Source organism: Sediminibacterium sp., from assembly GCF_051860225.1.
In the GTDB taxonomy this organism is placed as follows: domain Bacteria; phylum Bacteroidota; class Bacteroidia; order Chitinophagales; family Chitinophagaceae; genus Sediminibacterium.
Genome location: NZ_JBHYEI010000001.1, coordinates 193,609 through 251,279 on the forward strand (window position 1 = coordinate 193,609; position 57,671 = coordinate 251,279).

The 57,671-nt window shown below is 35.0% G+C and carries 43 protein-coding genes (2 of these 43 only partly in view); 7 read left to right on the forward strand and 36 right to left on the reverse strand.

Annotation, left to right across the window (positions count from 1 at the left end; genetic code table 11):
* From ACTIEI_RS00710 to ACTIEI_RS00720, 3 genes are all read right to left on the reverse strand, one after another.
* Nucleotides 1-686: the 5' portion of a CusA/CzcA family heavy metal efflux RND transporter gene (locus tag ACTIEI_RS00710; RefSeq protein ID WP_439504353.1), read on the reverse strand. It extends 3,673 nt beyond the left edge of the window; 686 of the gene's 4,359 nt are visible here — the first part of the coding sequence; the start codon lies at nucleotides 684-686; the stop codon falls past the left edge of the window.
* A 72-nt stretch (nucleotides 687-758) separates the two neighbouring features.
* Nucleotides 759-1,145 (reverse strand): hypothetical protein, encoded by a 387-nt coding sequence (locus tag ACTIEI_RS00715; RefSeq protein ID WP_439504354.1) that lies wholly within the window; start codon nucleotides 1,143-1,145, stop codon nucleotides 759-761.
* A 21-nt stretch (nucleotides 1,146-1,166) separates the two neighbouring features.
* Nucleotides 1,167-1,901: an NIPSNAP family protein gene (locus ACTIEI_RS00720; RefSeq protein ID WP_439504355.1), complete on the reverse strand. Its 735-nt coding sequence runs from the start codon at nucleotides 1,899-1,901 to the stop codon at nucleotides 1,167-1,169.
* A gap of 73 nt (nucleotides 1,902-1,974) precedes the next feature.
* Between ACTIEI_RS00720 and ACTIEI_RS00725 the strand changes: the two genes are divergently transcribed.
* The 5 genes from ACTIEI_RS00725 to ACTIEI_RS00745 all read left to right on the forward strand — a co-directional run bounded on the left by ACTIEI_RS00725 (nucleotide 1,975) and on the right by ACTIEI_RS00745 (nucleotide 12,674).
* Complete coding sequence (locus ACTIEI_RS00725) at nucleotides 1,975-5,847, forward strand: PAS domain S-box protein (RefSeq protein WP_439504356.1); 3,873 nt, start codon at nucleotides 1,975-1,977, stop codon at nucleotides 5,845-5,847.
* Between the two features lies 1 nt (nucleotide 5,848).
* Entirely contained in the window at nucleotides 5,849-7,714 is a 1,866-nt protein-coding gene (locus tag ACTIEI_RS00730; RefSeq protein WP_439504357.1) for a PAS domain-containing sensor histidine kinase, read from the forward strand.
* The gene (locus tag ACTIEI_RS00735) at nucleotides 7,707-8,147 is read left to right on the forward strand and encodes a response regulator (protein WP_439504358.1); all 441 of its coding nucleotides are present in this window, start codon (nucleotides 7,707-7,709) and stop codon (nucleotides 8,145-8,147) included. The genes ACTIEI_RS00730 and ACTIEI_RS00735 overlap by 8 nt, the downstream gene beginning before the upstream one ends.
* A 1-nt stretch (nucleotide 8,148) precedes the next feature.
* A complete protein-coding gene (locus tag ACTIEI_RS00740; protein ID WP_439504359.1) occupies nucleotides 8,149-9,159 on the forward strand; it encodes a PAS domain S-box protein in 1,011 nt (336 codons plus the stop codon).
* A 113-nt stretch (nucleotides 9,160-9,272) separates the two neighbouring features.
* A complete protein-coding gene (locus ACTIEI_RS00745) occupies nucleotides 9,273-12,674 on the forward strand; it encodes a PAS domain S-box protein (protein ID WP_439504360.1) in 3,402 nt (1,133 codons plus the stop codon).
* Here ACTIEI_RS00745 and ACTIEI_RS00750 read toward each other — a convergent pair whose 3' ends face one another.
* The 23 genes from ACTIEI_RS00750 to ACTIEI_RS00860 all read right to left on the reverse strand — a co-directional run bounded on the left by ACTIEI_RS00750 (nucleotide 12,675) and on the right by ACTIEI_RS00860 (nucleotide 43,571).
* Nucleotides 12,675-14,003 carry an alpha-L-fucosidase gene (locus ACTIEI_RS00750; protein WP_439504361.1) on the reverse strand — a complete coding sequence of 443 codons (1,329 nt, stop codon included), beginning with the start codon at nucleotides 14,001-14,003 and terminating at the stop codon, nucleotides 12,675-12,677.
* Entirely contained in the window at nucleotides 13,996-15,039 is a 1,044-nt protein-coding gene (locus ACTIEI_RS00755; protein WP_439504362.1) for a phosphotransferase enzyme family protein, read from the reverse strand. The genes ACTIEI_RS00750 and ACTIEI_RS00755 overlap by 8 nt, the downstream gene beginning before the upstream one ends.
* Nucleotides 15,039-16,391, reverse strand: a complete 1,353-nt coding sequence (locus tag ACTIEI_RS00760; RefSeq protein ID WP_439504363.1) for a Gfo/Idh/MocA family protein — start codon at nucleotides 16,389-16,391, stop codon at nucleotides 15,039-15,041. The genes ACTIEI_RS00755 and ACTIEI_RS00760 overlap by 1 nt, the downstream gene beginning before the upstream one ends.
* A gap of 66 nt (nucleotides 16,392-16,457) precedes the next feature.
* A complete protein-coding gene (locus ACTIEI_RS00765) occupies nucleotides 16,458-16,892 on the reverse strand; it encodes a 6-pyruvoyl trahydropterin synthase family protein (protein WP_439504364.1) in 435 nt (144 codons plus the stop codon).
* Between the two features lie 89 nt (nucleotides 16,893-16,981).
* Nucleotides 16,982-18,133 carry a galactokinase gene (galK, locus tag ACTIEI_RS00770; protein WP_439504365.1) on the reverse strand — a complete coding sequence of 384 codons (1,152 nt, stop codon included), beginning with the start codon at nucleotides 18,131-18,133 and terminating at the stop codon, nucleotides 16,982-16,984.
* A 3-nt stretch (nucleotides 18,134-18,136) separates the two neighbouring features.
* A complete protein-coding gene (locus ACTIEI_RS00775) occupies nucleotides 18,137-19,525 on the reverse strand; it encodes an arylsulfatase (protein WP_439504366.1) in 1,389 nt (462 codons plus the stop codon).
* A 27-nt stretch (nucleotides 19,526-19,552) separates the two neighbouring features.
* Nucleotides 19,553-21,010 (reverse strand): sulfatase, encoded by a 1,458-nt coding sequence (locus ACTIEI_RS00780; RefSeq protein WP_439504367.1) that lies wholly within the window; start codon nucleotides 21,008-21,010, stop codon nucleotides 19,553-19,555.
* A 24-nt stretch (nucleotides 21,011-21,034) separates the two neighbouring features.
* Nucleotides 21,035-22,153: a formylglycine-generating enzyme family protein gene (locus ACTIEI_RS00785; RefSeq protein ID WP_439504368.1), complete on the reverse strand. Its 1,119-nt coding sequence runs from the start codon at nucleotides 22,151-22,153 to the stop codon at nucleotides 21,035-21,037.
* A gap of 4 nt (nucleotides 22,154-22,157) precedes the next feature.
* Nucleotides 22,158-23,681 (reverse strand): sulfatase family protein, encoded by a 1,524-nt coding sequence (locus ACTIEI_RS00790; RefSeq protein ID WP_439504369.1) that lies wholly within the window; start codon nucleotides 23,679-23,681, stop codon nucleotides 22,158-22,160.
* Between the two features lie 113 nt (nucleotides 23,682-23,794).
* Entirely contained in the window at nucleotides 23,795-27,844 is a 4,050-nt protein-coding gene (locus tag ACTIEI_RS00795) for a hybrid sensor histidine kinase/response regulator transcription factor (protein WP_439504370.1), read from the reverse strand.
* Nucleotides 27,845-28,015: 171 nt separating this feature from the next.
* Nucleotides 28,016-29,476 (reverse strand): sulfatase-like hydrolase/transferase, encoded by a 1,461-nt coding sequence (locus ACTIEI_RS00800; RefSeq protein WP_439504371.1) that lies wholly within the window; start codon nucleotides 29,474-29,476, stop codon nucleotides 28,016-28,018.
* Nucleotides 29,473-32,445 (reverse strand): sulfatase-like hydrolase/transferase, encoded by a 2,973-nt coding sequence (locus ACTIEI_RS00805; RefSeq protein WP_439504372.1) that lies wholly within the window; start codon nucleotides 32,443-32,445, stop codon nucleotides 29,473-29,475. The genes ACTIEI_RS00800 and ACTIEI_RS00805 overlap by 4 nt, the downstream gene beginning before the upstream one ends.
* Nucleotides 32,446-32,571: 126 nt before the next feature.
* Nucleotides 32,572-33,966, reverse strand: coding sequence for a sialate O-acetylesterase (locus tag ACTIEI_RS00810; protein ID WP_439504373.1), 1,395 nt, complete (start codon nucleotides 33,964-33,966; stop codon nucleotides 32,572-32,574).
* 70 nt (nucleotides 33,967-34,036) lie between these two features.
* The gene (locus ACTIEI_RS00815) at nucleotides 34,037-35,179 is read right to left on the reverse strand and encodes a glycoside hydrolase family 43 protein (RefSeq protein WP_439504374.1); all 1,143 of its coding nucleotides are present in this window, start codon (nucleotides 35,177-35,179) and stop codon (nucleotides 34,037-34,039) included.
* A 7-nt stretch (nucleotides 35,180-35,186) separates the two neighbouring features.
* Nucleotides 35,187-36,410, reverse strand: a complete 1,224-nt coding sequence (locus ACTIEI_RS00820; protein ID WP_439504375.1) for a glycosyl hydrolase — start codon at nucleotides 36,408-36,410, stop codon at nucleotides 35,187-35,189.
* Nucleotides 36,411-36,511: 101 nt separating this feature from the next.
* The gene (ygiD, locus tag ACTIEI_RS00825) at nucleotides 36,512-37,393 is read right to left on the reverse strand and encodes a 4,5-DOPA dioxygenase extradiol (protein WP_439504376.1); all 882 of its coding nucleotides are present in this window, start codon (nucleotides 37,391-37,393) and stop codon (nucleotides 36,512-36,514) included.
* A complete protein-coding gene (locus ACTIEI_RS00830) occupies nucleotides 37,360-38,286 on the reverse strand; it encodes a ClpXP adapter SpxH family protein (protein WP_439504377.1) in 927 nt (308 codons plus the stop codon). The genes ygiD and ACTIEI_RS00830 overlap by 34 nt, the downstream gene beginning before the upstream one ends.
* A gap of 105 nt (nucleotides 38,287-38,391) precedes the next feature.
* The gene (locus tag ACTIEI_RS00835; RefSeq protein WP_439504378.1) at nucleotides 38,392-38,970 is read right to left on the reverse strand and encodes a Crp/Fnr family transcriptional regulator; all 579 of its coding nucleotides are present in this window, start codon (nucleotides 38,968-38,970) and stop codon (nucleotides 38,392-38,394) included.
* 60 nt (nucleotides 38,971-39,030) lie between these two features.
* Entirely contained in the window at nucleotides 39,031-40,413 is a 1,383-nt protein-coding gene (gene mnmE / locus ACTIEI_RS00840; protein WP_439504379.1) for a tRNA uridine-5-carboxymethylaminomethyl(34) synthesis GTPase MnmE, read from the reverse strand.
* A 117-nt stretch (nucleotides 40,414-40,530) separates the two neighbouring features.
* Nucleotides 40,531-41,361 carry an energy transducer TonB gene (locus tag ACTIEI_RS00845; protein ID WP_439504380.1) on the reverse strand — a complete coding sequence of 277 codons (831 nt, stop codon included), beginning with the start codon at nucleotides 41,359-41,361 and terminating at the stop codon, nucleotides 40,531-40,533.
* A 35-nt stretch (nucleotides 41,362-41,396) separates the two neighbouring features.
* Nucleotides 41,397-41,954 carry an ExbD/TolR family protein gene (locus ACTIEI_RS00850; RefSeq protein WP_439504381.1) on the reverse strand — a complete coding sequence of 186 codons (558 nt, stop codon included), beginning with the start codon at nucleotides 41,952-41,954 and terminating at the stop codon, nucleotides 41,397-41,399.
* A 38-nt stretch (nucleotides 41,955-41,992) separates the two neighbouring features.
* Nucleotides 41,993-42,643 carry an ExbD/TolR family protein gene (locus tag ACTIEI_RS00855; protein WP_439504382.1) on the reverse strand — a complete coding sequence of 217 codons (651 nt, stop codon included), beginning with the start codon at nucleotides 42,641-42,643 and terminating at the stop codon, nucleotides 41,993-41,995.
* Nucleotides 42,644-42,713: 70 nt separating this feature from the next.
* Nucleotides 42,714-43,571 (reverse strand): MotA/TolQ/ExbB proton channel family protein, encoded by an 858-nt coding sequence (locus ACTIEI_RS00860; protein WP_295188822.1) that lies wholly within the window; start codon nucleotides 43,569-43,571, stop codon nucleotides 42,714-42,716.
* Nucleotides 43,572-43,874: 303 nt separating this feature from the next.
* On the opposite strand from ACTIEI_RS00860, the gene ACTIEI_RS00865 reads away from it, so the two are divergent.
* Together ACTIEI_RS00865 and ACTIEI_RS00870 are read left to right on the forward strand one after the other, a co-directional pair.
* Nucleotides 43,875-46,436, forward strand: a complete 2,562-nt coding sequence (locus ACTIEI_RS00865) for a zinc-dependent metalloprotease (RefSeq protein ID WP_439504383.1) — start codon at nucleotides 43,875-43,877, stop codon at nucleotides 46,434-46,436.
* Between the two features lie 125 nt (nucleotides 46,437-46,561).
* Nucleotides 46,562-47,278, forward strand: coding sequence for a hypothetical protein (locus ACTIEI_RS00870; protein WP_439504384.1), 717 nt, complete (start codon nucleotides 46,562-46,564; stop codon nucleotides 47,276-47,278).
* Here the strand turns inward: ACTIEI_RS00870 and ACTIEI_RS00875 are convergent, their stop codons facing one another.
* The 10 genes from ACTIEI_RS00875 to nuoF form a co-directional block, all read right to left on the reverse strand.
* Nucleotides 47,279-48,553 (reverse strand): ABC transporter permease, encoded by a 1,275-nt coding sequence (locus ACTIEI_RS00875; protein WP_439504385.1) that lies wholly within the window; start codon nucleotides 48,551-48,553, stop codon nucleotides 47,279-47,281.
* Between the two features lie 63 nt (nucleotides 48,554-48,616).
* Nucleotides 48,617-50,011, reverse strand: coding sequence for an NADH-quinone oxidoreductase subunit N (locus ACTIEI_RS00880; protein WP_439504386.1), 1,395 nt, complete (start codon nucleotides 50,009-50,011; stop codon nucleotides 48,617-48,619).
* A gap of 18 nt (nucleotides 50,012-50,029) precedes the next feature.
* Complete coding sequence (locus tag ACTIEI_RS00885) at nucleotides 50,030-51,457, reverse strand: complex I subunit 4 family protein (RefSeq protein WP_439504387.1); 1,428 nt, start codon at nucleotides 51,455-51,457, stop codon at nucleotides 50,030-50,032.
* A 25-nt stretch (nucleotides 51,458-51,482) separates the two neighbouring features.
* Nucleotides 51,483-53,432, reverse strand: a complete 1,950-nt coding sequence (nuoL, locus tag ACTIEI_RS00890) for an NADH-quinone oxidoreductase subunit L (RefSeq protein ID WP_439504388.1) — start codon at nucleotides 53,430-53,432, stop codon at nucleotides 51,483-51,485.
* Nucleotides 53,433-53,449: 17 nt separating this feature from the next.
* Nucleotides 53,450-53,785, reverse strand: a complete 336-nt coding sequence (nuoK, locus tag ACTIEI_RS00895) for an NADH-quinone oxidoreductase subunit NuoK (protein WP_439504389.1) — start codon at nucleotides 53,783-53,785, stop codon at nucleotides 53,450-53,452.
* A 17-nt stretch (nucleotides 53,786-53,802) separates the two neighbouring features.
* Complete coding sequence (locus ACTIEI_RS00900; protein WP_439504390.1) at nucleotides 53,803-54,306, reverse strand: NADH-quinone oxidoreductase subunit J family protein; 504 nt, start codon at nucleotides 54,304-54,306, stop codon at nucleotides 53,803-53,805.
* A gap of 31 nt (nucleotides 54,307-54,337) precedes the next feature.
* Nucleotides 54,338-54,877 carry an NADH-quinone oxidoreductase subunit NuoI gene (nuoI, locus tag ACTIEI_RS00905; protein WP_439504391.1) on the reverse strand — a complete coding sequence of 180 codons (540 nt, stop codon included), beginning with the start codon at nucleotides 54,875-54,877 and terminating at the stop codon, nucleotides 54,338-54,340.
* 43 nt (nucleotides 54,878-54,920) lie between these two features.
* Nucleotides 54,921-55,970, reverse strand: a complete 1,050-nt coding sequence (gene nuoH / locus ACTIEI_RS00910; protein ID WP_439504392.1) for an NADH-quinone oxidoreductase subunit NuoH — start codon at nucleotides 55,968-55,970, stop codon at nucleotides 54,921-54,923.
* 11 nt (nucleotides 55,971-55,981) lie between these two features.
* Nucleotides 55,982-57,079 carry a 2Fe-2S iron-sulfur cluster-binding protein gene (locus ACTIEI_RS00915; RefSeq protein ID WP_439504393.1) on the reverse strand — a complete coding sequence of 366 codons (1,098 nt, stop codon included), beginning with the start codon at nucleotides 57,077-57,079 and terminating at the stop codon, nucleotides 55,982-55,984.
* Nucleotides 57,080-57,086: 7 nt separating this feature from the next.
* On the reverse strand, nucleotides 57,087-57,671 hold the final stretch of the coding sequence (gene nuoF, locus ACTIEI_RS00920; protein ID WP_439504394.1) for an NADH-quinone oxidoreductase subunit NuoF. It continues 768 nt past the right edge of the window; 585 of the gene's 1,353 nt are visible here — the last part of the coding sequence; the start codon falls outside the window, past its right edge; it ends in the stop codon at nucleotides 57,087-57,089.

A 57,671-nucleotide genomic window follows, 5' to 3' on the forward strand; every position in this document is an offset into this window, starting at 1 on the left:
CCTTTTTCTATGTATGCTCCACCGGTATTTTGATTATTCGTTTCTAGTGCAGCAAAAACATCTGCTATGGTGATATTATAACTTAACAATTTAGAAGGATCTACTTCAACAGAATACTGTTTCAGTTTTCCACCAAAACTACTAACCTCCGCAACCCCTTTCACCCCTAATAACTGTCTTCGTACTATCCAATCTTGTATAGTTCTAAGCTCGGTTACATCGTATTGGTTTTCATACCCTTTTTCAGGCCTTACTACATATTGGTATATTTCTCCTAAGCCAGTAGAAACAGGTCCTAATTGGGGTGTTCCAATCCCCGAAGGAATTTGTGATTGAACTTGTAACAGTCTTTCGGCTACTTGTTGTCTTGCCCAATAAATATCGGTTTCATCATTAAATACAATCGTAACCAAAGAAAGTCCGAATCTAGAAAAACTCCTTATTTCTAATAACCCAGAAATATTGTTATTGGCTTGCTCTATAGGAAAAGTTACTAAACGCTCAATATCTGTTGCGCCAAAAGAGGGCGCAATGGTAATTACTTGTACTTGGTTATTAGTGATATCTGGAACTGCATCTATTGGAAGCTTGGTTAAATTATAGGTTCCATATCCAATTAGGGCAATTACAAATAGCCCAATAATGAGTTTATTCCTTACGGAAAACTCAATAATTTTTGTCAGCATTTTTATAGAATTAATTATAAGTCGATTGGGACAGCAGGCTCTGCAAGCCCCTAATTCTTAGCCCGGCATTAATTAATCCATTTTAGGAGGCTGCCAAATATTCACTTGATAAGCAGAAAAAAGGAATGGAGTTTTTTGTTGAGACCAAACCATATTAATTGCATCTTCAGGATAATGAAGAACAATTTGTGCATTTAATGGTACAAATGGAGTTGCAGATGATGAAAAAAATTCACCAGCCGTTTTAAAAGGAAGTTGCATATCCCTGTCATAATCTTTGTCTTTTACATTTCCTTGTAGATAATGTATTTGCAAAAATTGTAAAGCAGAAATTTGTGGATCTTCTTGTTGGTGTTCAATAAAATGTTGGAAGACTACCGGAATTTTCAATAATTCATGCGCTTCCGTAGTAGAACACAAGTAAATAGATAAAAATAATATGGCTATCTTCTTTCTCAAGGATGGAAAGGTACAACAAAATTAATAATCCGAATAAGGGGTTGATTGCATTAACTGGCTGTGAAGGGCTGACATATTATTTTGATAAAAAGGCATTGTTGAGATCTTTTTCCAAGTTGCAGCTGCAGAAAATGCCTTCCAATGCTCATTTCTGCTCTCAAGACTTTCAAAACTAGTCATATACATTAAGTTCGGCATTCTAGAACCGAACAATACATCTGCATAAAAAACAGCATTAAACTGTAACTCATCAAATAATTTGATTTCCCCCCCTTCATTAAACATATGCACTTTATTCAAATATTTTTCTTCGGTGGGGCTTTCGTAACTTCTTAATTCAAAAATTCGATTGGACTTTTTTGATTTATCTGTGGGTATTTTCATTAAAGGCATCCCTTTAAAAGCGCGTAATAAAAATTGTTCATAACGATTGTAAATGGGCTCTTTAAATGAACTTTTTTCATTTAAACTCCACTGAAATGGCTTAGCAAGTTTGTTTATATCAAACCCATTAATTAAAATTATAATTTGCTTGTCAGCCGCTGTATCATTGGTGATAGGTTTAAATACACCTACTTGTTTAAATCCGATTTGATGAAGTGCAGGCAAATATTCAGCTGCAATAAAATTATCCAATGATTTTTCTTGTGCAGCAGTAGAAAAATGATAAATAATTAATTTATAATATTCTGCTGAGGAAGCAGCATTGGCAAAATTGGAATAAAATAAGGCTAAAACAAGAATGGTCTTTTTCATTAATAATTTTTTAAGTAAATTCAATTTATTACTTTATCGAATAGCAAAATTAGCCCCCACAATAGCTAAATCCATGCCTACAAAGAAAAACAAAGAACTGCTAAATGTAGCAGAAACTATTGCAAAGTTTGGCACTTATGAGTTTAACTTGAATACACAAGCGCTAATTTGCTCAGCTGGAGTGTATACTATTTTTGATTGGCAGGAAAACGAACCGCTACCAAGTTTGCAGTCAATTGTAGACCAAATTCATGCTGAAGATAAAGATGCATTCCTATCATCACTACTATCTGCTGTAAAATTAGGCAATGAATTTAGCGCACCCTTACGTCTGTATAATAAGTATCAGCATTTACGCAATATCATATTTACTTCATCAGTAAAAAAAAGTGAGGAAGACAATCAACTGTTAGTTATTGGAGTAATACAAGACATAACAGATATTAAAACAAAAGAGACCACTTTACTGACTATACAAAATAGGCTTAGTAAAATTTTAAATTCATCCCCAGATATTATTTGCACATTAGACGAAGACGGTTTTTTTACATCAGTAAGTTCTGCTTGCTACAATATATTAGGATACACGCCAGAAGAAATGGTTGGCAAGAACTATAAAGAATTTGTTTACAAAGGGGACTATTTTAAATCACAACAGGCTTTTCAAAGTTTTATAAGTGGAATCAACATCATGAATTTTGAAAATAGTTACGTCACAAAAAATGGAGCATTGATTCCAATTATTTGGAGTTCATATTGGGATGCAGAAGAAAAAACAATGTACTGTGTAGCTAGAAATGGAACAGAAATAAAAAAACAAGAAGCAACCCAAATTAAAAATGAAAGAAGGTATAGGGCTCTGGTAAATAATTCTAGCGATGCTATTATGATTTTTAACCATGAAAGAAAACCAGTTTATGCATCGCCATCTATTTATAAAGTTATTGGATATACAGAGGAAGAATCTTTATCAATCAACATAACGCGCTCCATCCATTCAAGCGATATTCGTAATTTATTTCGTGAATATTTAATGTCGGAAGAAAATCCAGGAAAAACGATTGAAGCAAAAACAATCCGATTTAAAAATGCAAGTAATGAATGGATTATTATAGAATTAAGTTTTACTAATCTAATCAACGACCCTTTTATTGAGGGCATGGTGATTAATTTTAGAGATGTAACCAGTAGAGAAAATGCACTCAGTGAATTAAAATTAATGGAGTCAGTTGTAAAGCATACAAGCGATGCTATTATTATAACAGAAGCTGAGCCATTTGAAATGCCAGGCCCAAGAATAATCTTTGTGAATGAGGCTTTTTGTAGAATGACTGGTTACAAAAAGGAAGATGTGATTGGTAAGACCCCTCGAATTCTACAGGGCCCAAAAACAGACAAAGCCGCTATTCAAAAATTGAGTGCCGCAATTAAAAAATGGGAAAAGCACGAAACTACCCTATTGAATTATAAAAAAAATGGGGATGAATTTTGGATCAATTTCGCCATCAGCCCAATTGCTAATGAGAAAGGTTGGTTTACACATTGGATTGCTATCGAAAGAGATGTAACAGAAATAAAAATTGTAGAACTAGAAAAAATATTACTTGCCGATATCAGCAAATTATTTTTAAAGCTCAATAACTTACAAGAGTTACTTCAAAGAACCATTCAACTTATTCTAGATTCCGAATCCTTTTGCATGGGAGAAATATGGCTATTAAGTGCAAGTAAAAGGCAAATCACATTGACTGCCACTGCTTACAATTCGGATGAAATGAAATTATTTTTTGAAGAAACTAAAGCAATTAATCAGTTTGAAGAAAATATTGGCCTTGTCGGAGTTGCTTGGAATTCCAAAAAAATATATCACTGGGAAAATGTAGCTGAAAATGAACTATTTTCTAGAAGTGCCGCAGCAAAAAAATATGGTTTACAAGATTTATATACCATACCACTTATCAATGGTGAGCAGTTAATTGGTATTCTATGCTTGGGAATTAGTCAAAAGCAGAAAACAAAAAAGATTACTAGCAATTTGTTAAGTCAATTAAGCGCCCAATTATCTGCAGAAATCATCAGAAAGCAAATAGAAATTCAACTCAACAATATTTTTAATAGCTCCTTAGATTTAATCATAATAGCTGGCTTAGATGGATTTGTAAAAAAAGCAAACCCTGCGGCAAAAGATATATTAGAGTACGATGCTGATGAAATTATCAATCTTCCATTCACCCATTTTATTCATCCAGATGATGAAGAGATTACAAGAATAGAAGCTGATAAATTGGGCAAAGGACAAGCAGTAAAATATTTCGAGAACAGATTAATTACAAAAAATGGAAATGTTAAATGGATTGCTTGGACTTTTACTCCATCCAAAGAAGATAATTTGATTTATGGCTTAGGGAAAGATATCACAGAGAAAAAAAACCTAGAGGATATTTTAAATAAATCAAACAAACTAGCAAGAATTGGTAGTTGGGAAATCAATCTAAATAGAGGAACAGTTTTTTGGTCTGATATAACCAAGGAAATCAGAGAAGTAGAACCCGATTTTGTTCCAACGATGGAAATAGGCATTTCAAAATTCAAAGAGGGTTTTCACAGGAATACGATACAAAAAAGAGTTGAGGAATGTATTCGCAGCGGTACAAGTTGGGACGAAGAATTGCTGATAGAAACATTTAAAGGGAATTGGAAATGGGTTAGAAGTATTGGAGAGGGTGAATTCTTAAATGGCAAGTGCATCAGGGTATACGGAAGCTTTCAGGATATAGATGAAAAGAAGAAAGCACAACAAGAAATCATAGAAAACAATGACCGATTTAACCTAGTAGCAAAAGCGACCAATGACTTAATTTGGGATTGGGATATTTTAACAGGTGAAACCCTTAGATTAGGTAGCGCATTTTTTGAAAACTTGGGCTATGTTAAAAATTTCACCTTCACGAATAAATTACTTTGGTTAGATCTTATACATCCAGAAGACTTAAACCGGGTTGAGGATAAACGAAATGCCATATTTGATGACCCAACACAAACATATTGGGAAGACCAGTATCGCTGTAAAAGAGCAGATGGAACTTATGCAATTGTATATGACAGAGGCTATATTGTTAGAACGAGCAATGGTGTAGCACTGAAAATGATTGGATCCACACAAGATATTAGCAAACTTAAACAAACTGAAATAGAACTAGCTGAATTAAATCAGCAATTAACTATACAAGCTAAAGACTTGGCTTTATCTAACAAAGAGTTAGAAAATTTTGCTTACATAGCTTCTCACGACTTACAAGAGCCGCTTAGAATGATTAGCAGCTTCTTATCACAAATTGAAAAAAAATATGGCGAAATCCTAGATGAAAAAGGGAAAAAATACATCTTTTTTGCAGTAGACGGTGCAAAAAGAATGAGACAAATTATTTTGGATTTATTGGAATTTTCAAGAGTAGGGAGGCAAGAATTAAAAGAAGAGTTAATCAATGTTAGAGGGGTTCTAGATGATATTTTAGATTTATATAAAAAACAAATTGAGGAAAAAAATGCAGTATTTGAAATAGGAAGTATGCCTATGATTATCACTTATAAAGCCACTTTTAGACAAATCATGCAAAATCTAATCAGTAATGCCTTGAAATACCAACAAAGCAATAACCATCCAATTATTAATATAAAATGTCAACAAGAAAATAGTTATTGGAAATTCAGTATTCAAGATAATGGAATCGGGATTGAAGCTGAATTTCATGATAAAATTTTCGAAATTTTTCAAAGGCTCCATAGTAAAGAAGCGTATAGCGGAACTGGAATTGGACTGGCTATAGTCAAAAAAATTATAGAAGGCCAAGGTGGTAAAATTTATCTTGTATCTAAGAAAGGGGAAGGAAGTATTTTCAATTTTACCCTCCCCATAAAGAATCCACAATCAAATAAAAATGATTGAAATGAGTAAGGAATTGGAATTAGAAATAAATAGATTAAAGAAATTAAACCTATTATTTGAGGAAAGTAATAAGGTTGCGAAAATTGGTGTGTGGGAAGTAGATGTAATTAACCATCAACTTTTTTGGTCAAAAACAACTAAACTGATTCATGGAGTTCCTAATGATTATATACCATCACTATCTGCTGCGTTAAATTTTTATAAACCTGGAAAAAGCAGTCAATTGATAAAAGAAGCAGTGGAACAAGCCATACAAAAATTTCAGCCTTATGATATTGAGGTAGAACTTCTGAGAAAAGATGGCAGTACCTGTTGGGTAAGAGCAAAAGGAAGTCCTGAAGTTCACAATGGTCAATGTGTTAGATTGTTCGGCACTTTTCAAGACATTCAGGAACAAAAGGAAAAAGAATTTGAATTAATAGATAAGGAATTAAAAATGGCAGCCATTTTTAATAATAATATTGATGCACTGTTTTTAACCAATCCAATTGATGGTTCTATCCTAAAGGCTAATAAAGCTGCTTCTGAAATGTTTGGATATACTGAGGCTGAGTTTCAACAAATTGGCAGAAATGGAATTATAGATTTGACTGATTCAAAAATTTCCTCGATTTTAAAAGAAAGAGTGCAGGAAAAACAAATAACGACTGATTTAATTGGAATAAAAAAAGACGGAACAAAATTTCCTATTAGAGTCTCTTCAGGAATTTTTATGGACTCTCAAGGCCATGCACAAGCTAGTACTTGTATTATTGATATGACTGAAATAGTCCATTACCAAAAACAAGTGAGCGAAACTGCCAGAAAGTTCAAGGGTATATTTGACTCTGCATTTCAGTTCATTGGATTCTTAACCCCAGATGGAGTATTAACTGAAGCCAATAATTCTGCTATTGAATTTGCAGGTCTAAAACCAGCAGATGTAATTGGCAAGAAATTTTGGGATTGTCACTGGTGGACTATTTCAGATAAAACACAAAATGAATTAAAAGCTAGTATTGAAAAAGCAGCAAAAGGAGAATTCATTCAATATGAAGTAGAAATTTTAGGCGCCAACAACAAAACTACCACCATCTTATTTAACCTCAAACCTTTATTTAATGAAAAAAATGAAGTCTATTCAATTATACCAGAAGGAAGACTTATTCAAGATATTGTAGATACAAGAAAAGAACTGATTAGCAAAAACAATGAACTTGCTAGTTTCGCAACTATTGTGTCGCACGATTTAAAAGAACCATTAAGAATGGTTAGTCAGTTTTTGGCAAAGCTAGAGCAAAAATATTCTGGCGCTTTAGACGATAAAGCAAGACTATATATTTATTATGCCGTAGATGGTGCCAAAAGAATGAGTAAAATGATTGATGAATTACTCAACTTCTCCAGAATTTCAGAAAAGGACAAAACTTTTGAAAGTATCCGCGTAGACCGATTAATTGATGATATATTACAGGGATTCAAACAAATAATTGAAGAAAACAATATTAAAATTGAAATTGGGGTTTTACCAGAAGTGCTTGCAATAAGGACCGCTTTTAAAATTTTACTGACCAACTTAATAGGTAATGCTATTAAATATCGAAAAAAGGATGGACTGCCAGTTATTAAAATAAATTGTCATGAAGAAACGAATGATTGGCTATTTACCATTCAGGATAACGGCATAGGAATGGAAAAAGAACACCATGAAAAAATATTTCAATTATTCAGCAGATTACATACCAGAACTGAATATGAAGGAACTGGAATAGGATTAGCAACTTGTAAAAAAATTGTTGAATTACACTATGGAAAAATTTGGGTAGATTCAACATTGGAAAAGGGAAGCACTTTCTTTTTCACTATTAAAAAAAATATCAATGTCTAAATTAAAACCAAGTCATGTTCTTTTAGTAGAAGATAATGAAGGGGATATATTGTTAACCACTGAAGCTTTGGAAGATAGAGCTTTAGCAGATAAGATAACAGTTATACGAGATGGAAAATTAGCCATTGAATTTTTAGACAATTTAGCATTGAATAATAGTAATACTTTACCAGATATTATACTTTTAGATATCAATTTACCAAGGAAAAATGGGCATCAGGTTCTTCATCACATTAAAGCCTCCCCTATATTGAAGAAAATACCTGTAATTATGTTCACTACCTCTTCATCTGAAAAGGACATAACTGAATCCTATAACAACCATGCAAATTGTTTTATTACAAAGCCAATTGATGCAGACGACTTTAATACTACTATGGAATCAATTGAATCATTTTGGATGCAAACTGTAACGCTTCCTAACAATCATTGAAATGATTAAAGATAAAAAAGCATATAAAATTCTAATAATAGAGGATAACCCAGGTGATTTTTTATTAATTAGCGATTACTTGGAAGAGCAAATAAGTAAGCCAACAATTTTCCATACAGTAAACTTTAAAGAAACCAAACAAATTCTAGAAACAGCTGAAACCTTATTTGATGTTGTACTGTTAGACTTATCGCTTCCTGATAAAAGTGGAGAATTATTAGTGGAAGAAATCTTATTACTATGCACAAATATTCCAGTGATTATTTTAACTGGATATACAGATGTAGATTTTAGTATTAATTCAATATCAAAAGGTATTGCAGATTATTTACTAAAAGATGAATTAAATGCAGAATCCTTATACAAGAGTATTATATATTGTATTGAACGTTTAAAGAAAAACAATGAATTAACTGAGTCTGAAAAAAGATACAGTGACCTATTCCACTTAAGTCCTTTGCCTATGTGGGTATATGACATAGACACCCTTGAATTTTTAGATGTGAATGATGCGGCTCAAAAACATTACGGATATACCGAAGAAGAATTTTTAAGCATGACATTACAAAATATCAGGCCTAAAGAAGATATGCCCTATTTTGAAGCACAGCTAGATTTAGCAAAGAAACATGCATTTGAATATATGTCAGGAGTATTTAGACATATAAAAAAGAACGGAGAAATCATTAATGTAGACGTTCAAAGTAATTATATATCATACAAAGGAAGAAATGCACGAGTTATTTTAGTGAATGATATTACTGAACGACTAGAATACATCAGCGCTATTGAAACAAAGAACAAAGAACTCCAACATATTGCTTGGTTACAGTCTCATGTTATTAGAGCCCCAGTGGCAAAAATTATGGGTATAGTAGACCTGATAAAAAAATTGCAACTTAGCACCGAAGAAAAAGAGTCATTACTTGCAGACCTAGTTACTTGTGCAGAAGAGCTAGACAATGTTATTCATGATATTGCCCAAAAAACACATGATGCTAGATTGAAATGATTACATTAGAATGTATAGATTTTTCGTCATAAATTTCATTATTTACTTCTTTTAAGTTTTTTTTTATAAATTTAATTTGGTGAGTGTAACTCTAATCAGCAGCAAGTATCGCCATGCTTTTAAATAAATCCAATGATGCTAAATCTATAGCAGAATCCTATGCGGGATTTGGCACATGGAGTTATCATTTAATCACCCAAACACTCAACTGCTCGGCTGGCGTTATTTCAATAATAGGTTGGACAAATGAAATGGCTCAACCAACAATTACTGAGCTAACTAAATTAATTTCACTCGAAGATTTCACTGATTTATCCCTATCATTTAAAAATACTTTAGCCAATAAACAAGGATTTGAAAAAGAACTGAATCTTCGTTCTTTGAATGGAGATGCTAAAGTATCTTTTATAAAAACAGCTTGCCTACTAGATGAACAAGGAAATATTACTGAATTATTTGGATTTCTGCATGACATTACAGATAAGAAAACAACGGATAGGTATTTACAAAGGGAGAAGGAAAAATTTGAAGTGCTAATAAACAATGGTTTCGATGCTGCTATTATTATTAACAAAGAGTGTATCCCCACTTATATATCTACTTCGGTTACAAAAATAACAGGCTATTCAGCAGCAGAAATAAAAGAAAATAATTTAATTTCTTTTGTTCATCCAGAAGATGTGAATAAGCTTTTACACAGTGTGTTGATTTCTGAAAAAATACAAAATGAAATTATTTCTGCTAGTAATATAAGAGTAAAAAATGTTCGTAATGACTGGCTCATCCTTGAAATGCAATTCACCAATTTCCAAAATAATCCAACAATTGAAGGCACCATCATCTATTTCAGGGATGTTACCAGTAGGGAGCTGGCACTTGAATCGCTCCAACTAATGAGTTCTGCGGTTACCAATACCAGTGAAGCTGTAATTATCGCAGAAGCCGAACCCTTAGACATGTCTGGTCCTAAAGTCATTTTTGTTAATGATGCTTTTTGCAATATGTCTGGCTATTCTAGGGAAGAGATCATAGGAAAATCGCCCAAAATACTTCAAGGCTTCAATTCAGATAAAATTGCAATTGAAAACTTAAGAAAAGCAATTAAAAGTTTTAAAAAACACGAAACAACTTTATTGAATTATAAAAAAAATGGGGAGGAATATTGGATCAATTTAAATGTGAGTCCCATTAAAAATGATAAAGGAATTTATACGCATTGGGTTGCCATTGAAAAAGATATTACTGAGTCTAAAAAGGCTGAAATTGAAAGACTTTTGCTAGTTGAAATAAGTAATCTTTTTTTAAACAATCAAAACATTCATTTTCTACTAAAAGAAACACTTAAACTCATATTAGCATCAGTACATTTTAGTATTGGTGAAATTTGGTTATTGAGCGCAGATAAGACCAATATATTTATTGCAGCTAAAAAATATATAGACAAAACATTAGCAGGTTTTTATAATGAGACCATTTTTTTTAATTCAACGAAAAAAGAAGTTGGGTTGCCCGGAATTGCCTGGAAAAATAAAAAAATAAATGTTTGGAAAGATTTAGCCAATAACCCCGATTTTATTAGAAAAGAGGCAGCAAAAAAATATCATCTTGATACTTTTGTTACTATTCCATTAATGAATGGTGAATACGTAATTGGAGTGATCTGCCTTGGTTTAACAAAAGATAAATCAAAACAAGCAATACCTGAAAACACATTCCGCCAATTAGGTGCTCATTTAGCAGCGGAAATTATCCGTAAACAGTTAGAATTACAACTGTCCAATATTTTTAATTCCCCACTAGATATTATATTAATTGCAGGGCTGGATGGAGTGATAAAAAAAGTAAATCCTGCTGTTACGCAAGTTTTAGATTTTGAACCATCAGAAATTGAGAATTTACCTTTTAATCAATTTATTCATCCTGAAGACCAATATCGCTCTTTTAAAGAAGCGGAAAAAATGCTAAAAGGTGTGGTGATCCCCTATTTTGAAAACAGATTAATCACCAAGAAAGGAAACGTAAAATGGATTGCCTGGACTTTTACCCCTTCCAAAGAAGACAATCTGGTTTATGGAATGGGAAAAGATATAACCGAAAAGAAGGAACTTGAAACAAGATTAACCAAGTCCAATGAACTTTCAAAAATTGGTAGTTGGGAATTAAACTTAATTGACAATAGTATCTATTTATCTGACCGAACTAAGGAAATAATAGAAGTGCCCCTTGATTTTAATCCAAAAGTTGAGAATGGGGTGGTGAAGTTTAAAGAGGGCAATCAAAGAAAAATAATTCAGCAAAGAATTGAGAATTGCATCAATGAAGGAACTGCTTGGGACGAAGAAATTTTAATTGAAACCGCCAAGGGTAATTGGAAATGGGTGAGAAGCATTGGAGAAGGTGAATTCTTGAATAATAAGTGTATTAAAGTTTATGGAAGTATTCAAGATATTAATGACAGGAAAAGAGTTGAACAAGAAATCATTGCAAGTAATGAGCGATTCAATCTTGTTTCAAAAGCTACCAATGATTTAATTTGGGAATGGGATATTGTATCAGGAGAAACTTTCAGATTAGGGAGTCCTTTCTTCAATAATTTGGGTTACAAGGGGGATTCAATTACACAGAACAAAATTAACTGGGTAGATCTTATTCATACAGATGATATTGAAAGAGTGGAAATGAAGCGGAATCATATTTTTGAGCATACCCTAGAGACTTATTGGGAAGATCAATATAGATTTAAAAAAGCCGATGGCAATTATGCTTTTGTATATGACAGAGGATTTATTGTTAGGCAGATTAACGGAAAAGCCATCAAGTTAATTGGTTCTACCCAAAATATAAGCAGACTGAAACAAACTGAAATTGAATTGGCTGAGTTGAACAACCAATTAATTAATAAATCGGCTGAGATTTCTGCCTCAGAAAAAAGATACAGTGAGTTATTCCACCTTAGTCCACTCCCAATGTGGGTTTATGACATTGACACACTTCAGTTTTTAGAAGTGAATAAAGCAGCAATCAATCATTATGGATATTCTGAAGCAGAATTCCTTAGTATGACCATAAAAGACATTAGGCCAAGAGAAGACTTGCCATACCTTGAAGCACAGTTAAAAGTAACTAGAAAGAACTCAACTGAGTATGTTTCTGGAACGTTTAGGCATATTAAGAAAAATGGTGAATTGATCACTGTTGAAGTGCAAAGCAATTACATTTCATACAGTGGAAAAAATGCTAGGGTGATTCTTATTAATGATATTACCGAAAGACTTGAGTACATCAATACTATTGAAAATAAAAATCAAGAATTACAACAAATTGCTTGGATGCAATCACATGTAATTAGAGCCCCAGTTGCAAAAATATTAGGGATTTTACATATTCTTGAGCAAGTAGAAATAACCGAAGAGGAGAAATTAATTTTACAACATGATTTAAAAATAAGTACTCAAGAACTAGACAGGATTATTCATGACATAGCAAAGAAAACGCATGAAGCAAGGTTAAAATAGTTATTCTAGATTTAACTGTATAATAGTATTGATTGAATCTTGTTGTATATTTTTCAAGTAGATAAATATTCCTTCGTTAACCTGCTTGAATTCTACAGATGCTTTGTTAGCAAATAACACAGTCGATTTAACTTTAACTCCACTTATCGGAACAAAAATATAATTATTCACAACCTGCTTTAATTGGTGTATATATACTTTCTTGTCTTTTGCCGTTACCACTCCCCATTCCTGCGCAGGTATAATATTGCCTCTAGTACCTTGTATGGTGACTGCATACTGTTTCATCCAATTTCCAAGCTGTTGTAAAGTGTCAATATTTTCAGCCTGAATTTTACCATTTGGCATTGGCCCCACATTTAGTAAAAAATTGGTATTGAGTGATGCTGCTTTAACTAAATAATGAACCAAGTCTTTTACTGACTTATGTGCATGATCGGTTATATTATAGCCCCATGAATTATTCATCGTTTCACAGGTTTCTAAAGGCAATTGATCAGAAGGTTTCTGAAAACTTAATCCGGTATGATTTTGACCAGGTAAGTCCTTTTCAAACATTTGAAAGTCTTCTCCCGGCAAGGGATCTAAATGATGATTATTCCCAATCAAACAAGTCGGTTGCAATTGATGTATCAATTCATAAATTTCATTGTATTTCCAATCTATTCTTGAGCTCCTATCTTTGGAACCTTCAGGGTTTGTTTGATCCCAATGTCCATCAAACCAAATAGACATAATTTCACCATAATTAGTAAGTAATTCTGTAAGTTGGGCTTTCATAAACTTCAAATAGGATGCATAATTACCTCCTGATTTCCTTCCAGTTCCTTGACCCGTTCTACCTGTTGTATAAGGATAATCTTCTCTAAACCAATCTAAAGTAGAATAATATAAACCCAATTGCATTCCTTGTTTTTTACACTCATCTGCCAATTGCTTTAACGCATCTTTGCCATAAGGAGTATTGGTTATTTTCCAATCACTTTGCTGCGTATCCCAATTAGAAAAACCATCGTGATGTCGAGTAATAAAAACAATATATTTCATTCCAGCAGACTTAGCTGCAGCAACCCATTCAGCAGCATTAAATTGTGAAGGATAAAATGTTTCCTTTAGTAGAACATAATCTTTCACTTTTATATTTCTATTCTGCATCACCCATTCTCCTGCTCCTAACATACTAGAAACACCCCAATGAATAAACATACCAAATCGATTGTCTTGAAATTGATTTCGCGCAACAAGATTCTGAGGAGTCGGTTTATACGTTTGGCCAACCACTTGAAAGCAAAGCATTAGGGAGAAAATGGCAATAACTATCTTATTCATAAATCATGTTTTTAAACTCAATTTCATATTCCATTAACCTTTCTAATAACACCGTTTGATTAATGGTCCTATCTAAATTATGATCCTTGTATAAAATTTGATAATACTGATCATCATTGAAATAATCCGTTAAAAAACGAATCGCTTGCATATAAATCATAAACTGAGCAGCATAAAAGAAATATCTTTTTTCAACTTCAGTCAATTCATTTTTCATTTCATTTAAATACCCTTGAACAATTGCATAATAAAAAGAGGGTCGGATTATTATTTTATTTGTATCAGTTTCATTTTCAGAAACAGGACATAAATAAGTACGCATCATATCCCCAACATCGCTAAAAAAATATCCTGGCATTAGGGTATCAAGGTCTATTACACAAATCCCTTTATTTGTTTCATCAAATAGAACATTACTAATTTTTGTATCATGATGGGTTACCCTTTTCTTAAAATTTGAATCATGTATTATTTCTTCATACTGCTCTACCAAATAGTCAAATTCAGATAAACGTTTGAATAAGGATTGTGTTGCATTTATTCTTTGAGGATTACCATTTTGTGCTGCGTCAACAAGTTGTTTATACCGATAACTTAAATCATGGAAATGGGGTATGGTGATCTTTAATTGGGACACATCAAAATTTTTCAACTTAGCTGTAAACCGACCAAATTGTGTTGAAGCTTCTAATGCTTGATCAGCGGTTTCAACTACTTCTATAGTATGGGTTCCTTCAATAAAGGGGAATAGCCGATAATAACCCTCTCCTGAAATATGAACCAGCTCAGTTCCCCCTTTAGAAAGAATAGGTGCAGGAAATAGATAGTCTGGATGATATTTATTTAAATAACTCGCAACCGCGGAAATATTATGATGAATATTTTCAGGATTTATAAAAACCTTGTCATTAATTCGTTGTAGAATATAATCAACGGCACCTGACTTAACTTTCCAGGTATTGTTTATTATCCCGCTAGATATTTGCGTTAAAGCAGCATCTGCATTTATTCCAAATGCACTTAAAACATTCATCATTAATATTGATCATTTAATGCAAATACTGGCTTTCTATACATCCATTGGCCTCCAGTAAAATCAGGAAATTCTATCGTTTGATTTCCTAATTCAATAGATTGCTCACTTAAAGGTGTTATAGCACTCCATGCTGCTGCATCATACACATCCATTGGTGTTGGAGTTTGATTTTTAATAGACTCTATAAATGCATGTATCACAAAAAAATCCATCCCACCATGCCCTGCTCCTGCTGTTTCTTTACTCCATCTTACCCATAAAGGATGATCATATTTATCAAACCATTCTTTTTGAGATTCCCACTGATGCGGTTTAGCTGATTTACCCTCTATGTATACAGATTTATTTAAATCCATCCAAATACCTTCAGTACCCTGCACCCTAAATCCTATTGAATAAGGTCTTGGCAAATTGGTGTCGTGTTGCAATAGAATTGTTTCCCCATTATTACAATCAATAGAAGTAGTTACCACATCCCCTAACTTGAATTTCACCTTTGCATTGGGGTGATTAGGACCTCCTTTTTTAATAATATAGTCGTTCAATCCTCTTGCCTTTGACGAAAAGGAACACAAGGAAAGAAAACGGTTTCCTCTATTAATATTTATATAGTGAGCAATTGGCCCAATTCCATGCGTTGGATATAAATCTCCATCTCTATATACAGAATGGGTAGTTCTCCAAGCAGCTTCGGAAAATCCTTTCTCACCAAACTCTACCCCTCCACCATAAGGGCGAACACCATCATTAAACTTTACTTCTCTTAAATCGTGCTGATATCCTCCTTGTAAATGGATCAATTCGCCAAATAAACCCTGACGAACCATATTTAATGCTGCCATTACATCTCTTCTGTAGCAAACATTTTCGAGCATCATTACTTGCCCCTTATATTGCTCTGCAGCTTTTACTACATCCCAATGGTCTTGGAGCGTTATTCCCAATATCACTTCAGTAGCAACATATTTGATTCCAGCATGCAAAGAGTCAATAATCATTTCTTTATGCAGCTCCCAAGGAGTTGCAATTACCACTCCATCTGGTTTTTCTTTTAGAATCATTTCCTTCCAAGCTTGATTATTGCCGGTATAAATTTTCGGCATTTTTTTTCCAGCCTTTTCAATCATTGCTTTAGCTGTAGAAAGCATTTTATCATTGATATCACAAATGGCGGTTAAGTCTACATCTTCTCTACGTAATAAAAGATCTAAGTGGTTTTGTCCTCTAAGACCAGTTCCTATTAGCACAATTTTTACTTTATTGGCAGTATTTTTTGCCATTAACATGGTGGAAGACAGCATGAAAGCACTTGAAGCCATTGCTGTTTTTTGAATAAAATTCTTTCGATTCATAATGCTGCAATTTTGAGCATTTGAATGTACGTAGAATATACGAAAGCCTAGTAGGGATTTCTAAGTTTATCTGGCAGTACTTTCCCACTCTGCATAGGAATCACTGGTCTCATAAATTTTTAATTTTTTTAATTTAATTTCATTGGGCAACTCTGCTAATAATACGTTTCTGATATAAAGTAATATATTCTCAGCCGTTGGTTCCATTTCCCAAATTATTAAGTTCTCTGATGCAGCTGCATGTGGGTGTTCTACTAAAAAATCTTTTGACAGAATTAACCGATGGTCTAATTCATCAACAATAATTCGATTCACTATTTTTTTTAAGTCTTTAAAGTCAATTACAAAGCCTGGCTTAGGCAAGTATACCATATCATCGGCATCTGAACCCACTGTTACATGTAGCACATAAGAATGTCCGTGGATATTTCTACAATGGCCATTATATCCATGAATAGCATGCGCTGTTTCGAATCTAAATATTTTAGTTACCTGAATCATTGGGCAAAAATACAGTATTACACACTACGCTTGATTTTTCAATATGGTTTGGGGCTTGACTTTACCTTTTAGTCTTTCACACCCTGATTTCAAATTACCTCCGTGCCGTTTTCTATAGTGGCAATATAATAATCCAATGGTAATCCCATCGCAGCTTCATAAGCTGGTTTAATACTTTTGATTAATGATTCAATTTCATCTTCTAGAACCAAGTTAATGGTGCAGCCTCCAAACCCGCCACCCATCATTCTTGCTCCTATTACTTCAGGTTTATCTTTTACAAAGTCTACTAAATAGTCGAGTTCCTTGCAACTGACTTCATACTGACTGCTTAAGCCAATATGTGTTTCAAACATACATTCACCCATTGAAGCAATATCATTTTTTGCTAAAAAATGGCATGCTTCATGCAGTCTTTTCATTTCATCTACTACGAATCGACTCCGTTGATAGGCTATAGCATTATTGGGCTTTACGAATTGCTCTAACATTTCAACTGTTGCATCCCTAAGAGAAAGTACTTCAGGATGGTGGTGCTGAATTAACTCAACTGCCTGCATACATTCTGATCGGCGAGTATTGTATTCTGAAGATGCCAATGAATGTTTCACATTCGTATTCAACAATAGAATTTTTATTCCTTCTAAGTTAAAAGGTACATATTCAAATTCAAGAGAACGACAATCCAATTTTATTACTTGATTAGCCTTACCCATCATAGAAGCAAACTGATCCATAATACCGCACATTACTCCTGCATATTCATGTTCTGCTTTCTGTGCCATTGAAACCATTTCAACGCGGTCAATATTGGTTTGTAACAAATGGTTTAAAGCAAATACAGTAGCACATTCTACTGCAGCGGAGGATGAAAGACCTGCACCAATAGGAACATCACTTGTAAGTACTGCATTAAAACCTGGAAGCTGTATTGAGCGTTTTAAAAATTGAGCAGCTCCTCCCAAAATATAATTGGGCCAACTTATATCTCCAATAGGCTTTAGTTGATCAACTGTAGTAGAAAATTGTTCATTTAAGTCTAAGGCAGTCAAATTAATTTCATTATCATCTCTTAGAGAAATGGCTATATAAGCGGCTTTATCAATGGCTGCTGGCAATACAAACCCATTATTGTAATCGGCATGTTCTCCAATAATATTAACCCTTCCAGGAGATCTAACGATTATCGTAGGTTGGTGATGATATTTTTCAAAAAAAAGTTTTTCTAATTGGGTTTTCATGGCTTATTTAATTTGAAATAATGGATTGCTCGATTTTATTCTTTCTTTATCCATTAAAGCTTCTAACAATTTTACTTTTTGCTCATTTTGTGCTGCAATATCAATGGTTTCACCTCTATCAATTGCAAGATCATATAATTCTGTTCGAATTGGAGTAGTGCCTTTGTAAAAACGTATGGCTTTCCAATTTTTTTGCAAGATGGCTTGCTTAAATCCACCTTCGTAAAACTCCCAATATAAAACATCATGAGCCAATTGCTTTTTACCTCTTAATGCATTCAGTATTGAAATTCCATCCGTTTTAGGCATCGTTTTAACCCCTGCTATTTCACTAAATGTGGGAAGCATATCCCAAAATGAACCTACATAATCACTAGAAATATCTCTCCTTATTTTACCTTTCCAACTAGCAATAAATGGGACTCTTATACCACCTTCATACAGGTCTCTTTTTGACCCTCTTAATCCACCACTGCTATTAAAGAAATCAATGTCTTGATTGGTTCTACCACCTTCTTTGTGTGTTCCATTATCACTAGCGAAAACAATGATGGTATTATCATATAATTTTTGCTGTTTTAAATAAGCAACAATTTGTCCAATGTATTCATCCATCTGAGAAACCATTGCCGCATAAGCCGCTTTAGGAAAAGCTTGTGGGCCATAATGCTGCCCTGTCGGATGCGCTTTTTCTGAGCCAAATTTACTCGTACCATCTTCTGTTAAATAGGGAAGCATTGCAGTTTTGGGTACAACTAATTCTGCATGAGGTAAAGTATATGCTAGGTATAAAAAAAAGGGACTAGCTTGCTGTTCTTGTATAAATGTTTTTGCCTGATTCGTAAACCATTCATTGCTGTATTGGTTTGCAGGAATTTTAACTCGAGTAGTTTTCCCATTCAACAATTGCCATGCAGAATCTGGTTTTTGGTAATGCCCTTCTACATGATGCAACAATCCAGCAAAAAAATCCCAACCTTTATTTTCAGGGGCACCAGTTGTTCCAGCCTGCCCTAATCCCCACTTACCTACTAAGCCATTTTTATACCCTGCTTTATGCAAATACTGTGGCATAATACTATCGGATTCAGCTAATGGTATTTCTCCATTGCCTCTAATAGAAACATGACCTGTATGCAATCCAGTCATTAATGAAGCCCTAGAAGGAGCACAAACAGTACTTCCCGCATAAAACTGCGTGAACTTTATTCCTGACTTTGCTAATCCATCAATATTAGGTGTACTTATTTGAGTAGATCCATAGCAGCCTAAATCGCCATATCCCAAATCGTCCGCCAATATAAAAATGATATTGGGTTTCTTCTTTTGCGCAAATAAATTTTGTTGATTAGCTAGAAGTAAAAAAAATAAACCAGTAAGTATTCCTTTCATTACTACGAATTTAATATAAACTTACTGTCAAAGCGTTTTTGCACCAATTTGATTTAACCAACTTAGTAATTGTCTTTTTAATTGATTGGTTAGGGCTTTGTTTTTTAATGCAATATTATTTTTTTCAGCAATGTCTTTTGTTAAATCAAAAAGCGCTACCTGTTGATTTTCGTAATGATAAATCAATTTATACTCTCCTGAACGTATTGCTGCGCTTGGCTTTCCACCCTGATTGCTATAATGAGGATAATGCCAAAACAACATTCGTTTTTTATTTACTTGTTGAATCATTGGAAAAATATTGTCTCCATCTATCATTGAATCTTTTTTGTATTTCCTATTGATTGCACTCGCTAATGTTGGATATAAATCAGCAGTAGTAACAGGCAAAGATGAAACCTTACCAGACAATAGTTTCCCTTTCCAATATATAATTAATGGAACCCTTATCCCACCTTCGTATAACCAACCTTTTCCTGCTCTGAATGGCGTGTTTACAGTATTGCTTCCTTCCGCTGTACTTAACCCACCATTATCAGAGGTAAAAACAACAATTGTATTATCGTCTAAGTTGAGAGATTTAATTTTATTCAATAGCCTTCCGACATTCCAATCCATATTTTCGATCATGGCAGCGTACACCGGATTGTCTTGAATTAATCTTCTTTTCCATCCAACTTCTGGCTTCATCCAATCCTCATCTTTGGCAAATCTTTGTTGATCATTCAATCTTAACTGATCTTTTTTGAGTTGATATTTTTTAATCAATGATTTGGGAGCCTGTAATGGATTATGAACAGCATACATTGAATACATTAAGAAAAATGGTTTATCTGATTTGTTTTCTAAAAATCGAATACACTCGTTGGTTAATCGATCCGTTAAATATTCCCCCATGGGCCCGTCTGACAATAACGGGTTTTTATAGGGCGTAAAAAAACCGCCTGTACTATCATTCAATTTACCCGTTGGGGCACCCTTGCTCCATCCCCCAATATTTGTTTGAAATCCTTGGTGTTGTGGCCAGAATTTTTCTACTTCCCCTAAATGCCATTTGCCCGCAAAAAAAGTTTGATAGCCATTTTCTATTGCATATTCTGCAATTGTTTTTTCTTCTAATGCTAATTGAAAGGAAGTTGGATGGGTGTTTATTTTTTCATATTCCCGCTTTTTCCCATCTTCACTTCTTCCAGGAATCCAATCGGTAACTCCAGTTTTAGTTGGATATTTTCCAGTCATCAAGCTAGCCCTTGTTGGACTACAAACAGGACTAGTTGAATATGCATTAGTAAATTTAATACCCTCTTTTGCTAATTGATCTAAAAAAGGGGTTTCATAAAAAGTACTTCCATAACTAGTTAAATCGGCCCAACCCAAATCGTCTGCAAGTATCACAATAATATTGGGAGGAGTATGATGCTTTTGTGCATTAAGATCACACAAATAAAATGATACTAAAAAAATAGCAGCTATTTTTTTAAACATAAACTTCCCTTTTACAAATTAATATTATGGCTTGGTAATATCACGAACACATCTAAATCCAGTATGCTCTAAACCTGTATCAGGGCTACTCTTCATTCTTCTTGCAACACGATACCCACTGCAATAAGCATCATTACACAAGAAGCTTCCACCACGCAACACTCTTTTTGGTGTGTAAGGGTCTTGTGGATCATAACTTTTATTAGGTCCTGAAGGATTAAGGCTGTTGGTTTTAGCAAGGGTCTTATAATAATCATGATGGTACCAATCACTACACCATTCCCAAACATTTCCTGCCATATCAAATAATCCGTAATTGTTACAGGAAAACATTTTTACCGGAGCATATTTTAAAAAACCATCTTTCTGTTCATTGAAATAAGGAAAATTCCCTTCCCAACTATTTGTTTTAGGCTTTCCCTGATTAACTCCTTCGTTACCCCAAGGATAAATCTGGTTGATACGTCCCCCCCTTGCTGCAAATTCCCACTCTGCTTCTGTTGGTAATCTTTTTCCAGCCCATTTACAATAAGCCATTGCATCATCCCAACTCACCTGTACAACCGGATAATTTTCTTTCCCTTTTATAGAACTGCCTGGTCCTTGTGGATGTTTCCAATTAGCTCCATTAACCCAACTCCACCATTGACTATAGTCATTTAAGTTAACTGGTCCATTGCTTTGCTTAAACACTAAAGAAGCAGCTACTAATAAACTATCTGCTGGCTTTGGTGTGCCTGGTGGAACTGATTTTTTTAATTCGTCCCAATCAGGTTTACGCTCTGCTGTGGTTATATACCCTGTAGCATCAACAAATTTTTGAAACTGCGCATTGGTCACTTCAGTTACATCCATATAAAATGGCGCAATGGTTACTGTATGTTTGGGGAATTCATCTTCTGCAGCTTGGTCATTATCTCCACCCATTTCAAAACTACCTCCAGGAATTAATACCATATTTTCATAAGAACTATCTCCGCCAAAAGCAATATTTGAATCAGCATTTGCACCAAACCTTTGGGGCACTTGCATACAAGCATGTGCAGTATCTTTTTGCGCTTCCAACTTATTATTATCACTGTTGTTACAACTTAATAATAACAAAAACATGAAAGAAATAAATCCAGCCTTTTTATTAACCATCAATTTAATTTTGTTTAATCTTATCTAACTGAGCTTTCATTTCATTTACCCTTTCAGGATAAACCGATGCAAGGTTTTTGGTTTCCCCTGGATCGTCTGCTAAGTTATACAATTGTGGCTCTAAGGAATTACCCAATTCAGTATTAGTGTCTTTATTTATTTTAGGCCCTTTTGAAGGCTCAATATATTTCCAATTTCCTACCAATAAAGACAGTGTAGAATTAAGTGACTGTTCAACTAAAAATTCTCTAGACTTTGTACTTTGGTTCATTAAGCTAGACAATGCATTCTTACTGTCTTGTGCTTGTCCCTCTTCTTTTGTAACACCTGCAACCTGAGCTAAACTAGCATACAAATCTATTTGACTAAACAAGGCATCATTAACTTTACCTGGTTTTACTTTAGCTGGCCAGCTAACGATAAAAGGTACTCTTGTACCCGCTTCAAAAGCACTGTATTTACCTCCCCTAAATATTCCATTAGGTTGGTGTTTGCCTAATTTTTCAACGGCTTCATCTTTGTACCCATCGTCAATTACTTGACCATTGTCGCTAGTAAAAATAATCATCGTGTTCTCTAATAATCCATTCTTTTTCAATACTGCTTCAATTTGTCCTACCGTCCAATCTAATTGCAACAATACATCACCTCTTGCCCCCATTCCACTTTTACCAACAAATCGTTCATTTGCGATTCGCGGAACATGAATATCATGTGTTGAGAAGTAAAGAAAAAATGGTTTTGATTTTTGTTGAGTGATATATGTTGTTGCCTTTTGAACCAATATATCTGCAAAATCTTCATCCTTCCAAAGTGCTGCATTTCCTCCAGTCATATAGCCAATTCTGCTAATTCCATTTACAATAGTCATATCATGTCCATGCGAAGGATGCAATTTTAATAATGCTGGATTCTTTTTTCCAGTTGGTGCACTGGGATCAATCGGCTCTTTGTAACTCACTTTGATAGGATCATTCTTATCTAAATTGACAACCTGGTGATTTTCTACAAATACACAAGGAACTCGGTCACCGGTTGCTGGTATCAAAAAAGAATAATTAAATCCAATCTCGAGTGGTCCGGGGGCAATTTTACCATTCCAATCTGCTCCTTTTGCATCCCCTAATCCTAAATGCCATTTTCCAATTACGGCAGTATGGTACCCTCCTTTTTGTAACATACCTGGTAATGTAGTGGTAGTTAATGGAATTATCAAAGAAGCATCTCCTGGCGCAATACCTGTTCCTTGCTTACGCCATGCATATTTTCCTGTCAGCAATGAAAATCTTGAAGGTGTGCAAGTTGCAGAAGTTGCATGAGCATTTGTAAAACGAACACCATTTTTAGCAAGACGGTCTATATTGGGCGTTTTGATTGCAGCAGTACCATAAGCACTTACATCACCATACCCTAAATCATCTGTATAAATTAAAATTATATTAGGCTTCCCGTTATTTTGAGAGTGCAGATTTGTTGAAATAATTAAAGTAATTGCAAATAGCAAAAATCGACAACCTCTTTTATACATAAAGCTAATTTTAAAGTATTGGCAACAATATAACTTGCTAAATTATCTTATTAAACCAATTCATTTTTCCCAAAAAAGGGGTACAAACGTGGCAAACAGGACATTTAAAAATACTATTTTCTATAATCAGAAGGATTGACCCCAAATTGATCATGAAACCTTTTTCTAAAATATTTGATATCATTAAACCCTGAATCAAGTGCTGCTTCAGTAACAGAATAATTACCACTGGCTAATAATTTAGCTGCAAAGTTTAATCGAGCAGTTCTGATGAATTCATTCCCTGACATTCCAGTAACCGCTTTTAATTTTCGATAAAAAGTAGACCTACTCATAAACATAAGATTGGCCAAATCATCATTATTGAAATTACTATTAGCAATATTCTCTTCAACTAGTTTCATCAACTTAACTAGGAACTCTTCTTCAAAAGTTTTGATTTCAAAATTTCCTGAACCTAAGAATATTTTTTTAGCGTATAAATTCTTTAATGTGTTTCTTGAGTTGATTAAATTATGAATATGAACCAATAATAATTGAGAATTAAATGGCTTTGGCAAGTATACATCTGCTCCTTCCCTAATACCCTGAACATGGTGCTCCATATCCGATAAAGCTGTCAACAAAATAATAGGGATATGAGAAGTGTCTTTATTGGACTTTAATTTTCTACACAATTCTATACCATCTAACTCTGGCATCATCACATCACTTACTATTAAATCTGGAATAGTTTCAAATGCTTTTTCGATTCCTTCTTTCCCATTTATAGCAGTTACAACTTTGAATGTTGGCGATAGAATTTCAGAAACGTATTGTAGCATATCAGATTCGTCTTCTACCACAAGAATGATTGGTTGATCTTGCCCTATCTGATCTATTTCTTCACTCATATAATCGTAGTTTAAATTGGTATCGTTTTGTTGATTTGTTTGATAGATGGCATCTACAGATGCATTGAGCAAAGCATCATTTACAGCTATTGAAGGTAAGATAACTGTAAATGCACTTCCATTTATTCCATCACTTTCCGCTACAATAGTTCCTCCATGCAATTGGATGAGTTCTTTTACAAAAGAAAGTCCTATTCCTGTTCCAGAAATGGTAGTGGCATCTTCTTCTCTACCTCTATAGAAACGCTCAAATATTTTATCTAACTCATGAGGAGGTATTCCTTTACCAGTGTCGTTGATGGTTATTTTGAATTGATTATTTTCATGTTTTTGAACTGAAAAATGAATACTACCACCATTTGGGGTAAATTTAAAAGCGTTAGAAAGTATATTATATATGATTATTTCTAATTTATTATGGTCAAAATTGAATGATAGGTACTTTTCATTTGAATTAAATTGATAAACAATATTTCTTCTTCTTGCCTCGTCTATAAATAAGAGATAAATTTCATGGCAGAAAGAAACAATTTCACCGGGCTGCAGCGAAAGTTTCAAACTTCCAGCTTCTGCCTTTTGAAAGTCTAATAATTGGTTTACCATCCGCAACATTCTCTTTGACTGTTTCTGAACCAACCGCAAACTTTTTTCAATAGATAGCTCAAATTTTTTCCTTTGTAATAAATCATCTAACGGTCCCAATATCAAAGTAAGTGGGGTTCTAAATTCATGTGATATATTCGTAAATAATCTTTCTTTAAAATCAGACAATTTGTTTTCCTGTACCCTTTCAAATTGACTTAATGTCAATTGGTTTTTAAGGGCAACTTGCCTTAAACCCAAATGCCTAGTTAACCATAGTAAGAAAATAAAAACGGTTGTATAAATACAATAAGCCCACCAAGTTTTCCATGGTGGAGGTAAAACATGTATGGTTAATTCATGTATGGTAGGATTCCATGTTTTATCACTATTGGTTGCTTTTACTTTTAACTGATAAGTACCAGGTGCCAAATTGGTAAATGAAACCAAGCGATTGTTTCCAGTATACACCCAATCATTATTAAAACCCGCTAACTTATACATGTATTCATTCTTATCAGGGGCATGGTAATCTAAGGCTGCAAACTCTAATGAAAAAATATTTTCTTTGTGAGTGAAAGTTATTTCCTTGGTTTCGTAAAGCGGTTTTTTTAAAAAGGAACTATCTGCATTAATTGAACCATACTCATATGGGGTATTATTGATAGATAAGTTAGTAAAATAAATGGGAGGATTGAACGTATTTATTTTAATACTATCAGGGAAGAAATAAGTGAGCCCTTCTAATCCTCCAAAAAAAAACTGCCCTTTTGAATCTACAAATGAAGCATTTTCGGAGAAAACAATGGATTGAACTCCATCTCGTTTATCAAATACAGCAAATGAATTAGAGTATTGATTATAACGGATTAAACCTTTATTGGTGCTTAGCCAAATATTTCCATTTTTATCGGGTATTACTGCATGAATATAATCACTTGGCAAACCTTGTTTGGTAGTGAAAGTTTTAACTTGTAGCAACCCATCTTTAACACCAGTAATTTTATTCAGTCCATTTTGAGTTCCTGCCCAAATATTCCCATACTTATCTTCAGATAAACACAAAATAGTATTATTACTGATTACATTTTGTGTTACATCATTTTGAGTAAAAACTTGAAACTGATTCGTTTCAGGTAGATAAAGGTGCAACCCCTTATAGGTTCCTACCCAAAGCCGTTTTTTAGAATCAACTAATAGGCTACTAATTCGCTCATTTTGTAATGCCCCTTTTACTCCATATGCTGGTTTATAATTTTTAAAAATGGGGTGCCCTTTTTTATTATACCCAGCTATATAGCTAAGCCCATTCTCTTGTGTTCCAATCCAAATTCTTCCAGTATGATCTTTAATGATTACATTAAGCTTTTTCCCTCCAATTGAATTACTATCATCTACAATTGGTTTATAAACAGCCAAAACTTTGGCTTTATCAGATTCATTAATTACGCTTATTAATCCATTGCTAGTTGCTACCCATAAATAGTTACCATCTTGCAAAAATGAACGACTTTCATAAAGCAGCTTCATTTGGTTAGATGCGTTTTTTTCAGCAATTTTTACTTTTTGAAATGTTTTCCAATCTTTAGCATATTGAAGCCCATCACCTTTTGTGCCTATCCAAATTTTATTATATGGATCAACAAATACCGATAGTACATGGGTGCTTTCTAAAAAAGATCCTTGCTGATTTTCATACCCTATATTGCGAAACATTTTCTGTTTCAAATCAAATTTAAATACGCCTGCTCCGTCAGTTCCAACCCATAATAAACCTGATGGATCTTCTTGTATTGTTAAGATAATTTGATTGTCTTTGGTATAAAGTCCTGGGATATTTAATTGAACCTGATCAAACTTATTAGTGCCCCTATCAAACTTGTTTAAACCACCTCCCCAAGTGCCTACCCACAAACAGCCTTTACTATCTAAAAACAGTCGATATGTATTATTGGAACTAAGCGAATTTGGAACTCCTGAAGTATGCCTAAAATTTTTAAATGCTTTGGTTGCTAAGTTTAATTGGTATAATCCTTGATTCCATGTTCCCAACCATAAACAATTCAATTGTTTATCTTTTACAATGGAAGTAATATTAATATCAGGAATACCAAAATTAATTGTATAATCATTTTCAAGTTGAGGATTAATATGCCTCAATCCACTATTCGTTGCTAACCAATAGCCATTTTTTTCATCAGATTGAATATCGAAAGTTTTCCAAACAGTACTTAGGACGCGAAACTTTCTAGTTGCCTTATTTAAATACTGAAAACCTTTCCAAGTTCCAATGAATACTTTATCTGTATCTGTATCAAAAATCGATAAGATATAATCAGCATAAAAACCTTCGCTATTTTGGTTATCATTAATATAATTAGTGATAACACCAGACTTTATATTAAACCCACTTAAACCACCAGATTTTGTTCCAATCCAAATAATATTGTTCTTGCCATTTTGGATTACTTCTATAGATTGGCTCAAAAGATTTTTACCTCTTCCAAATTCTTTGTTCAATAGCTTCATTTGATACCCATCAAAACGCTGCAATCCACCCCTAGTTCCAAACCAAATAAATCCATTTTTATCATGAATGATAGAAGTAACTTCATTATTAACAAGACCATCAGTTATACTAATAAACGAACTAGCTTGTTGAGAAAAAGCCAATTGGCTTAAACCCATCAATTGCAGAAAGCAAAAAAATATTGCAACCCTGAGTAACAATTTGTCGTAATTAATCGTTAGTTCTACTGTACAATCTAAAGAAATATTAATAGCAAAACAAATAGTAGTATGAGTAAAAAATAACTAACACCAATTTTTATATTTAAATGCTGTTTATCCTTTTGCATCTTAATAAATTTTCACATTGCGAAATTTTTCCAGTTGCGCAGGATCTGCAACTCTAACTTTTCTATTATTCATTAAATCATCATGAATCATTAATGTGATGGTATCCCAGATTGCTCCTTCCCTCCAAATAGGTTTCATTTTGTCTTTCTCCCAATCCAATAATTGATTCTTCATTTTGGCATAGATGAGGGGTTCAGTATTACGTATGTCGATGGTTTCACCAGGATTATTTTTTAAATTATATAAACGATCCTCCAAACCTTTAACCCTAATCAACTTATATTGATGATATCGTATAGCTGCTTCAGCGTCTTTTCTCCAGATCAACTGATCATGTGGTGCAGTTGATTTTTTCCCCTTTAAGAAAGAAACTAAACTTACTCCATCTAATTTATTTTTCATTGGCTTTGTAAAACCTGTAGCTTCTAAGGCTGTAGGAAAAATATCCAATGATGAACTTAAACCTTCGTATTGATGATGCTTAAATTGTTTTGGCCAACTCACTAAAAAAGGAATTCGATGACCCGCTTCAAACTTATTGCCTTTAAACCCTTTTAAAGGGAGATTGATGGACTGATTGTTATGAGCACCTCCATTGTCACTTAGAAAAAAGATTAGCGTGTTTTCAAAAATACCTTGGCGTTTCAATTCATTCACCATATTCCCTACTGCTCTATCTAAAGCAAAAGTCATGGCTGCTAATTTTTGCCTTGGATGATTAGCAAATTTTTGCATATCCGCTTCACTTGCTTCCATAGGCGTATGTACTGCATTGGGGGCCCAATACATAAAGAATGGATGTTGACTATTTTGTTTAATATAATCAACGGCTTTATTTCCAAGCACGTCTGTTAAGTATCCGTCAAAAGTAACTTGCTGTCGATTTTCGAGTAATGCGTTCTTTGAGCCTGGTCGATCGTCTTTATTGGGTTGATAAAAATAACTTCTACCCCCACTTAAGAATCCATAATAATAGTCAAAACCTTTAGCCAATGGGTGTTGATTGGCATTAAAGCCTACATGCCATTTCCCAAAAGCTGCTGTTGCATATCCCTGTGATTTTAATAATTTAGGTAAAATCACTTGTGCAGTATCCATACCTGTATACCCTTCTCCTTCATTGCATTCGTATCCAAATCTTTGTTGATACCTACCTGTTAACAATCCTGCTCTTGAAGGACTGCAAACCGTTGCACTCACATGTGCATCTAACAATACAACAGAAGAACTTGCCAATAAATCTAAGTTGGGAGTTTGCAAATCTTTAGCCCCCATGAATCCAAAATCGGCATAACCTGCATCGTCAATTAAAATAACAATGATATTTGGCTTACTTATAGTTGTTTTGGTATTAAAAGAAGTAGTGCCAATAAACAATATCAACATGAGCAAGAGTATACCAATGCTCACAAAAAATAATTTAGACTGACTAAGACTCATATAAAATTTCCAAATCCTCATTTCTTTGGCAATTTTTTTGATTTATTGTAAAGTTCTTCTTGGTTTAAACCAAAGAATAAAGGTGCAATGGTATTGGCTTCCCATTTTTTTCGTTGCAATTCAAAACTGTTCAATGAAATATTGTTTTGATCAATTATATTTCTCTCTTCTCCAATATCTAATTTCAGATTATAGACTTGCATGCTAGTGTCTTTAATTATTACTTCTTTAATTCCCGACTCGTGTAACACCGCGTAATTCTTTTGATCAAACTGTCTCCAGAATAAATATTCATGTGGAGCTTTTTTAGGTTTCCCCTTGATGAAAGGGATTAGATCAACACCGTCTAACTCATTTTTTGGCTTGGCCGTTGAAGTAATATTTGCTGCAATTGTTGCAAATATGTCTAAAGAGATAATTGGCTGATTGTACTTTGTATTTGGTGCAATTTGTTTTGGCCACTGCATGGCAAAAGGCACTCTAATTCCACCTTCATAAAAAGAACTTTTTCCAGCTCTTAATACTCCATTATTACTTGCATTATCCGATTCAGGACCGCCATTATCGGATAGAAAAATCACCATTGTATTTTCCGTTAAGCCCAACTCATTTAACTTATCTAGAACAGCACCAACCCCATCATCCACAGCACTCACCATGGCTGCATATGTTTTTCTCTTGACATCTTTTATATGTTCAAATCGGTTTAAATACTTGGGCGATGCTTGTAATGGACTATGAGGTGCATTATATGCCAAATACAAAAAGAAAGGCTGCGCTTTATTTTTTTCAATAAATGATACTGCTTCTCTAGATAAGACATCCGTTAAATATTCGGTTTCTTCTACAGTTTGTTCATTCCTAATCAACTTGGTTCTATAACTCTGTCCTTCATTTTTTGCACTATCCTGATGAGCGATATCATATTCATTGGGGAAATAACGGTGACCTCCACCAAGGAATCCAAAAAATTCATTAAAGCCCCTATTCCAAGGTCTAAATTGTTCATGAACACCTAAATGCCATTTCCCTATTCCCATTGTATTATATCCTGCTTGTTGCAAAAATGCTGGGAGCGTTTGTTCTGTTAAAGGAAGACCAATGGTTGAATCAAATGGCTTATAAAGTGGATTACGGCTGTAGCCAAATCGATCTTGGTATCTTCCAGTGATCAACCCTGCTCTGCTTGGCGCACACACTGCATAACTCACATAACCTTGACTAAATACCACCCCGTTTTTTGCAATACGATCAATATGTGGAGTTGGAATATCTTTTGAGCCGTTGAATCCTACATCGGCATACCCTTGATCGTCTGTAACAATTAATATTATATTAGGATTAGACTTATTGGGATTAGGTAATTCGATAGCACCAATATCTGGCTGATCATTTATAGGTTTTCCTAAAATATCTTTCTCCACTTTTAATCCAATTCTTATCCCAATACTATCATTGGGTAAGTGATTAATTTGAATCCCTTTGTTTTGAACTAATGAAACATTTAGTGGCGTATAATCTGTAATTGCTAACCCTGCTTTATTTTTAAATACGGGATTACCAAAAACTGGGGAAGCATCTTTAAATGGAAAATTACTTGGCCAATTATTTGCACGTAGAAAAAGATTGTTATTAAATTCTACATTGGGTATGACATCTGTATCTAATTCTTTTTTCTTTTGATCGCCCGCTACCGATTGTGCTGCTGATTCAAAATAAAAAATATTATTAGCAATTAATACTCCGTTAGCACTACTACTCGCTGCTATTTTAGGGGTAATATTTTTTGCAACATAGATAGTATTGTTATAGAAATAACTATTGTATGGACCTGTATTTTTCTTTTGATCGCCAACATAACCACTTAGCCAAAAGATTTTGCCTTCTTGAAATGCGCCATTTTCCCCTTTAATTCTATACCCATCATTAATGCTGATATTATATCGATAAGCACAGTTATAATTGTTCCCTAATATTTCACAAAAGCCTCCTGCATTATTTGCACTAACATTGTATTGAATAATGATATCATTGCAATTATAATCTATATGAACGCCTGCAGAATCAGCCGGTCCATTGGCATTTTCGAAGCGATTATGTTCAATTACAAAATTGGAGCAGCTCCATGTCCATAAACCACTTCCCCTGCCCCAGTTCCTACTGTCGGAAGTAGAACCAGAATGATTAATGGTGTTATGATGAATATGTGCATTATTGACTCCAGAGAATTGCATTCCTGGTCCACCTGTATTGTTTACAACACAATTGGCAATTTCCAATTGCACTATTCCATTTTTAGTGGCGGTTGCTTTTAATCCTGTATGACTCACATTATAAATGGTTGTTTTGAGTAATTTGATATTACTCAATTTTCCTTGCTTGGTATTATTAATAATTCTTATTCCCCACCCATAACTTTGGGTTCCATTGGCAGATTTTGTTTCTGCTGCCGAGCGTGTAAAACCTGGCTGATTAAAATAAACATCATGCACATTCAAATCGGTCAAAATAATATTTCCCTGCGACTCTTCTTTAGTAAGTTCTACCAATACCCCACATTTCATTGCAGACTTATTGGTAGAGTCGGTTTTGGGATAAGGTGTCATTCCCGTAAATTCAATTCCTTTAACAGTAATATGTGAACTATTCTGTATTAACAGCGCATTTAATTGATTCCCCGCATCAATAGTGGGTCGTTCGTTTTTTCCTTTATGACTATAGCTTGAAATGACAATTGGTTGCTTTAGGGCCCCATTGCTATTTTTTATAACCAGCATCCCAACAAATTTTTGACCTGATGCAAAAAGTACAGAGTCACCTGGTTTTAATGAAACTAAATTGACTGCATCAATTGTTTGAAAAGCTAGTTTTACACTTGTTCCCTTATTCGTATCTCTTCCTGATTCGGCATTGATATAATAGTTAGTTGCCTTTGATGAAAAGCTAAAAGACAAAACAGCTATAAAAAATAAGAAAAAATGATGCTTCATTAATACATTAATTTGAGCTCGATTTTTGAAACTAAGCATAAATAGACAATCTCCTAAAGCTAAAATGAATCTAATGTAGAGACCGTATTACAAGGCTCAAAAAAGGGGGACAAAGCATTCAATTAATTACCAATTGTCTGTTCTAAAAGAAGATGCTGGTAAGCCTTGGATATTATATATGCTTGCTTCTGTCCAACTAGTAAAGCCATAACGAACACTTACTGGATTTTTTACCTCTTCATTCCATACCGTGATACGACCATTTTTATCTTTTGTAAAGATTGCTTTAGCAGGATAAAAAACTTTGTCTTCCCCTGCAATTTCAAAACCAGACAAAGGTTTCCCGAAACTGGTTAAACCCATTTCAGCATATGTAAAACTAATTTCTAATTTACCATCAGTTGTATTTTGTATTGATTCATAAACAGGGCCACTATATGCGAATCCTTTAAGTTGATAGTCATTTGCCAATGCCCAATAAGCCAGCCTATTTCCAACCATTTCTTTTTGTGCTGGATGTATCATATTTTTTTCTCCAATATCCATGGTAACCGCCATACCAGTATTCTTTTCAGTCAACATGGTTTTTAATTGAGCTTCTCTTAATAAAGCTGCATTCACTTTGCCTCCTTCAAATGGCGCAATTTGAACAAAGTAAAAAGGAAAATCTCCTTGCTTCCATTGTGTTCTCCAAGACTGAATCATGGTTGAAAATAAAGCTTGGTAATCATGGGCATTCTCTCGATTTGATTCGCCTTGGTACCAAAGTACTCCTTTAATGGTGTATCCAATATATGGATGCAACATAGAATTGTAAAGAATAGTCGGCGTTCGATTGGGTTCTGCAATAGGAAGCTTTTGCGGAATGGGTTTAGTGTTAAACTTTAGAAGACTTTGTTGATCCATCCAACTCTCTATGGTAGAAGCCCCCCATGCAGATTGTATGATTCCAACAGGAATCCCGAGTACAGATTGTAATTTCCTCGCAAAAAAATAGGCAGTAGCGCTAAAATTACCTGTAGTTTCTGTATTAGCGGCTTTCCAATTTCCATTTGAATTATCTAATGGAGTTAAGCTTGATACTTTGGGCGTATTGAAAAATCGAATTGAATTATTGGTTGAATGCAGAATTGCTTCATTACTTCCAATAATAGGTTGATTGGGGTTGCCTTTAACTGGCATTTCCATATTGGATTGACCTGAACAAAACCATATTTCTCCAATAAGTACATCATTCAATGTAATAGTATTGCTTCCTTTTATTTCAATATTATAGGGGCCCCCAGCTGAAGGCGTGGGCAATTGAATCTTCCATTTGCCTTGTGCATTAACTATTGCAGTGGCCGATTTTCCCCAACTCGCTTTAACGGTAACTTTTTTATTGGGTTGATCCCTCCCCCATATAGATGCAGCTGTTTGTTGCTGTAATATCATATGATCACTAAAAAATCCTGGCAGCTGCGTTTGCGAAAAAGACTCGATACCTAAAAATATAAATAGTATAAAGCAATATTTTTTCATTGATTGATCAGTTATTGTTTTTGGGAGAGCCTTCAATATTGTAAAGTATGTATTTTTTGCATTACCACACTTAAAGAAAAATACTTAAGTCCCATTGATCAAACCATCTTAAAATGGGCTTACCGTCTTCAAATAAAATAGGCAACCATATATATCTTCCATCAATTGCATTTTTGGGTGTCCACCGATCGCCCATATAAATGAATGCATTTTTCTTACCCATCACAGGAATGATATAAGTGCTTTGAGACCAAAAAGTCGTTTTATTTTGTGCTTCAGTTCCTCTACTAGGATCACCCAATTCTTTCCATGGTCCTTGTATATGATCTGCAACCGATAATCTAGCAGGATTGGGATCCCATCCAGTTGTTCCAGAACTAATCATATAATATTTCCCATCTTTTTTAAAAATGGCTGGCGCTTCATTGGCCTTTCCTTCTAATACGCGCGTATACTTGCCAGTAAAATTCTGGTAGTCATCCGTTAATTCAGCAAAATGAAGTGTTTGATTATTTTCAGATGAATGAATATGATACGCTTTGCCATCGTCATCAACAAACAATGTCATATCACGAGCCATTTGTCCTTTTGAATAATCTCTTCGAACAAAATATCCTTCTGCCAGCAATTTTTGTCCTTCAGGAGATTTCCATTTCATTCCTTCAACATTTAACTTAGGATCGGCTTTTTTGAATGAGTCGGGAAAATTCATTGGCCAATTTCCTGCATTAGGATTTATACTCTTAATATATTGATAGGGCCCAGTTATTTTTTTACTAATTGCTAATCCAGTTAATGCAGCTTTATATCCCTGTCCTTTTAGTTCGTGGTGAAACCACATGACAAATGTTTTGGTCTTCTTATTATATATCACTTTGGGTCTTTCTATAATGCAACCTTTCACTAATAAACTGGTTGTGTCTTCAACAACTGATAAAGCAATCCCTTCATCTTTCCATTGGGTTAGATTTTTTGAAGAATATACATGAACACCTACCATTGCCTTATTCCCTTCCTCACCTTCTACTTTGTGTTCACCAAACCAGTAATATGTTTTATTATGAAACAATATTCCACCTCCATGAGCATTAATATGAACGCCCTTATTATCTAACCATAATTTTCCTGGAGTGAATCCACTCGACTCCTGCTTTTGTGCAAAAACTAAACTAGTACTCAGTAGTAGTATACTACTAATTAAATATTTTTTCATTAAATTTCTATTTTACTAAAACTGCATCCCCAATAATATTTCCTGAAAGCGATTTTGTTGTAGGTAAACTCTTCCAATACAATGCTATATTAGTTAAACTATTGTCGAGATTAACTGCAGGTAGAGGACTCGGAAAAAAATAAGCATATCGCTCTATAAAGGACTGATTATTCATCCACTCTGTAGAGAGTTTCATGAAATACTTATGAACTGTTTCAGACGTTCTATTGATATTAGCATTGTATTCTGTTAACCAAATAGGTGTATTGGGATAAGCTAATCTTACATTATTCATATAGTTAGTGAATCGAGTAAAAACTCGCTCTGCTGTTAATGAATCGGTAGCTGCATTATTATTTTGATTTCCCCAATCGTACCAATGAACGGCTATATAATCAATTCGCAGTTTTTGAGTTACCGCTTTTGCCATAAAATTAGTCAGCCATTTTCCTGGTCCAAATGCTTGGTCTTGTGTAGTTACAGGCGAGCCTAATCTAAGGCCTGTTTTCATCATTATTTTGTAACGAGCAATTGCAGTGTCAACTGGAACATTGGATTGATCGGTATTATCTGGTTCATTAAATGAAAGTAAGTGGTCAACATCATTTCGCTCTATTAAATATTTAGCTTGTGGATCTGTACAAGTTCCTTTACCCCAGGTCATTGGAACAAATTGTTGGTTCACAAATGAAGCTTTGTCTATGCTCCAACCATAATACCATTGAGCTGCAAAATTTTGAACTGCAACAGCATTCGTTGAGCCAGTTCCTTTCTTTTCTGCATTATTAATTTTAATGTATCGTATATAGGAAATATTGTTTCTTAATCGATTAGGCAAATTGGCTTTGATTGCACTGTCTTTTGCTACGAATGTAGCTGCTTCACCTGTTCCATCTAAATTTTCTGCAAATACCACCATATAATCTTTGGGCAAATAAAAAGAGATAATCTTATCTTCTAATCCTGCAGGAATTGCTTTAACTTTTGCAGACGAAAGATTGTATGCAGTATAAACAGTATCTGCTTTTAGTTCTGTCCAAGGAGAAGCGATATTTTCAACTGTTGAAAGAGTTAAAAATTGGCCAGAATAATTCCCTTGTGGTACTGTTACCGGAGGAGTTGGTGGAGTTGGAGTGGGTGTTGGCGTTACTGTTTGTTCAGTACTTTTTTTACATGCAACTAAAGTAGAGACCACCAAAAAAGTCGACACCAACAATTTAGAAAATTTCATATGCATAAATTTTAGCGAATCGGCATCACTAATTTATGCTATGTTAAGAGGCCAAATTTCTAATGATTCCACAATGAATGAATTGTCCCTCAAACTTGAGACTATCCAATCTTTACAGAAGTCATAGTAAGTGAGCCCCCTACTGCCTTGTCATTAAAGAATGAAATAGCATCATTTGAAGTTTTTAATCCTAATGTATAAAGCAAGGGCAAATAATGTTCTGGTGTTGGAATGGCTAATTTTGCAGCTGCTCCTAAAGACTCAAAATTTATTAATGGCTTATAATCACCTGAACTTATCAAATTTTTGAATTGGTCATTCATTTGAAGTGCCCAATCATAACCGTATTCAGGCTCATTCAATTTATCCCAAGCTACCATTCTTAAATTATGTACCATATTGCCGCTTCCAATAATTAATACTCCCTTCTTTCTAAGTGAATAAATTTCCTTTGCTAAATCAAAATGCCATTGAGGACTCTTGGTATAATCAATACTCAATTGTAAAATAGGAATGTTGGCATTAGGATACATATGTCTTACTACCGTCCAAGTGCCATGATCTAAGCCCCAATCATGATCTAGTTCAACTTGAGTAGTATGTATTAAAGAACTTGTCTCTTTGGCTAATAATGGATTACCTGGCGCTGGATATTGTACATCAAATAAAGCCTGTGGAAATCCCCCAAAATCATGAATGGTTTTAGGAAAATCCATTGCAGTAATTTTAGTGCCCTTGCTCAACCAATGCGCTGAAACAACAATCACAGCTTTGGGGGTTGGAATCTCTTTGGCCATCTGCGCCCAGTTACGACTAAAAATAGTGTCTTCAATTCCATTCATAGGAGAACCATGACCAATAAAGAGAACTGGCATTAACTGCTCTTGTTCTTTTAATGTATCTGTAAAGTTTTTGAATGCAGATAATGTTGTCATACCAGCGGTGGTTATTAAGAATGATTGAATAAATTTACTTCTTTCCATATAGGTCCAGCTTTGGTTTCAGACTTCATTAATTGATTCTCCGCCACCATCTTATTTAAAGCTAAGAGGGCTTCTTCGGTACTCAAGTTGAAAAACACTTCGAATTCACGTAATGTAACCGTTGGATAATGTTTCAATATATCTGTTAATACATTAGTGGCATTTTTTACAACTGGCCCTTCAATCAATTTCAGCAAGGCAGATTCATATACTTCGTATGGTTTACTTCCATATACTTTAAATTGATTATTGTTATTATCAATGAAAAAAATAGTAGGAAACCCTCGCACGTCTTTGGCTCTGGCTAAAGCAAGGTCTTCTTCAAATAACTGCTTTGCAGGTTGTTGTAAATCAGATTCAAACCGTTGAAGATCAAGGTCAATATCTTTTGCTGCCGACAGTAAATTTTCTTTTCGAGCAATATTTATTTTTTCTGTAAAAACCATTTCTTTCATTCGACGAAGAAATTGATGCGCTTTTTCATTCCCTTGTAATTGCGCAGCTTTAAATGCCATAGATGGCAGATAAGAAGAGGGTAAAGGATCTGTTAACCAAATATCTCCATCAATTGGCATTTGATAATATTTGCCAGCATCATCCCAATGTTTTGCAACACTTATCGGACCATTCACATCAGATCCACCATATTCATCCCAGCTTTTTAATAAGCCCCCCATTCTATAATCCATATCAAAGTATTGACCATACTCCTGTTTCAATTTTCTGAGTTGTGGCTCTATCCCCCAACAAGATGAACAAATCGGATCAGTGAAATACAATAATTTAACAGGCTTTTGAATAATGCTATTATTAGAAAGGGGTGTTGTTTGAGGAACTTCACAAACACCCGTATCAATATCACAATTCAGTTGGCTTTTATTGATCGCTTCCATGCTAATTATTTATGCAAAGTTAAATCAGCCTATCACCGCTCACCATTGCTTTAAAGCAATTAAATGAATTGATTTAAATCAATTTTAATAGATAGAAAGCTGGCTTTACTTACTTGATATGCGTCTTCTTACTCTGCTTAATGTTTCAGGTGTGAGCCCCATATAAGATGCAATCATATGTTGAGGGAAACGTTGCATCATTTCAGGATATTGCAAACGGAATTTTTCATATCGCTCTTCGAGAGAAGAGCTGATTATAGATGTTAATCTTCTTTGCATGGCTATATAAGCCCCTTCAAAATTCAACCTTGTATAGGTTTCATATTTAGGTAGTTTTTTAAGTAACTCATCATGTGCAGATTTACTCATCAGTGTCAATTCAACATCTTCTACTGCATCAATATTATAACTAGCAGATTCATTGGTTAAAAAACTAAAAAGGTCTGCAATTATCCAACCCTCTATTCCAAATTGGATAATATGCTCCACCCCTGCATCATCAACCGTGTAAGATTTCATTGCTCCTTTTTCAATGAAAGCAAATGATTTACAAATATCTCCAGCTTGTAAAAAGTATTGCTTTTTACGTAGTCTTTTAGTAGTTAGATAAGTTCTTACCAAGGACTCTTCTTCTACAGTAAGGGGAACTTTACTGTTAAAATGCTGAATGAATAATTCGTACATATTAGATTATTTATAACCCAACTAAAGTCAGGATAACTTAGGTTGTTTACCCGCTCCTCGTCACTTTCCGATACAAAACTTACTAAAAATATAATCCAACTGATCTTCGTGTGTGATGCTGCCCGTGATGGTTCCTAAATAATGTAAACACTGACGAATATCTAATGCCAACAAATCGCCAGGCACTTGGTTGTATAATCCTTGCTCTACTTCATCCAAAGATTGCATTAAGCCCACCAATGCTTCATAATGCCTTGCGTTTGTAACAATAGTAGATTCAGTATGAATATTTCCTTGAATAGTATTGGCAACTAATGCTTTTTTGAGTGCATCAATTTGGTCATTGTTCTTTGCTGAAATAAATAAGCTATTCTTAAATGAAGAAAACTTTTTTACTATTTCATCACTAGCTAAATCGGCCTTATTCCCTACCAGTATATAATTGATTTGTTCTTGCTCAAATTCATTTACAATTAGCTGTAATTCTTCAACATGAATATTTAAGAGATCATATAAATACACCACCACTTGCGCAGCCCGCATTTTTTCTTTGCTCTTACTAACCCCAATCTGTTCAATTGCATCATCAGTGTGTTCGCGTATGCCGGCGGTATCAATCAACCTAAACAATACACCATCAATATTAATGACTTCTTCAATTGTATCACGAGTGGTACCTGCAATATCACTTACAATAGCCCTATTCTCATTTAAAAGGGTATTGAGCAATGTAGATTTACCCGCATTGGGTTTACCAATGATGGCAACCTGAACGCCATTTTTGATAACATTACCTAATTTAAAAGAACCTATCAAAGTTGCAGTAGCTTCTTTTAAATCGCTTATTAAATTTTTAAACTGTGTTCTGTCTGCAAACTCTACATCTTCCTGAGAAAAGTCTAACTCTAATTCTATTAACGCTGAAAAACTTATGAGGGCTTCACGCAACTGTGTTAAGTCTGAAGAAAAACCTCCACGCATAGTGTGCAATGCTGCTTTTTTGCTGGCTTCGGTGTTGCTCGCAATCAAATCAGCAACTGCTTCTGCTTGTGCTAAATCCATTTTGCCCTTTAAGAATGCACGCTGTGTAAACTCACCTGGCTTGGCCATTCTTACGCTACGCTTAGTAATAGCTTGTAAAATTTGTTCTTGTATATAGGGTGAGCCATGACAACTTATTTCTATTACATCTTCGCCTGTATACGATTTAGGACCTCTGTATAAAGACAATACTACTTCGTCTAAAACTGTATCTCCATCTTTTAAGAAACCAACATGAATAGTATGTGAAGCTTGTGTCAACAAGTCTTTCTTAGGAAATAGTTGGTTGATTACTTCAAATGTGGCTGGACCACTTATTCTAATCACTGCAATAGCACCTATTCCTGGTGCAGTTGCCAATGCAACAATTGTATCGTCCCAACCCTTGAATTGCATATTCATGCAACAAAGTTACTGTTTTTAATTACCAGCATAAAATACGAAATCGCAGCTAAAAATAGGGTACAAAAAAGCCCTGAATCTATAAGACTCAGGGCTATATAAAATGGTAGAGTTGACTTATTCTTCAGATACCATGAAAGTAATACTCTGCTTATGGCGATAGATTACGTTTCTACCGTTTTGTACCGCAGGCTTCCATTTTGGACCTCTGGTAATTACACGAACTGCTTCAGCTTTTGTACCATAACCTGGATCATTCTCAGCAACTACATCGCTGATTGCACCATCTTTTGCTACAATAAAAGAAACTACAACTGTGTATTTTCCTGGAGGTGCACCATTCTCAACAGGTAAATCTCTATTTAAGTTACGCTCTAAATATTTAGCCCAAGCTGGTAAGCCTCCAGGGAATTCCGCTGGAATTTGTACCACAGTAAATATTTTGTCGTAGTCTTCTTCTTTTTTAGGAGCTTCTACCACACCAGTACCACTTTCAACAGGAGGAGCAACTATACCTTCGTCTTTTGCACCTTCCTGATTAATAGTACCAATCTTGGTATCTTCCAATTTTTCTACCTCTTTGATCTCATCTTCTTCTTTCACTTCTTCGTCCTTAACAATTTTAGGAGGAGTGAACTTAGTGATCTCAACTTTTGGAGGTTCTTGTTTTGGTGGCGGAGGAGGAGGTGGTGGCTCAGGCTTTTTTTCTTCCTGTTGCACGTTTTCCAGCGACACGTCTTGTACAATTAACTCTTTGCTCTCTTTGCCGACAGTATTTGCAAGTATGTTACCCAGCACTGCTAGTAAAAGAATGAGTACGGTTCCTACTAAAGCCTTAGTCATACGCTTGTTGTAGGTTTTGCGCAACTCATAAGCACCATACTCTTTATTTCTGCCATCAAAGATGATGTCGAGAATATCTGCTGATTGAATTTTATTTACGTCCATTGTAAAAAATGTTATTTGTTAGTTGCTTGTTGATCCTAATTAGATGCGCCAGCTCCTGCACTTCCGCTTGCATCAGATATTTTAACCAAAGCGGCTTCGCCTTCAGAAATATCAACTAATGCATACTTCTTAAGTATATTAATAGCCATTTCATCTAATATATCCACTACATTCTTATAAGTACATTCAACAGAAGGTTTAATAATCACCACTAAATCCTTTTCAGGAGTATTTCTCTTCTTGTCAATCAAAACAGTTCTGATTTCCTTGAAGTTGGATGATTTAAAATTAGATCCATCTGTTGCCAATTGACCTTCATAATAAAAGACATTGTTGTTATTGCCCAATAGAAGGGTAATTACACCAGACTCTTTTGCTTTATTTTGGTCTTCAGGCTTGTCGGCATCTTTTGGCAAGATTAACCTCATAGCCGTTGGTTGACTCATGGTTGTAGTGAATATGAAAAAGGTAATCAACAAGAAACCTAAGTCCACCATTGGTGTTAAGTCAACCCTGGTTGATAGTTTTTTCCCTTTCTTGACGCCGGGTCCTTTTTTGTGGCCACCGCCGCCCGAGGTATCCATTTCTGCCATGTCGGTAGAATTTAGTTTTCGTTATAAAATATTTTTCTTTACTCTTCTACTTTTTCCCCTTTCTGATTGATCTTCCAAAGATCTGTTCCAACAGGCGCAGCTTCTGGGCTAGTTACCATTTGGAACTTTAAAATATCATTCTTTTTGAAAGCATCAACGATTGCTTTAAAAGCAGGATATTTAGCCATATTGTCTCCTTTTAAAAGGAACGCTGGCTCTTTTTCACCCATATAGGCTTCTTTGGTTAATCTCATCCAAGTAACCAATTCATTGTTGGCTGTATCTGTTACAGGAATACCAGGCAACTTATCGCCCTTACGCTGATCTTCAGGTAAGGCAAGGAATGAAGCAAGGCTACCGAAAGGAGCTCCAAAAAATAGCGACTTTTTAAAAGAAGCAGTATTTAAACCCAGATTTCTAGTAGTATTAAGTGCATTAGCAATTGCCTCTTTCTTAGACTCATCGTCCATTTCAAGAAAAACTTTTCCGTTTGCATCTAAAATTACCATTACATAATCCTTCTGGGGCGCCACTTTTGCAGCAACTGATTTAGGAGTTGTAACTGCAATCGCTTCAGCAGGCTTAAACTTGGTCGTTAAGATAAAGAACGACAACAAGAGAAAGGCCACATCGCACATTGCGGTCATATCGATGTTTGTACTCTTTCGAGGTAATTTGGCTCTACCCATTGTTTAGTTTTTTACTGTTTCACTTATTATTAGATTCAAATCTTCACTGATTCCACAAATAATTTCTAAATTATTTGTAGTTAGCAGCAAAGCTTTGAGTTAAAGTGAAGCCAGACTCATCAATTCCGTAAGTGATACCATCAATACGAGTAGTAAACACGTTATAGAAAATAATCGCTACAGCTGAAGTACCAATACCTAATGCAGTGTTGAACAATGCCTCAGAAATACCTTTTGATAATTCACGAGCAGCATCTCCACCACCTTCTTCACCTAATGCAGAGAATGATTTAATCATACCTAATACGGTACCGAACAATCCTAATAAGGTTGCCACAGAAGCGATGGTAGATAAGAATACTAAGTTCTTCTCTAACATTGGTAACTCAAGTGCTGTTGCTTCTTCAATTTCTTTTTGAATGTTCAATACTTTTTGTTCTGTTTCCAACTCTGTATTGGTGATCATTTCTTTGTACTTCTTAAGACCTGCTTTCATTACATTTCCTACAGAACCTTTTTGCTTATCGCAAGCAGCCAAAGCTTTGTCTACTTCTTTGTTAGCAAGGTGGAACTGAACACTACGAACGAATTCAGCATTGTTTGCAGTACCTGCAGCTTTCATAACTGTTAATAAACGCTCAATTACGAAAATTAATACAATGATGAAGTTACCAATCAAGATAGGTACAACAATACCACCTTCATACATTTTAGCTAACCCAGTTAAAGGTCCTTTGTGGTTAGGCCAGAAACCACCAGCTAAATCTGGATTGGTGAAATTACTATTTGTTCCAAGTACAAATCTCCAAAGGATGTACCCTAATACAACTCCAGCAAATGGAGCAATCCAAGAAATAATGTTGCTGCTCTTCTTTGGTTGGGTAGAAGTTGCACTTTTCACTGCAGCGGTTGGTTTTGTTTCAGCCATGACTCAAATGGTTTTTGATTTTTTAAAAAAAATAACAAATGGTTTAAAAAATTACTTCACAATGCTAATGAAAATTATTCTGAATTATCAAATTCTTTAAAACAAATTCAAATGGCATCCTAAAGGGCTTACAAATTAGGTATTTTATTTAAAGCAACAAATTTGAACGCAATAATCTTTGGTGATATTTTACCGATTTTTAATAAAAGTTCACCATTCATCCAATCCATTTAGGCATTTGATTGTTAAATACTATTCAAGCCTATCTTTATAGGCATTTTTTTAAAAATTCTAATTGCAACAATGAAAAAATTATTATTCTCCAGCACAGCACTGATGCTTGCACTAACTGTGTTTGCTCAGCAGCGTCCACCAACCCCGCCGCAAACGCCAGGTACGGGTGCTCCAACACAAGTTCCTAACATGGGTAATTTATCGAATATGATGAATACTCAAAGACAGGGACCTAAACCATATAAGGAAGTGATTACTGCAAAAGCGGTTTCCAAAGTGGGCTTATTTACTGTTCACAAAGTAGAAGACAAATACTACTTTGAAATTGCAGATTCAATTTTTGGCAGAGAAATACTATCAGTAGTTCGTTTTGCAAAAGTACCGGCTGGTGCAGGTTATGGTGGGGAAATTGCCAACCAACAAACTATCACATTCGAAAAAGGACCGAATAATAATGTCTTTTTAAGAACGGTTACTTTAGTTAATCAAGCAGAAGAAAACCAAGATATTTATAAGGCAGTTACCAATTCTAATTTGAATGCAATTGCATCTGCTTTCCCTATTGCAGCTTTTGGTAAGGATTCATCTGGTGTAGTAATTGATGTGACTGAATTTTTCAGAGGTGATAACCAAGCGGTGAGCGTTAATCCTAATATCAAAACAAGATACAGATTAACAGCATTGGCTCAAGACCGTTCTTATATTGGAAAAATAAGCACTTACCCAATAAACACAGAAATAGTAACGGTAAAAACATTTCAATCAATTTCTAGTGCTGCTCCAAGTATTCCAGGATTACCGCCATCTCCAGGTATTGCAGCAGCTAGAGATGCTGGTGCCGTAACTATGGAAATCAATACTTCTTTATTGCTTTTACCAAAAGTACCTATGCAACGTAGAATTGCTGATAAAAGAGTAGGATTCTTTACTGATGATTTTGTTCGCTACAGCGACTCTCAACAAAAAGTAGAAGAAGTTAGTTTTGCGGTTCGTTGGAGATTAGAACCAAAAGATGGAGAATGGGAAAAATGGAGAAGAGGAGAATTAGTTGAACCTAAGAAACCTATTATCTATTATATCGATCCAGCAACACCAAAGCAATGGCGCTCTCATTTAATTGCTGGTATTAACGATTGGCAGGCTGCTTTTGAAAAAGCTGGTTTTAAGAACGCTATCATGGGTAAAGAATGGCCTGAGAATGATACTACTATGAGTATGGAAGATGCTCGTTTTTCTGTAGTTCGTTATTTTGCTTCTGATATTGCCAATGCATACGGGCCAAATGTGCACGATCCAAGAAGTGGTGAAATTTTGGAAAGCCATATTGGTTGGTACCATAACGTAATGAAGTTAGTACACGATTGGTATATGTTACAAGCGGGACCTAATGATCCTGGTGCAAGAAGCATGAAATATGATGATCAATTAATGGGTGATTTAATTCGCTTTGTGTCTTCTCATGAAGTAGGTCATACTTTAGGACTTCGCCATAATATGGGAAGCAGTAGCCAAACTCCTGTTGAAAAATTAAGAGACAAGCAGTGGGTTGAAGCAAATGGACATACTGCTTCTATCATGGATTATGCTCGTTTCAACTATGTAGCACAACCAGAAGATAATATCAGCAGAAAAGGCTTGTATCCAAGAATTGGCGATTATGATAAATGGGCTTTAAAGTGGGGATATGGCTATATTCCAGGTAAAACAGAAGAGGAAACCAAAATGAACAGTAATAAAATGGTTACTGCTGCATTAAAGGAAAATCCTCGTCATTGGTTTGGTACTTATGAAAGTGGCAATAGAGTAGACCCTAGAAGTCAAAGTGAAGACTTAGGTGACAATTCTGTTAAAGCCAGTGAATATGGTGTAATGAATTTGAAGCGAGTAATCAAAGGATTACCAGAGTGGACCAAAGAAGAAGGAGATCAATATGAGAATTTAGCAAATATGTACCTAGCAACATTAGGTCAGTTTAACAGATATATTGGTCATGTGAGCACTAATATTGGTGGTGTTTATGAAACTTTTAAAACAGTAGAGCAAAACGAAGCTGTTTATGAAATTGTTCCTAAAACTCGTCAAAAAGAAGCAGTTGGCTTTATCAATAAAAATGTGTTTGAAACGCCTACTTGGTTAGTAGATCGTGCAATGTGGAATAAATTTAACAACCCTATTAGTGCTGACCCTATCATGATCTTACAAGAAAGAACATTAAATGGTGTTGTAAGTACTGATCGTTTAGGTCGTCTACAATTAAGCGCTGAAAGATTCGGTGCTGATAAAGCATATACTGCAATGGAATTATTGAATGATGTTCAGGGTACCATCTTTAATGAATTAAGCAGCAAAAAGGCAATTGATACTTACAAGAGAATGCTACAGAGAGCGTATGTTGATCGTTTGGCTTCAATCATCAATCCAACTCCTACTGGAGGAATCACCATATCATTTGGTGGTGGACCAGCACCAATTGACGCTAAGAAATCTGACGTTACTGCAATTGTACGTGCACAATTAGTAGGTCTTCGTGGTCAACTAAATACTGCAGCAGCATCTACTGCCGACAAAATGAGTAAAATTCACTTAGCAGATTTAGCTGAAAGAATCAAAGAAGCGTTGGATCCTAAATAACCAACAATGTTTCATTAGCAAATAAATTTTGCTAATTACAACCCACAGGTTTAAATACCTGTGGGTTTTTTATTTTATACCATAGCAATATAATAAAGGCTTCAAGTAAATTGTATCTTTACTACATGAAAAAGATTCTACTATTAATGGTCATATCTTTTGTTGCATCTAATTTAAATGCACAACAAACCGTATGGGGATACTTGAAAGATAGTATCAGTAATGAGCCAATTGAATTAGCAAGTGTTACCAACACCAATAAAAAACAAACCGTTATTACCAATAATAATGGGTTATTTAAAGTTGAAATAAGTAAAGATGATATTCTATCTATTTCAGCAGTTGGTTATCGTTATTATACTTTTATTTACAGTGGGGTGATTGCTGCCTCAGATACCATAGAACTCTACCTAGTACCTATCAGCCGTAATCTAAACAATGTTACGGTCCAAAACTCCGGAATTAGTCAATACACATTAGATAGCTTAGAAAGAGACAATGAATTTAAAGAGGCAATGATAAGTCCTCCTGTAAAAGCTGTTGAATTGTCCAACTCAGGTGCAGGATTTGGAATTAGTTTAAACAGATTAACAAATAGAGAGAAGAGCAAAAGGAAGGCAGTTCAACTATTTAACAATAGTGAAAAAGAAGCTTACATCAATTATCGTTTTTCTGCAGCAATTGTAAAAAAATACAGTGGCTTAAAAAATGAAGCCTTACAAGGTTTTGTACAACGTCATAGACCTACTTACGATTGGTTAAGAAAGCATCCTAAAGAAGAAGATGTAAAATATTATATCAACGATAAATTAAAAGCCGATAGAAAAAGTAACAAAAACTAATTACTCGTATCGAAGTGCCACAATTGGATTTAATTTAGCTGCCTTCATGGCTGGATAAATTCCCGCTGCTAAGCCTACTACAGAGCAAATTACAATTCCAATGAATACCCATGTCCAAGGAACTACAAAGCCGGTATCTAAAATGACACCAAATATATTTCCTACTAGGATACCTAAAATAATTCCAAAAATGGCACCTAACAAACTAATGATCATACTTTCGAATAAGAACTGCTGACGCACGTATTTACTCTTACCACCAATTGCTTTAATAAGACCAACTTCTTTTGTTCTTTCATTTACAGCAACTAACATAATATTCATCAACCCGATTGCAGCACCAATTAAAGTAATTAAACCAATAGCACTTGCGGCTCCTGTGATACTGCTCAAGAAGCCAATAAACATCTCAGCAAACTTGTCGCTTTTTTCAATTACAAAATTATTGTCTTCAGTAGGTTGCAATTTACGAATAGCTCTGAAAACAGAAGTTGCTTCATCTGTAGCAACTGGAATTACATTGATATCTGTAACATTGATTCCGATTAAATAAGTTGGACCAATATTGGCATATCTGCGCACATTTGTATAAGAAGTTACAATTACGTCGTCTTGACGTAGCATAGCACTAGAGCCCTTGCTTTTTAATAGGCCTACTACCCTGTAAGGCGTACTTCCCACTTTAATAATTTTATCTAATGATCTTTCAGGTCTTTCACCAAATAAGCGTGTAGCTACATTACTTCCAATTAAGCAAACATTTCTTCCACTTTGAACATCTAGACTATTCAGATTTCTTCCCTGCTGTATAGTGTATCCATTTACTAATAAATAATTTTCGTCGCCACCCCAAACTAAAATTTGAGGATTGGTTTTACGGTCTTCGAAACGCAACTCCTGCCCCCCCGGACCTCTCCTATAAACACTTACCAAGGAACCGGGAAAATTATAATTAGCTTTAAAACGTTCTACTTCTTCTAATCTAAGCGGCTTATTTAAATTTGATTTTTTTTCTTTTAGCCCACGTTTGGTTTTCTTAACCTCATCGTTATTAGGGCCCATTCTGGCACGAGAATCTTTATAACGAATACTAAAAGAATTGGCTCCCATAGAGGAGAAACTTTCTTTTAAACTTTGGTTCATAGCTTCAATAGCAGTAATAATACCAATTAAAGCCATAATTCCAAAAGCAATAATCGCAATAGTAATACCCGCACGAAGCTTATTGCTTTTAACCGTGCGCCATGCCAAAGTGAATGAGTCGAAAGCTGTCATAAAATAAAGGTACAGCGTATTCACTAAACCCTTTCTACCAACTAGTCTAATTATGAAGAGTGGTTAAAAATAGAACCAATTGAGCACTATTGAAGGAAGAACGCCAACCAATATAATGCCCGCGGCCACCAAAATTAACCCAAACTTGAAACCACTAGTGATTTCACTAGTTTCTGGTTGACCTTCTTTAAAGTACATGGCTTGTATTACTTTGAAATAGTAATATGCACTTACAGCGGCAAATAATACAGCAACAATCACAATCCATAATGGACCGCCAGCTTTAACTACTGAAGCCAACATAAAATATTTTGCAAAGAACCCAGCTGTCAACGGTATTCCTGCTAGAGAAAGAAGGCAAACAGTTGCTACAAATGCTAAAACAGGTTGAGTGGATGCTAACCCATTAAATCCATCAAAAGTGTAATCTTTCACTTTCATCAAAATGGCAAAAAAACCAATGGTAGCCAAACAATAGGCAACCGTGTATAATAAGATTCCCTCTGTTCCTAAATCGTTATTACTATACAAAGCAAATAGCATAAAACCTGCTTGCGCAATACTAGAATAAGCCAACATTCGCTTAATACTACGCTGAAATACCGCAGTAATATTTCCAGCTAATAAAGTAGCTACAATTACAAAAGAGAGTAGAATATTCCAGGTAGGCCCTAACAAATTGGTGTTAGCAGAAAATAGTTTAATAAAGGCAAAAAAGCCAGCTGCTTTAACAATGGTTGCCATAAAAGAAGTGAAAACACTTGGGGCACCATCATACACATCAGGAGTCCAGAAATGAAATGGAGCAGCAGATACTTTGAAACACATCGCTGCAAATAATAAAAGTAAGCCTGCAACTTGTAAAAATGCAGGACCTTGAATGCCAGAAGATGGAGGTAAAGCTCCTGTTCCAACGCTTGCCATCCCAAAAGTTCCTGTAGCTCCATACAACAAAGCAATACCCATTAACATTATGCCTGTTGTAAATGAACCCATCAAGAAATACTTAAGAGATGCTTCATTACTCTTCAAATTATGTTTATCTGAGCCTGTTAAAATATATAATGGAATAGATAAAATTTCAATCCCCAAGAACAACATGAGCATACCATTATAGGAGGTAAGTATTGCAGTTCCGCAAAGCACAAAGAAAATTAATGCATAGTAGTCAGCTGTTTTATTTCCTAACTTCTCAATCTCTGACCCACTTAATAACACAAAAATCAACGTTGCTCCTATAATCAAACTATTAAAAAATAGACCCATTTTATTGAAGTGTAGTAACTCCTTAGTATCTATTTGAATAGAGAAAAACCCATAACTATTCATCAAGTTGACTGTCAATAAAACGAACAATGCAATAATTGCAGTTAAAGTAATGACCGGTTTTTTATTGGTAAAAATGCCTGTAAACATCATTACCACACCAAAAATTGCTGAAAATATAATTGCGTTCATAACTACTAAATCGGTCTTTTACTTTTTTACAAATAATGCAGAAACACTGTCTCCTGTCAGGTTTAACAATGGTTGCGGATATAAGCCAAATACAAGAATAAGCACAACAATAATTACTAAAGCAAACTGCACATTGAATGGCATTTCAGTTGCTTTTTCTGTAGTTGCGTTCAATTCACCATAAATAACTTTCTGTACCATATTCAATGTATATACTGCAGCCAAAATAATACTGATACCTGCAATAGCAGCCATAATCATATTATATTGAAATAAGCCATTAAACATTAAAAACTCTCCAATAAAAGCATTAGTAAGTGGTAATGCAACATTTGCTAATGCCATGATAACTAATAAAATAGCCATTACTGGTGCTTTCTGTGCCAAACCGCCTAGCTGACTCATACTTCTAGTACCTAATTGTTTTTCAATTAAATCTGCAATAATCCAAAGCCCTATTACATTCACCCCATGGCTAAACATTTGAATCATCACTCCATCCATTGCAGTTTGATTATTCGTAAACATGGCAGCACTCATTAAGCCAATATGCGCGATTGATGAATAAGCAATCATTCGCTTAATATCATCTTGGCGTATCGCTATCAATGAAGCATAAAGCATTCCGATAATAGAAAGTACAATTACTAAATTGGCAGATTGAGCTGCAGCATTTGGGAACATTGGTAATAACCATCTGATTACCGCAAATACACCCATCTTTACCATTATACCACTCATTACCATTGTAGTAGCTGTAGGCGATTGTTCATAAGCATCTGGCTGCCAAGTATGAAAAGGAAATATGGGCATCTTTATGGCAAATGCGATAAAGAATAACCAGAACATTATTGTTTCTTGTTGAGTAGTTAATTTAACTGCGTAAAAACTCTGTAATGAAAATGACTGATCAGCAGTGTTAAAGTACATGAATAATAAACCAATCAACATTAAAAGTGATCCTATAAAAGTGTATACAAAGAATTTGAAAGTAACTGCAATTCTTTTTTCTCCTCCCCAAATTGAACAAAGAAAATAAACTGGAATTAATGCTAACTCCCAGAAAAAGTAAAATAATAATGCATCTGACGACAGAAAAACCCCCATCAATCCAGCTTGAGATAATAGCATTAGCGCATAAAAAGCTGAGGCATTCTTATATTCATTATTGTAAACCGCACTAAATATAATTGGGAAAGAAACAGCTGTTAATAAGCTCAGCATTTTACCCATGCCATCTGCTTTTAAACTGATTCTACTACCTAAACTATTTAACCAGGCTGCATCGTATCCAATTGTTCCAGGGGTGAATACCGCAACTAATGCAATAGCAAGTGTTGCCACAGATGCTAGTAAAGCAAATGTTTTGGCAGAAGCACCCTGCTTTAATGAAAATGCAATTAGTCCAGCTACAAGTGGTGTTAATATGAGTAATAAAGTAATCATTATTGCTAGCTACTTAATGAACGAATTAAAATATTTTATTTATTAACTTGATGATAGTGGCATCATTAAACCATATAATGAAAAACACTACCATTGATAAAACCATTACAAGGAGATAGCTTGCAACCTGCCCACTTTGAATCAAGCGCATTTGTCTCGAGCCATAAGCAACCAGTTTGCCTACTCCATTTACTGCTCCATCAATACCCGATTTTTCTACTACATTTTTGAGTAAGCCTGCCAATGCATTCAACGGATTTACTACAATTGCATTATAGCATTCGTCTACATACCACTTATTCATTAAAACCTTACCCAATCCAGTCTCTTCGGTTTCGCTGGCATTGTTGTAGTTCCTATAAGATTTTACTGCAAAGGCAATCACTAAAACAATTAACAAAGTAACCACACCCATCATCAAATACTCTTGTGAATGACTTAAATGGTGCGCTTCTGATAGTTTGGTTGATTCAGCAAAAATAGGTGCTAAGAAATTTTGCAACCAATGCTGATTCTCTGCAAAAACAGCAGGTATTCCAATAAATCCACCTACAACAGAAAGAACTGCTAATACAATTAAAGGAAGGGTCATTGCCGAAGGGCTTTCATGCAAATGGTGTTCTTGCTCATGTGTTCCCCGGAAATTTCCTAAGAACGTAAGCGTATATAATCTAAACATGTAGAAGGCAGTCATCAATGCACCACCCACTCCAATATAATAGAACAACGGATTACTTGAGTAAGCTGCTACTAAAATTTCATCTTTAGAAAAGAAACCAGAGAAAGGAGGTATACCAGCAATTGCTAAGCAAGCCAACAAGAAAGTAATATGGGTAATTGGCATATATTTTTTAAGGTTACCCATCTTACGAATATCTTGTTCATGATGCATGGCATGAATAACAGATCCAGCGCCTAAGAATAATAATGCTTTAAAGAAAGCATGTGTCATTACATGGAATACAGCTCCTGTATAAGCGCCAACACCCAATCCTAAGAACATATATCCTAGTTGACTTACAGTAGAGTATGCCAAGACCTTTTTAATATCATTTTGTTTGAGTGCAATGGTTGCAGCAAAAATAGCAGTAGCCAATCCAACCACAGCAACTAAGGTTTGCGTTGCAGGAGCTAATGAATATAAAATATTGCTTCTGGCAATCATATAAATACCTGCTGTTACCATGGTTGCGGCGTGAATTAGCGCAGATACAGGAGTTGGACCCGCCATTGCATCTGGTAACCAAGTATACAATGGAATTTGTGCACTCTTACCCATTGCACCAACAAATAAAAGCGTGGTAATAATGGTTAGGTCGGCACCAGACAACTCTGCTACCCCAGCAAATACTTCTGTATAATTAACAGTACCTAACTTGAATAGTAAATAGAAAACGGCTAGTAGAAAACCAAGGTCTCCAATACGATTCATAATAAATGCTTTCTTAGCAGCATAGTTATAAACTCCGTTTTTAAACCAATATCCAATTAATAAATAAGAACATAATCCTACTCCTTCCCAACCAATAAACATGATGACGTAGTTGCTACCCATAATTAATAGCAACATCGAAAACACAAATAAATTCAAATAAGCAAAGTAGCGTGCAAAGTGATGTGGTGCTTCATCCTTCATGTAAGCAGTAGAATACAAGTGAATCAAGAAACCAATCCCTGTAATGATTAACAAAAACAATACAGATAGTTGATCTACCTGAAAAGCAAAAGGTATAGTGAATGCTTCTGTTTGAATAAAATTAAACAGGGTTACAACAGAATCGAAAGGTGCTCCTCCGCTGTTTGCTGTAGCTCCATACACATATCCAAATAAATAGCAGGAAGTAAGGAATGATAAGAATATCACCCCAGAGCCTACAAAACCTACGGCAGATTTAGACAAGCGATGCCTACCCAATCCGTTAATCAGGAAACCCAGCAAGGGAAACAATGGTACTAAAAAAGCAATTTTACTCATATACTAAGTTGCGGGTGCTAGTTTTTCAATCGGTTCAAGAAATTAATATCTACAGAATGGGTGTTACGATACATCATTACTATGATGGCCAACCCTACACTTACTTCTGCGGCTGCAACAACCATTATAAAAAATACAAAAAGTTGACCTTCCACGCCAGCAGTACTGGTTGCATTATTTAATAAAGCATTTCCATGATGCATTTTAGAAAATGCCACCAACAATAGGTTAACCGCATTTAACATCAGTTCTACGCACATAAAAACAATGATAGCATTTCGTCTGGTGAGTACACCAATAATCCCTATGCTAAATAAGGCTAATGAAAAATAGATATAATACTGTATTGGCATAGTTGTGTTATTATAAATTAATCTTTTTTACCAATTACCACCGCACCTACCATTGCACTCAAAAAGAGTACACTGCTTATTTCGAATGGTACTACAAAATCACTAAATAAAGCTTTACCCAAGTTTTTAATTAAGCCAATCTCTCCTGTTTTCATCAAGGCAGCTTTTCCTGAAAGCTCAGTTGCTTGCCTAACTAATGAAACCATAACCATCAAAAAACATCCTCCAGATACTACTCCTGCCAATTTCATCGTCCAGTTTTTCCTTGGCTCTGTATCAGCATTTAAATTCATTAACATGATGACGAATAAGAATAATACCATGATGGCTCCTGCATAAACAATCAAATTAACAATGGCCAAAAATTGTGCATTGAGTAAGATATAATGACCAGAAATAGCAAAAAAGACTGCAATAAGCCACAGTACACTATGCACTGGATTCTTACTTACCAGTACCATAATAGCACTAAACAAAGCCAGCGCACTTAAAGAGAAAAATAAAATTTGAATCGTATCCATCTGTTTGATTGTATTAAAACGGGCAAAAATATTAACCTCTTGCAGCACCTCTTGCCGCTGCATACTCTTCAGGAGCTTTATTTTTATCAGGGATTAATAAATCCTCTTTCCCATAAATAAAGCCTTTTCTAGTAAAATTAGCAGGTGCAAAAGTTTCACTTAAGTAAATAGCATCTTTTGGACAAGCTTCCTCACATAAACCACAAAAAATACAGCGAAGCATATTGATTTCATATTTAGCTGCATATTTCTCTTCGCGATACAAATGCTCTTCACCCGGCATACGCTCTGCTGCTTCCATGGTAATTGCTTCAGCTGGACAAGCAACCGCACATAATCCACAGGCAGTGCAATTCTCTCTTCCTTCCTCGTCTCTATTTAGCACATGCAAACCTCTGAAAACAGGACTAAACTCACGTTTTTGTTCTGGATATTGAATAGTAGGTTGTTTCTTAAAAATATGGCTAAAAGTAATAGCCATGCCCTTTACAATATTAGGCAAGTAAAGGCGCTCCATGAATGTCATTGGATCCCTACTCACTTGTTTTGCTCTGTTTGTTAAAGCTTGCATTTATTCTTTAGTATAAAAGGTTCACAAATGTAGAATTTCTATTTTAACCCTGCTGCCATAAAATGACAGCACCTGTTGCCAACATATTCAATAAAGCCAATGGTATTAAACTTTTCCATCCTAGGTTCATTAATTGGTCGTACCTGAATCTTGGAATTGTCCAACGTATCCACATGAAAAGAAATAAGAAAATTACAATCTTAGTTAACAAGGACAATACTCCTAGAATAGCAGCAACATTGGGCGCCAAAGTTGACTCGTCTAAAAACGGAACATCGTATCCGCCAAAATATAAACTGGCCATAACCGCGCTACTCATAATCATGTTCACGTATTCGGCAAAAAGGTAAAAACCCAATTTCATAGAAGAATATTCCTGATGGTAACCCATGTTTAATTCGTTCTCTGCTTCAGGTAAATCAAAAGGAGTTCTATTACATTCAGCCATTGCACAAATGAAAAACAAGATGAAGCCCAAAGGTTGATAGACAATATTCCACCAAGCACCTGGAGCCATTTGTTGATCTACAATAGTCTTTAAACTTAGTGATCCTGAAATCATTAACACCGCAATTAATGATAAACCCATCGCTAATTCATAGCTAATGGCTTGCGATGCTCCACGAAGTGCAGCCATTAAAGAGAACTTGTTATTGGATGCCCAGCCACCAATCATGATGCCATAAACGCCCATACTTACTACACCAAATACATATAAAATACCAATATTAATATCTGCAATTTGCAAGTCAATTTTGCGACCAAATAATTCAACCGAGCTACTCCAAGGAATAACTGCACAAGTCATTAGTGCAGCTGTCATTGCCATAGCAGGTCCTAGAATGAACAAACCTTTACTAGCAGAATTAGGAATAATTTCCTCTTTCATGATGAGCTTTAATCCATCCGCCAATGGTTGTAATAAACCCATGGGACCAGCGCGGTTAGGTCCTGGTCTATCTTGTAATACCGCAGCAACTTTACGTTCTGAAAAAGTGGTGTATAGGGCTATGCCCAAACTAGCAAAAACTATAATCGCAATCAGGATTAGTTTTTCTAGCATCAATATCCAATCTAAGGCCAATAGTGTCATGCTTATGGTAATTAGTCTTTGTTATGGTTAAAGTCAGTTGAATGAGCTGGTCTATCTAATTTACTCAAAGTGATATCAGTTTGGTTAACTTCACTAACACTATGAATATCCATCAACAACTTGGGTTGTCTTCCGGAATGAACTGCCTCAAAAGTTTCTGTTGGTTTATGGGTACCTACTGATCCAGCATAATGGCCTTGTGAGATAACCGAATGGCGGTCAATTAATCTTGGTCCTTCAATTACCCAATCACTGGTTTGCTTTTTATCGAAACGGCAAGTATTACAAATCCAATCTTCTACTTCGCCCCACTGATCTTTTCTTGCAGTGACCCTATATACTTCATCCCCTCTATTCCACAAGGTAACTTTACCGCTACAAGTTGGGCAATCTCTATGCGCGTCTACTGGCTTTAAGAACCAAACACGATTTTTAAATCTAAAAGTTTTATCGGTTAATGCGCCCACCGGACAAACGTCAATTACGTTTCCAATGAATTCATTGTCTAAATTCTTTTCAATATAAGTTGCAATTTCAGCATGATCGCCTCTGTCTAAAACGCCGTGTTCTCTTTTGCCAGTTAATTGGTCAGCAGTAAATACACAACGATAACAAAGAATACAACGCGTCATATGCAATTGAATCTTATCGCCTAAATCGTGTTTCTTAAAGGTCCTACGTTGAAACTCATAACGAGTACCCGCTTTACCATGCTCGTAACTCAAGTCTTGTAAATGACACTCGCCTGCCTGATCACAAACAGGACAATCTAACGGATGATTAATTAATAAAAATTCTACCACCCCATTGCGCGCATCAATCACACGATCACTGGTAATATTCTTTACTTCCATTCCATCCATCACCGTGGTTCTACAACTTGCAACCAATTTAGGCATTGGCCTAGGATCTTTTTCTGAGCCTTTGCTTACCTCTACTAAACAGGTTCTACATTTACCACCACTGCCTTCGAGCTTACTGTAATAACACATTGCAGGGGGAGCAACATCTCCGCCAATCTTACGCGCTGCATTTAAAATGGAAGTTCCCGCGGGTACTTCTACCGTGATATTATCGATGGTTACTTTAAATAATGGTTGTTCAGACATAACTTAATTAAGCTGGTACATGAATAGGATCTGCATAATGCGCCAATCCATAATTTCTTTTTTGTGCTTCTTCCGGATGAGTTACATGCCATTCAAATTCATCTCTAAAATGTCTTATGGCAGCAGCTACAGGCCATGCAGCAGCATCCCCCAACGGACAGATGGTATTCCCTTCTATCTTACGTTGAATATCCCATAACAAATCAATATCACTCATCTTACCTTTTCCGGTATCAATGTTTTTTAAAATCTTTTCCATCCAACCTGTTCCTTCTCTACAAGGTGAACACTGACCACAACTCTCGTGTCTATAAAAACGGGCCAAAGTATACGTGTTCTTAACAATACACTGGTCTTCATCTAACACAATAAAGCCGCCAGAACCCATCATTGAACCTGAAGCAAAACCACCATCACTCAAACTTTCGTAGTTCATGTAACGGGTTTCACCCTTGGCAGTTTTGAGTAAAAGATTAGCTGGCAAAATAGGAACAGATGATCCACCCGGAATACATGCTTTCAATCTTTTTCCATTCGCAATTCCACCACAATATTCATCTGAATAAAGAAACTCTTCTACTGAAAGGGTCAT

What these genes read in the sequence shown, in the direction of transcription:
- ACTIEI_RS00815 (WP_439504374.1), bottom strand. Translation starts at nt 35,179, where the DNA reads ATGAAAAAATATTTAATTAGTAGTATACTACTACTGAGTACTAGTTTA.
- ACTIEI_RS00915 (WP_439504393.1), bottom strand. Translation starts at nt 57,079, where the DNA reads ATGTCTGAACAACCATTATTTAAAGTAACCATCGATAATATCACGGTA.
- ACTIEI_RS00780 (WP_439504367.1), bottom strand. Translation starts at nt 21,010, where the DNA reads ATGTTTAAAAAAATAGCTGCTATTTTTTTAGTATCATTTTATTTGTGT.
- ACTIEI_RS00855 (WP_439504382.1), bottom strand. Translation starts at nt 42,643, where the DNA reads ATGGGTAGAGCCAAATTACCTCGAAAGAGTACAAACATCGATATGACC.
- ACTIEI_RS00765 (WP_439504364.1), bottom strand. Translation starts at nt 16,892, where the DNA reads ATGATTCAGGTAACTAAAATATTTAGATTCGAAACAGCGCATGCTATT.
- ACTIEI_RS00730 (WP_439504357.1), top strand. Translation starts at nt 5,849, where the DNA reads ATGAGTAAGGAATTGGAATTAGAAATAAATAGATTAAAGAAATTAAAC.
- ACTIEI_RS00760 (WP_439504363.1), bottom strand. Translation starts at nt 16,391, where the DNA reads ATGAATCGAAAGAATTTTATTCAAAAAACAGCAATGGCTTCAAGTGCT.
- ACTIEI_RS00830 (WP_439504377.1), bottom strand. Translation starts at nt 38,286, where the DNA reads ATGGAAGCGATCAATAAAAGCCAACTGAATTGTGATATTGATACGGGT.
- ACTIEI_RS00735 (WP_439504358.1), top strand. Translation starts at nt 7,707, where the DNA reads ATGTCTAAATTAAAACCAAGTCATGTTCTTTTAGTAGAAGATAATGAA.
- ACTIEI_RS00845 (WP_439504380.1), bottom strand. Translation starts at nt 41,361, where the DNA reads ATGGACGTAAATAAAATTCAATCAGCAGATATTCTCGACATCATCTTT.
- ACTIEI_RS00755 (WP_439504362.1), bottom strand. Translation starts at nt 15,039, where the DNA reads ATGATGAATGTTTTAAGTGCATTTGGAATAAATGCAGATGCTGCTTTA.
- ACTIEI_RS00860 (WP_295188822.1), bottom strand. Translation starts at nt 43,571, where the DNA reads ATGGCTGAAACAAAACCAACCGCTGCAGTGAAAAGTGCAACTTCTACC.
- ACTIEI_RS00865 (WP_439504383.1), top strand. Translation starts at nt 43,875, where the DNA reads ATGAAAAAATTATTATTCTCCAGCACAGCACTGATGCTTGCACTAACT.
- ACTIEI_RS00775 (WP_439504366.1), bottom strand. Translation starts at nt 19,525, where the DNA reads ATGAAAGGAATACTTACTGGTTTATTTTTTTTACTTCTAGCTAATCAA.
- nuoK (WP_439504389.1), bottom strand. Translation starts at nt 53,785, where the DNA reads ATGCCAATACAGTATTATATCTATTTTTCATTAGCCTTATTTAGCATA.
- ACTIEI_RS00740 (WP_439504359.1), top strand. Translation starts at nt 8,149, where the DNA reads ATGATTAAAGATAAAAAAGCATATAAAATTCTAATAATAGAGGATAAC.
- ACTIEI_RS00795 (WP_439504370.1), bottom strand. Translation starts at nt 27,844, where the DNA reads ATGGGTTTAAGCCAATTGGCTTTTTCTCAACAAGCTAGTTCGTTTATT.
- ACTIEI_RS00835 (WP_439504378.1), bottom strand. Translation starts at nt 38,970, where the DNA reads ATGTACGAATTATTCATTCAGCATTTTAACAGTAAAGTTCCCCTTACT.
- nuoH (WP_439504392.1), bottom strand. Translation starts at nt 55,970, where the DNA reads ATGACACTATTGGCCTTAGATTGGATATTGATGCTAGAAAAACTAATC.
- ACTIEI_RS00875 (WP_439504385.1), bottom strand. Translation starts at nt 48,553, where the DNA reads ATGACAGCTTTCGACTCATTCACTTTGGCATGGCGCACGGTTAAAAGC.
- ACTIEI_RS00850 (WP_439504381.1), bottom strand. Translation starts at nt 41,954, where the DNA reads ATGGCAGAAATGGATACCTCGGGCGGCGGTGGCCACAAAAAAGGACCC.
- nuoI (WP_439504391.1), bottom strand. Translation starts at nt 54,877, where the DNA reads ATGCAAGCTTTAACAAACAGAGCAAAACAAGTGAGTAGGGATCCAATG.
- ACTIEI_RS00750 (WP_439504361.1), bottom strand. Translation starts at nt 14,003, where the DNA reads ATGAATAAGATAGTTATTGCCATTTTCTCCCTAATGCTTTGCTTTCAA.
- galK (WP_439504365.1), bottom strand. Translation starts at nt 18,133, where the DNA reads ATGAAAACCCAATTAGAAAAACTTTTTTTTGAAAAATATCATCACCAA.
- ACTIEI_RS00720 (WP_439504355.1), bottom strand. Translation starts at nt 1,901, where the DNA reads ATGAAAAAGACCATTCTTGTTTTAGCCTTATTTTATTCCAATTTTGCC.
- ACTIEI_RS00745 (WP_439504360.1), top strand. Translation starts at nt 9,273, where the DNA reads ATGCTTTTAAATAAATCCAATGATGCTAAATCTATAGCAGAATCCTAT.
- ygiD (WP_439504376.1), bottom strand. Translation starts at nt 37,393, where the DNA reads ATGGAAAGAAGTAAATTTATTCAATCATTCTTAATAACCACCGCTGGT.
- ACTIEI_RS00885 (WP_439504387.1), bottom strand. Translation starts at nt 51,457, where the DNA reads ATGATTACTTTATTACTCATATTAACACCACTTGTAGCTGGACTAATT.
- ACTIEI_RS00900 (WP_439504390.1), bottom strand. Translation starts at nt 54,306, where the DNA reads ATGGATACGATTCAAATTTTATTTTTCTCTTTAAGTGCGCTGGCTTTG.
- ACTIEI_RS00820 (WP_439504375.1), bottom strand. Translation starts at nt 36,410, where the DNA reads ATGAAATTTTCTAAATTGTTGGTGTCGACTTTTTTGGTGGTCTCTACT.
- nuoL (WP_439504388.1), bottom strand. Translation starts at nt 53,432, where the DNA reads ATGAGTAAAATTGCTTTTTTAGTACCATTGTTTCCCTTGCTGGGTTTC.
- ACTIEI_RS00725 (WP_439504356.1), top strand. Translation starts at nt 1,975, where the DNA reads ATGCCTACAAAGAAAAACAAAGAACTGCTAAATGTAGCAGAAACTATT.
- mnmE (WP_439504379.1), bottom strand. Translation starts at nt 40,413, where the DNA reads ATGAATATGCAATTCAAGGGTTGGGACGATACAATTGTTGCATTGGCA.
- ACTIEI_RS00870 (WP_439504384.1), top strand. Translation starts at nt 46,562, where the DNA reads ATGAAAAAGATTCTACTATTAATGGTCATATCTTTTGTTGCATCTAAT.
- ACTIEI_RS00785 (WP_439504368.1), bottom strand. Translation starts at nt 22,153, where the DNA reads ATGGTTAATAAAAAGGCTGGATTTATTTCTTTCATGTTTTTGTTATTA.
- ACTIEI_RS00805 (WP_439504372.1), bottom strand. Translation starts at nt 32,445, where the DNA reads ATGAAGCATCATTTTTTCTTATTTTTTATAGCTGTTTTGTCTTTTAGC.
- ACTIEI_RS00810 (WP_439504373.1), bottom strand. Translation starts at nt 33,966, where the DNA reads ATGAAAAAATATTGCTTTATACTATTTATATTTTTAGGTATCGAGTCT.
- ACTIEI_RS00790 (WP_439504369.1), bottom strand. Translation starts at nt 23,681, where the DNA reads ATGTATAAAAGAGGTTGTCGATTTTTGCTATTTGCAATTACTTTAATT.
- ACTIEI_RS00800 (WP_439504371.1), bottom strand. Translation starts at nt 29,476, where the DNA reads ATGAGGATTTGGAAATTTTATATGAGTCTTAGTCAGTCTAAATTATTT.
- ACTIEI_RS00880 (WP_439504386.1), bottom strand. Translation starts at nt 50,011, where the DNA reads ATGAACGCAATTATATTTTCAGCAATTTTTGGTGTGGTAATGATGTTT.